Here is a 57671-nt window from a genome sequence, read left to right as displayed (position 1 = left end):
GGCAAACACATCGGCAGCGGAGGCAAAGGAAAAACCCTCTTCAAACCCCATTGCACAGGCAACACGGGCTATCAGCTCCCAATCGGCCAGCGCCTCCCCCGGTGGGGCAATCGCCTTTTGTGCCAGCGTCATGGTCCGGTCGGAGTTGACCTGCACACCGTCCGCTTCCGCCCATAAGGCGGCGGGGAGCACTGTATCAGCAAATTTTGCGGTTTCACTGTCGGCAAAAGCATCCTGCACAACCACGTAATCCGCTTTTTCCAAAGCCCGAATGACATGCGCACGATTGGCGACCGTTGCCACAGGGTTGGTGCAGATAATCCAGCAGGCTTTGATCTTCCCTTCTTCCATGGCCCCGAACATGGCAATTGCACCATTGCCCCCCACGTCACGCAAAGTGCCGGGGGGGAGGCGCCACTGAGCCTCTACAAACGCACGATCTTCAGCAACCAGCGCGCTGCGCTGGCCGGGCAAACCGGGCCCCATGTAGCCCATTTCGCGCCCGCCCATGGCATTGGGCTGCCCGGTAAGAGAAAACGGACCGCAACCAGGTTTGCAAAGGGTGCCGGTCGCAAGGTGCAGGTTACACAACGCATTTGTGTTCCACGTCCCCGCGACGCTCTGGTTCAGCCCCATGGTCCAAAGGCTCATCCACTCTCCGGCCTGTGCAATCCAGTGTGCGGCTGTCAGAATATCCGCCACGGGCAGGCCCGTTATCTGCGCAACATTGTGGGGTGTATACTCAGCAAGAAAAGCAGGCATAACCTCCCATTCACGCGTTACCTGTGCAATAAATTCTTTATCTATGGCGTTATTTTCAACGAGAATATGTAAAATGCCATTCAGCAGAGCAAGGTCTGCTCCCGGTCGTATGGGAAGGTAAAGATCAGCTTTTTCTGCTGTAGCTGTTCTGCGCGGATCCACAACAATCAGCTTTGCGCCCGAGCGCTTGCGGTCCATCAGGCGCAGGAACAGGATAGGGTGACAATCGGCCATATTGGAGCCGATAACAAAAAACAGATTGGTACAGTCAATATCCTCATAACTGCCCGGTGGTGCATCTGCCCCGAGCGAGAGCTTGTAGCCTGTCCCGGCCGCTGCCATGCACAGGCGGGAGTTGGATTCTATATACTGGCTTCTGATATATCCTTTTGCCAGTTTGTTAATAAGATACTGCGCCTCCAGAGACATTTGACCAGAGACATAAAAAGAAATGGCATCTGGTCCATCCGTATCCAGAATCTCACGTAATCTTTTCGCTGTTGCTGCAATCGCCTGATCAACTGGAACCGGCATTGCCTCGGCTGTACGGAGCGGGCGCAGCATTGCCATTTTTAAACGCTCCTGTGCATAGAGCGGTTTATCACACGAACTTCCCTTGGTGCACAGGCGACCGGCATTGGCAGGGTGCGCTGTATCCCCGCGCACCCTGCCAATTTTTCCATCCCTAACGTCCAGAATAATACCGCACCCTACGCCACAGTATGGGCAGACAGAACGGAATTCGGATTCAGGCATTGTCACGTCAGGCAGTTGTCAATTCTGGTACGCCCTGATCGACCCGTACCCTGATTTGCACCTTGCCCTCAACCAGTCGTGCATCCCATGTGCGCAGCCTCACCGCAGCATCCTCCAGACACTGCCCATCTTCCAGACGGAAATGCTGCTTATACAGCGGAGACGCCACAACACGCTGCCCCTTGATCTCCCCTATGAGTCCACGACCAATAATGTTGGCATGCGAAAACGGGTCATGGTTATCCAGCGCGTACACACATGCAGGTTCATCCTGCGTCTGTGGCACATAGAACAGAGCGACCTGATTGCCCTCACACCATGCAACCACACCAGATTTTTCTACAAGGTCAGTCTGCGCACATAGCTCCGTCCACGCCTTTGGACCTACAGAAGTGCCTTCCTCTGGCAGGTTGGCCGCAGGCTTGACCTGATCACGCTCAGCCTCGGTACGAATATTGGGGTCTGGGCGTGCATCGTTTACAAATGTGCGGAACCGCTTGAGTTTATCTTTATCGCTCAGCGCATCACGCCATTCGCAATGGTAGCGGTCCACCACCAGTTGCATCTGGCGTTCCAGTTCCTCTGCAATGCCAAGACTGTCGTTGATGATAACATCTTTAAGATAATCCAGCCCCCCTTCAAGATTCTCACGCCAGACAGAAGTCCGCTGGAGCCTGTCGGCTGTGCGGATATAAAACATAAGAAAACGATCTATATATTTTATCAGTGTTTGAGAATCTATGTCCGTTGCAAACAGTTCTGCATGGCGCGGCCGCATGCCACCATTGCCACAGACATAGAGGTTCCAGCCATTTTCTGTTGCAATAACCCCCACATCCTTGCTCTGAGCTTCAGCACATTCCCGCGTGCAGCCGGAGACTGCAAACTTGAGTTTATGGGGAGAGCGCAATCCCTTGTACCGGTTTTCCAGATCAAGAGCTTTGCCAACACTATCCTGCACACCGTAGCGGCACCATGTGCTGCCTACGCATGACTTTACGGTTCGGGTGGATTTGCCATAGGCCTGCCCTGTCTCAAACCCCGCATCAAGCAGTTCACCCCATATTTCCGGTAATTGGTGAAGTTGTGCGCCAAACAGGTCAATCCTCTGCCCACCCGTAATTTTGGTGTACAGATCATATTTTTTGGCTACCTGACCAAGAACAATCAGCTTGTCTGGTGTAATTTCTCCCCCGGCAATGCGCGGCACAACCGAATAGGTGCCGTTCTTTTGCATATTGGCCATGAACGTATCGTTTGTGTCCTGCAAAGGAATGTACAGCGGGTCCGTTATGGGTTTGTTCCATGCAGAGGCCAGAATGGAGCCAACAGCAGGTTTGCAGATGTCACACCCCAGACCGCCATTGCCGTACTGCTGCATCAGCTCTTCAAATGTTTGAATACCATGCACCCTGACGAGCGAATACAGCTCCTGCCGGGTGTGGGAAAAATGCTCGCACAGGCTACGATCAACCGTAATGCCCCTGCCTTCCAGCTCTGTTTCAAAAACACTTTTCAAAAGAGCTGCGCACCCTCCACACCCCGTGCTGGCTTTTGTGGTCTGCTTAAGCTGTGCAAGGTCTGTACACCCGGCATCTATGGTCGCGCAGATCGCGCCTTTGGTCACATTATGGCACGAGCAGACCATGGCCGTATCGGGCAGGGCATCGGCCCCTAGCAGTTCTGCCCCTTCTCCACGTGGCAGAATCAGCACCGCCGGATCAGCCGGGGGTTTAATGGCATTCTGCACATACTGGAGAATGGTATCGTAATAGGAATTATCGCCCACAAGCACGGCACCGAGCACCTGCGTACCATCACCCGACAGCACAAGGCGTCGGTAAGTGCCATCTGCCTCACCAATAAAGCGGTAACTTCTGCTTCCCGGCGTGGTGCCATAGGCATCTCCAATAGAGCCAACATCCACACCCTGCAATTTCAGCTTGGTGGACATATCCGCGCCAGTAAACGCTGCCTCCTCGCCTGCCAGAATGGTCGCAACCGTACGTGCCATGGCGTAACCCGGAGCAACCAGACCAAAAACCTGCCCCTGCCAGGATGCACATTCCCCAATGGCAAAAATAGCCGGGTCTGACGTGCGGCAGCTCTGGTCAATCACAATGCCTCCACGCGCAGCCACCTCCAGCCCGCAGTCGCGGCCCAGTTGATCCTGCGGGCGAATACCGGCGGAGAACACCACCATATCCGTCTCAAGAGTTGTGTCGTCCGCAAAAATCAGACGGTGTCGGCACTTCTGCCCGGGCACAATCTGTTTTGTCGCATGAGATGTGCGCACATCAATGCCCAGCGCCTCAATCCGACATTTCAGGGCATCTCCGCCCTCCTTATCCAACTGAGCGGACATCAGATGTCCCCCAAGCTGGATAACACTGGTGTGCAGGCCTAGTATGCGCAGGGCATTGGCTGCCTCCAGCCCCAGCAACCCTCCCCCTATAACCGTGCCATGCCGCGCCCCTTGTGCAGCTGCGCGTATAAGGTCCAAATCCTCCAGATTACGGTAGACAAGCCCTGCCGTGCCGGTATTGCCCGGAACGGGAGGCACAAAAGGCAGGGAGCCAGTGGCCATAATCAGGGTTGTGTAGGGCAAGGTACCTTCTGTGCTCTGCACCACACGCGCTTGACGGTCGATCCCGGTTACACGCACACCCCGATGCAACGTAATACCATGCGCTGCATGAAAATCCTCCGCGTGCAGGCGTAGGGCCAACGCGTCCTGCCCGGTCATGTAATCAGTCAGGTGCACACGGTCATATGCATCGTGCAACTCCTCACCAAATACATGGATAGCATAATGCTCATGCAGACCATGCATGACCAATTGTTCGGCACAATAGTGCCCCACCATGCCATTGCCGATGATAACAAGAGTGCCGGTAGTGGCCATGGTTAGTAACTCCTCGCGATTTGGGGGTAGAGGGGGGCAAAGCATGCGCATGACCAGATACGTACGTGCCGGACAGGCTGTAACACCAGATCAGGAAAGACCCTGTACAGAACAGCATAATCCGCATTATGGAAAACAGGATAAGAAAAACGCTGCACCATTTTGTAACGGTTCCTGCATTTGCATGACCTGCAAATGCGCCCTGTTCAGGCCAAGGAGCCATCGTTGGCCCCTGAATCACGCGCCGTTAGCCTGTTACCGCCGCCGTTGACGGTAACTTTGATAGGATGCTTTTCAATAGTTCCTTACACGAAATAAAATCAATAGGGAACCAGATATCGTAATTATGTCTGACATCCCCTCTCGTTCGCACCAGATAGAGATATCATCGGTCAGAATTTGAACTCCATTGTCTGCATGTAAAACATGCCACTTTTTGCACCGGCCTCATGCATGCCATGAGACGCTGCAAAACCGGCAAAATCGTGTGTCCACGTCCAGTGTGGCGCAAAACTCCACGCAATCTGTGTCTGGGGAGAAACGCCAACAAAACCCCCGTGCAGATTATCACGCCATGCATAGGTTTTGCCTGTGCCATACACAGCATCCTGCGTGCTTTCCCGCCAGAAGGCAGGCACGTGAAGCCTCAGGCGCAGATTGGGGCGGGGTGCTGCCGTAAGCAGGGGACCAACTCCAACAAGGTTCTGCGATGTCAGGGCAAGTGTCACGTCATTATAATAAGGGAGTGCAACATAAGGCGTTGCAAAAGTCCCCACCGCGCCATTCTGATTATGATAATTCCCGCCAGAAAACACATCTGCCTGAATACCAAAAGAAGGTTTTCCCGGAAGGTTTTTTGCGTTCCAGCTTATACTGCCGTTAACGGCAAATGCGCGGACAGGACGGTTCTGTGCTGTTTTTTGTGCAGGGCGGAACTCCCCGCCCTGAAAAACCCCGGTCAGACTGACATCAAACGAACCGGCATTCCCCCACACACGCCCCCCTATATTGTCCCGGCGGGTTGAACCCGCCTGCGTTTTGCCCGCCTGAGCCAGAGGAAGAGCCGCATTGGCCCCGTTAAACAGATAGCCAATAAAAAAAACATCCGCAAAAATCTGGCTTTTTTGTCCCATAAAAGAAAAAGACGGCAAAGCGGTCGATGTATAAGCCCCATACATGCGGGCATTGTAACTGGTACCGTCTGCAAAAACATCAATCGGCTGTTTATTGGTCTGCATAAAATCAAACAGATCAACACGAAAGGATTTCCACACAGCATAGCCGCGCACACCGTCCCATGTCTGCTGCACGTTTGGCAGGTCCCGCGCAGATTGCATGGAAACGGGGGCATCCACAAACACCTGCCGCCCACCAATGACCCCCATTCTGGCCCCCAGCAACTGCCCTTTTACTTCCAGAATACCCTGTTGCAGGTCCAGCCTTTGACGCTGTGTACCCGCCTGATACCCGTAGTAATTGGAGCCTCCGGCCACACCCCATAAAAACTCCGCATAGGCCCGCACATGCTCCCCCAGATGCAGGTCTGCACCATACATGTTACGCAACAGCACCCGGTTGGCATTGGTCTTGCCCGCTGTACCCATTGTCGGCTGATTTTCAAACACATAACGCAAGCGCTCCTCCCCATTAAGGGAGAGCCAGATGCTGCCTGTAGTATTCAGGCGTATATATTTAAGGCGGTTGAACCAGTCCTTGTTCCTTTTTTCAGGCGGAACACTGGCAAGATCACTCCAGTCCTCCGCCCAGCGGGCCTGCCCAAAGCCTGCCACCGTTCCAAAACCGCTTGCAGCCTGCTTACCGGCGTTAAATACCCCCCAATCCTGCGTGTGGGGAGGACGTTCGGCAACTCTGGCCGGTTTGGGCGTATTGTTTTTCTCCACCGCCATAATAGTCTGGCCTGCGGTCTGGGGCGCGGCAGAAGTTGAAGAACTGACCATCTGGGCCAAAGCTGGGGGCATACCCACAACACCCAGCAGCGCAACCGCAGGAGCCAGAATGGGCAAGCTATGAAAAAGAGCGCATCTGGGGCGCACGTGGATCTTGTTCAAGGTCACGTGTTATCATCCGTGTCTGAAAAAAGTCAGGAAATGGCGGAAAAACTGGCTGGATCAGCCCCTTGCACACTGGCTGATTTTTTCCAGCTTTTGCGGCAGAGGGAAACACAGACAAGCGCCAGCAGGGCAATCGCAGCAAAAACCATGAAGCCGAGATTATAAGAGCCGGTAGCCTGCCGCGCGGCCCCCAGAGAGGATGCAAGGTAAAAACCGCCGACCCCACCACTCATGCCAACCAGACCAGTCAATATGCCGACCTGTTGCGGAAAGCGTGTTGGCACAAGCTGAAAAACAGCACCATTGCCCAGCCCCAGCACAAGCATGCCAATAAAAAATGCAGGAAATGCCAGCCAGATTGTCGGAAGTCCAAGACCAATCAGGCCAAAAATAACTGTTGCAGCGCCATAAAGCATAAACAGCGCCCGCTCCCCGCCAATGCGGTCCGCAAATGCCCCACCCAGAGGGCGGATAAAAGACCCCGCAAATACAACCAGCGCAGTGCAACTCCCTGCAATTGCGGGAGAAAGTCCGTACTGGTCATTAAAATAAATGGTTAAAAATGAAGCCAGCCCTACAAAACCACCAAAGGTGACCCCGTAGAAGAACATGAGTGCCCAGCAATCAGCTTTTTTTAACACAGGCAACCATGCCACCAGACCGGCACCCGGGCGGCGGGGTGGTTCTTTGGCAAGATAGATAAAGGCGCACAGCACCAGAACAAGCGGCACGGTTGCCAGTCCGAACACGTTAGTCCAGCCATAAAGGGCAGCAAGTCCCGGTGCAAAAAGAGAAGCAAGAGCCGTACCCGAATTACCCGCTCCGGCAATGCCCAGCGCCGTGCCCTGATACTGTGGAGGATACCAGCCAGACGCCAAGGGCAAAGCCACCGCAAAAGATGCCCCAGCAACACCCAGAACAAAAGCGACAGGAAAAAGGCCGGCATATGTGTGCGGTGCCAAAACCCACGTTGCCCCAAGACCCGCAATAACAAAGGCCTGCATGCCAATGGCAACACGGCGCGGGCCATAGTGGTCAACCAGCGCACCGGCCACAACCCGCAGCAATGCACCAGCCAGCACGGGCATGGCCACCAGCAGGCCTTTTTGTCCAGAGTTCAGGTGCAGGTCATGTGATATGGCTATACCCAGTGGTCCAAGCAGAACCCAGACCATGAATGACACATCAAAATAAAGAAAAGCGGCAAGAAGAGTGCGGGGATTACCTGCTTTGAGAAAACCCTTATCCATCACCAATACCTAGTGCCGGACTGTACAGTCAGACACGCCCACCACAGGCAAGAAGACCGTCATTGGACTTCAATCGTAGATATTTATTATGACCCTATGGACCGAATGCCAGCGTTGACACCTCCCAGATCTGAGCCAAGGATGGCGGCATATTATTCCGATGTCAAAATGTTTTTCAGTGCGCGCCTCATATCCGGGATTATCAATATTCCATTGAATATAGATAACATTCTTGGCACCGGAGGGCTTTGCAACCGCGCCCTCTAGCGCGCACGGTATTGGAGATAATCCTCCCGCTTCAGGAGCCTGTCGTTCCAGACTGCTGGGGCTTTTCAAACGCGCACTTTAAACCCTGCACACCCATGTGGCTTGCAATAGCGCGCAGGACAAGCCAACGTCTGCTGTGTCGCGTTGTTGTTCCTCTAAGAATTCGAGATTTTGGTGTCTCCTTGCAAACTGCCATTCCTTCTGCTTCTTGCCGCTTTTACGCTTGCGGGCTGTACGCCGCCGGACTTTCGCACTCCGGGGCCATTACAGCAGGAGAGCACCTACAACGCTCTTTTTCCACAGTGGGCTGAACTTTGCGCAGTCTCCCAGATTTCCAAAAAACCCGGCTTTGGCGCAGACATAGCGGGCGGCCCAGGGGGGCATGCCGTACTGTTCCTCCATGGAGCCTGCCTTGACCCCACCTCCCCTTACCCCATTCTGAAAACCTGCCCGCAGGGCGAAACTGGCGTGAGCATGAACGCCCATTTTGTCAACGCAAACTGGGTTGGCGTCCCCGGGCGCATGTTTTTTTATAATGGCATTCTCAAACCCGACGAGGGATTGACGCGGGAGGCTTATACAACCACCAAAAATGCGGCCAAACAGCGCGGGCTTTACAGCGCTATCTCTTTTCGGGACTGGGCATTGGCAGACCGGCCACCCGGCACCCCGGCCGAAGACTGGAAATACGAAGTCTCAATCGGCACGGATTATGCGGTCAGTTACGGGCGCGCACGCTATTGCGCACGTCTGCCTGTAACAGCCCCCCAGATGACACAGATTGTAAACTTCCTGAACACACGCAACGCTTTGTACCAACACGGCCCCAGAACATTTGAGACCAATGTTTTACAGGATAACTGCAACCACCTTATCCATAATGCGCTCGCAGCAGCAGATTTCTGGCGGGACTTACCGGTCCATCAGTTTATTCTCAAGGCCGCGCTGACCTTCCCAGTGCCCAAAAATGAAGTTGTCAACCTACTCGATCGTGCCAGACGGCATGAACCGGGCGACCTGCACGCCCTGTACCATGACCCCCTGACCCGCCATACCCTGCTCCACGATGGATGGCTACCGGGTGAGCCCGGCATTATTCTGGACTCCAACACAGTGCAAACCCCCAATGCCGTGTATAATACCAGATTATCCCTTATTTTTTACGATGACCCGCTCCTTGGTCATTATAACCGGACCTTCCAGCACTATCTTGACCAACCACGCTACCATGACCTGCATGCAAATCTGCTGTGGTACAGCACACTTTACACACGCATTGCACATGAACGCCGACCACTTTCAGAATGGCTTAAAAAAGAACCTTCTGATTTCATGAATTTTTATAACGCGTACTACACATGGCTAGAGGCACAAAAAAGTCTGGTTGACAAAGGACTTACTCTGCTCTCCGTTGCCGCGCCCACTTCCAGCGCATGGCCCCCAGTACCGCCCGGAACGCAGAAAGAGGAGCCTGCACGCGCCAACGCCCGATAAAATCCCCTGCCAGAAGGGAAATTATGGCATCACGCATCCGCAGGATATTGCGCGGGTTAAGGAACAGCGTGCGCAAAACAGGATCGTTAATCCCATAAATCAGCCATGCCACCCGGCGCATTTCCGCACGGGTGCAGCGCTCTTCATGTCGGGCGACCTTGCGCCCCTCCGCCGGACTCCGCAGCCATGCCTGCGCTACTCTGGCACCACGGTAGGCACTCTTCATGGCCAATAGAACACCGGAGGAAAAAACAGGGTCAAGGAACGCAAATGCATCCCCGATCATATAATACCCTTCGCCCCAGCTCGTGTTGGCGCAATAGGAGTAATTGCCCGTAGTTGTCAGCTCACCCAGAAGTTCGGCTGGCGCCAGACGTTGCGCAACACTTGGGCTTTGCGCCACCTTTTTCCAGAACAGGTCCGTTTTGAGGCCGATGTGCGTGCTGAACGCGTTTTTATCCCCGACAAAACCTACGCTCATAATATTGTCCCGCAGGGGAATCATCCAGAACCACCCGTCTTCTACAAGATGGATGGAAATATAGCCCTCCATATCGGCCTCACGCCGCTGCACATTATGGAAATGGGCAAAAATAGCCGCCGTGGAATTGTTTTTATCCGCATGCCGGGTGTGGAGGCGGCGGGCCAGAAACCCATCCCGCCCGGATGCATCCAGCACAAAGCGCGGTGTAAAGGCATATGTCTGCCCGGCCTCGTCCTGCGCCGTAACCTGCGTAGGTTTACGGGGGGCAAAACATGCCTCGGTCACACGTAACCCTTCAAAGGTTTTTACCCCATGCGACTTGGCGTTACGGAACAGAATTTCATCAAACTCGGAACGCCTAACCTGATAGGCGTGGGTGTCCTTCGGGCTGATGGCATAACGGAACGGAAACGCCAGCCGCCCCTCCCCCCGATCAGAGACAAATTCCGCACCGGGTTTGAAGACCCCGATCTCGCGCACCTTATCCAGCACACCCAGGTCCCGCAGCAAAGGCAGGTTACAAGGCAGCAGGGATTCACCAATATGGAAGCGCGGGTGCGGGTCTTTTTCCAAAAGGATGACAGACACACCCTGCCGCGCCAGCAAGGTCGCCGCCGTGCTACCCGCAGGACCGCCGCCAATAACCAGCACATCACACACGCGGGACGCTGTATCCGAACCGTTCACGCCATTCCTCCATTGACCCCGATAATCTGCCCGGAAATATACGCCGCGCGCTCCGATGCCAGAAAACCAACCAGATCGGCCACTTCCTGCGGCTGGCCTGCCCGGCGTGCTGGAACCATGGCGGCAATGTCCGCCTCTGTCATCACGGCAGCGGTTGCGGGGGAGGCAATAACTCCCGGCGCTACGGCATTGACCGTAATCCCCCTGCTGCCAACCTCCCGCGCAAGAGAACGCACAGCCCCCTCCAGCCCGGCCTTGGCAGCAGCGTAATTCACCTGTCCCCTGTTCCCCATCCGTGCGGTGATGGAGGAGAGCGCAATAATCCGCCCCCAGCGGGTACGGGTCAAAGGCAGCAGCAATGGCTGCACAACATTGAAAAAACCATCCAGCGAGACGGACAGAACATCACGCCACTGTGCAGTGCTCATGCCCGCCATGGTCACATCATCATGCGTGCCAGCGTTGTGCACGATCACCTGCGGCACCCCTGCCATCAGCACAGGCTCTAACGCCTGCCCTGTGGCGGTTCCGTTAGCCAGATCACAGCACCAGACCTCCGCCGAGCCACCACTGGCCTTGATCTGCGCGACAAGGTCTTGGGCCCTGCCAACGGACTTGTGGGTGTGCACCAGAACATGCAGGTTCTCTGCGGCCAGCCGCAGGCAGATGGCCTGACCAATGGGGCTACTTCCCCCAGTCACCAGAGCGCGCCTCATGCCGCGGCATCCGTTGCGGGAGGGATCAGGCCAAACATGACTGTTCCCCGCCCCTGTAGCAGCAGGCCCCCCGGCTCGGCATGGATGGTAAAGCCGTAAACCATGCCAGCGCTGTCCATCTGCTCGCGCGTCACGTCAATCTGCAACTGACCGTATTCCGGGCAGTCCAGCCTGTCGCACTGGCTCTGCAAATCCCGCAAGGCAGCCAGATAACCGCCTTTATGGCATGTCTGGCTCCCGGTCAGGGCACCATGGAGCGCTGCGGCCTGCATGGCCATTTCCGCCCCGACCAGAACATCCAGCCGCCCGCCATAACGGTAGGGATTGTCCGCACACAAATGCGCCATGGTGTGCGCGCGCAGAACCTCCGTGGACCATGATGAGCACGTTTCGATCAGGCAGCTTGCCCCCTGATGCGGAATACGCGCCATAATCTCCGCGCGCCCTAACATGGCTGCACCATGACCCGAAGCGAGCCGGGCTGGCTGGCCAGATACACCTCCCCTGCCTGAGCGCTGGCAATCTGCTGGAGCAGCGCCAGCCCCGCAGCCGCAGGGTTGGCGTGCGCAAGCTGGCGGAGCCCGGCACAGGCAGGCACATCATGCGCAACGCGCCCGGGGTCATGGCTCACATCCAGCACGCACAGACCTGCTGGCGCAGGGTGAGGATGCAGTACCAATGCACACCCAAAGCTGTGCTCGCTCACCCGGACCTTGCCAATAGGGCCGGGTATGGGCAGGTCATAGGCTACAAACAGCACCGGCGCATCTTCCACCACACATTCCGCAGCAGCTTTGAGCAACCCCTGCGCAAAGGACCAGTCAAAACACCCCAGTGCCACGGCTGGCGCCAACATACCGTGCCCGATGGTCCAATACCCCGCCGGGGCGTTATGCACCGAATTGTGGAACTGGGTGGGCGAGACCTGCCCCTCCGGGGTGCTCAGGGCAGACAGAATACTATCCACCACAGCACCATCGCCGTTGGAGCTGGCAAAGACACCCCGCATGTCTGCCGCCTGCACCCCTGCATGGGTACAGGCCTCATCCGCAACGGCAAGGGCAAGCCGGGCAAGTGGGCCGCTGCGCCGCCGCTCATTGGCAGGCAGGCAACTGGCTGAGGGCAACTGCACGGGCGCGGGTTCCCACCGCTCCTGTCCTTGCAACACACGCGCTGCGTGGGACCACCCGGACAACCCTGACCCCCAAACGGAAATCCCCTGCAAGACAACCTTCATCACACGGCCTCAAAGATCAGGCTACAGTTGGTTCCACCAAACCCGAAGGCATTGCTCATGACCCGCCGGAGCGGCATGTGCACGGTCTGTGTCAGCACCCTGCTGCCAAAAGCCGGGTCCAGCCGGGTTACATGCAGGCACCCCGGCGCAAACCCCGCACGCATCATCACCACAGCAAACATGGCTTCGATAATCCCGGAGGCCCCCAGAGTATGGCCCGTCCACCCCTTGGTGGAGGAGCACGCCACCTCCGGCCCGAACACGGCCTGCACCGCGTGGTCTTCCATCGCATCGTTTACAGACGTACCGGTGCCATGCAGGTTGATATAGTCAATCTGATGTGCGCCAAGGCCCGCACGTTCCAGCGCCTCACGCATGGCGGCCACCGCGCCGCGTGCCTGCGGGTCAGGGGAGGACATATGGTGCCCATCACTGCTGACACCATACCCCACCCACCGGGCCATGACTGTGGCATCGGGTCGGGCTCCCTCGCGCTCGAGCAGGGCAAACCCGGCCCCCTCCCCCACGGAAATACCAGACCGCCCGGCATCACACGGTCGCGTCGGTTCGGGAGAGACCAGCCCCAGAGAGGCAAACCCCCGCAATGTCATCTGGCAAAGGCTGTCCGCTCCCCCGACCACTACGGCATCGCACAGACCGGCCTCCAGCCAATGCCGGGCATCTACAAATGCGCGGGAGGAAGACGCACAGGCATTGGAGACACTCAGCAGCGGCCCCTCCAGCCCCAGCCGGGCGGCCAGAAAGCGGGGGAGCGAAAACAGATCCTGTGTACGGGCCTGATCAAACCCCTCCGGCGGATAACCGCTTATGGGGTCTACAGCCCTGTAAGCCTCCTCGGCTGAGAGAATGCCAGAAGTTGACGTACCCAGCACCACCGCAATGCGCCCGGCACCATAAAACGCCCGGGCCGCCTGTACGGCCTGCACAAACCCGCCGCCCATACAGGCCATATCCGCCAACTGGTTATTGCGGCAGGTAAACCCCGTGGGCACACCCTCCAGTCCATGCTTTTCCACATCTGGTACACGGCCGATAAACCCGGTCCGTATTCCGGCAAAATCGCACGGCGTTAACCCGGAACGGCGTGCCAGAAGAGCCTGCTCCGTTGCTTCCAGTCCATGACCGATTGCGCTCAGGACCGTTCCTGCTGTGATGGCAAGTGGTTTCATGACAATTTTGTTGGTCCCATGTCAGGGCGTTGTCCAGCCAGAAGAAAACCATAGACCATGGCCAGAGCAACACCCAGAGCCACCGTTTTGCCAATGACACACAGCAAAGGGGTCTGGCACGTTGCCAACAGGCCAAATGTCAGCACTGTCATGGCGTTGCATGTCAACAATGTGCGCATGGTTCTGGCCCGCTCATGTGCATCCAGCTGTGGACGGGCAAAAAACAGCGCATAATCCAGACTAACCCCCAGCACAAACTGCAATGCAATCAGGTGAATAAGCGTAAGAGGTTGCCCCGACAGGGCCAGAATAGCCAGCATGGTCAACTGCACGGCCCCAACGGCCCCGACCACCCGCAGCATGCGGCTACCACTCCGCAGCCCCACCAGCAGCACGCCAAACGCCACCACACAGCCAACAGCCATCCAGCGTAGTGTGCGTTGCGTATGATAAGCGGACAGGTCGTCCACCTCCTTGCGCATGTCCACAACCAGCACATCGGGCTGCCCGGCCAGAGCCTGCTCAACCACACCATGGTTACGCACCGCCTCGGGAAAGACAAGGCCATACCACTGCCCACTCCGCTCAAACAGCAACGGGGCTATGGCCGCAGCAATAGGGGTGCCAGACAGGTCCTGCGGCAACAAAGGGAGCATGTGTTGCGCGACCTGTACATCAGCCGCAAAACCATCAAACGCGGTTGGCTGGAATGGCAGCCCCTCCTGTGCCGTAACAATAGCCCTGTGCAGGGCATCCGGTGGCGGCAACTGCTCCGCGCGCCGCTGCTGCATCCGCACCGAGGGCAAAAAACGCGCTGCATCCTGCACCCCGGCGACCATACCGCTGTGCTGCAACTGCCCCCACAGAGGGGTCAGAGCCTCCTCACGCTCAAGGACAGCCTGCACGCTGCTCCCCGACACTGCCAGCATAAGCGACGAATCCGGGACACCCAGATCCGCACGCAAAATGTCGTCCATCCGCCGGGCCTGTTCAGGCAATGGGCTGAGTGCCGCCAGCCGTGTATCCAGTATGGGGGGGTGCCACCACAAAACCGCACCATACACCACAACAGGCACGACATACAGCACGCGGTAGCGCCGCAACCCCTCCACCAGCGATAATGGACGCGAAGGACCGCTGACATAGGGAGCCAGATCCGCAGCAACCACCAGACCCGGCATGACGTAAAGAGTCACAACCGCAGCAACTACAAGCCCAACGGCTGCAAATGTTCCCAATTGTGCCAGCCCCGGCAGCCCACAAAAAATCATGCCGGTCAGCCCCAGAACCGCCGTTGCCACGCCCAGACGCAAACTCTGGCCAATACGCAGCAACGTTGCCTGTGGCCCCTCCCCCCGGTCACGGTGGCCGATCAGCAGCACCGGGTAGTCCAGCGCCACACCCAGCATGGTCATGCCAAAGCCAAAGGCTATGCCATGCACGGAACCAAACACCAGCCGCACCACCAGCATGGCGACGCTGAGCGACAGCAGAAATGGCACGCCAATAGCCGCCAGAACCCAAAAGGAACGAAAACGCCAGTAAAGCACCCCCACGACCAGAATAACCGAACACAGGGCCATGCGATCTACATCGCGGTGCATCCCGGCGGCACTGGAGACGGCAAAAACCGAAGGGCCACTCATCAGCAGGGTGGCGTGACCGGGGTGCAGGCCAGCAAAGGCTGCGCGAATACTCTGCTCAACCTGAGCCTGAGTAGCAAGGTCCATACCCGGTGCCTGCGTGCGCAGGAGCAGCAGCGCCCGCGCCCGGTCCGGGGCGAACCACACACCCGAGCGCACGCGCACATGCACATCCGGCTCAAACGCCTGCACTGTCTGAACAAATGCCCGTGTAGGATCGCGCACGATCATGTCCGCAAAAGCAGGCCCTGCGGCGGAATCCAGATCATCCAGCACCGTGGCAAATGCCTGCTTGAGCGTTTGCGGTCCCATATTGCGAACAGCATCATCCGGAGCCAACTGGTAGCGATGCCTGAACACAAGTGTGCGCAAAGCCCCCGCCTGTTCCACGGAGAAAACACCATTCAGGACCGATACAAACCGGGTATCCGCCGACAGGGTTTTTTGCAGCCCCATGCTCAGGCGTGCGAGTTCGGGCTCTGGCGCGCCTTCAATCCCCAGCATGACCACAGTGCCTGCAACGCCACCCTGCACCTCGCGCAATAAAAAGCGCGTTCCATCATCATGCCCCGTGGGTAAAAAACCCGCCATATCCAAGCGCAGGGGAATGCTCATGAACACAAATGCAGCAAACAGGGCGCAGGCCAGCAGGGTTGCCGCCAGCGCCCGGGGCTTGGCAGGGTGTCTCACGGATCGAGGGTCAGTGTCTGCACGTCACCATTAGCCTGCACGATCCGCAGGCTGTCCACGGCATTGTTACGGCCCGTCAGCACGACCAGCCGGACCAGTTGCACAGCCTGAGCGGAAGTGGGGGTCATGCGGAGTGTCCATGCCCCCAGATCCCCCTGTGCAGTCACCGCATAATCGTGCGTCAGAGCTGGCAGATTGCCCTCAAGCGGTGCACGCAGGGTTGCTGCCAGCAGCGCCAGCGCCGCGTTCTGCGCCAGTGCAACATGGTGCACCTCCCCCGCCCCACGCTGGATAGAGACCATATCCCCATCAATCACCAGTGTTTCCGGGCGTGGAGCCTGCGTCTTTTTTTCCAGATAAGCCGGGCGGTGGAAGACCAGCACACCATTGGACAGTAGCGGGTGCGTTAACGCGGCGATGTCTTTTTTCTCATGGAAAGTCTGGGTTCTTTCACCCACCTGCCCAAGGTGGGCAATAACCTGTGCGCTCAGGTCCGCAGCATTATCCGCAGCCCATGCCTGCCCCACCCCGCCCAGCAGACCACAGGCTATTACAAGAGGGAGGACCTTCATGGTGCATCTTTCCAGTAATCATAAAAATTGAACCACGCGAACGGGTGGCGCAGGCACAGTGCTTCCATCCACCCCACATAGCGTTCGACAGCCATTTGCACAAAGGCCCCCCTTCCCTGACGTGAAGAGGGGTAGGGTACGTCAAATTTTTCAAAACGGATGTCATAAACACCGTCTGCCGCTCGTATGGCGCTGACAAGCACAAGAGGCGCACCTGTAGCCAGAGCCAGACGGAAAGGCCCTTCAGGAATACTAACATCCCCCCCCAGCATCCGTGCCGGAACACACCGGCCTGTATCGGGCGTTCTGTCACCCAGAATGCCCACAATTTCTCCCTTGCCCAGACTTTCCGCCACACGGAGCATGGTATCCACCTCCCCGATGGGAATGATCAGCCCGGCATAAGCAGGGTCCAGCGCCTCCAGCACATGCGTGGCCCCACCTAGATTGGAGCGGTACATAAGCATTCTCAGCGGTATGGTATGTGCGCGCCCCAAAGCTCTGAATGCCTCAAACGACCCGATGTGCGCACCCAGCAAAAGGCACCCCTGCCCGGCCGCCAGTGTTTGCAACAGCTGCTCCCTGCCCTCCACCCGCACAGGGGGCATATGCGTAGAGTCCTGCAAAAAGAACATACGGTCGAGCACCGCCTGAGCAAAGCTGTGCATATGGCGCAAGACCGCCCCTGTGCGGTAGCGCCCGCGCAAAGCACGTTGCAGATAAGCGCGGGATGCCCGGCGGGCCGCGGCATTGACCACAAAAAAATACAGGCTGACAGGCCAGAGCAGCCATTCAAGCCGCCGCCGCCCAACCGTGCGGGCCAGCCACAGGGCAAACCGCATGACAAGCCGGTTACCGCGTTCTGGAACAACCCATCGTCTGTCAGTCGTGCGGGACATGCTCTTGTTTTGCCTTCAGCACCGCCCGCATGACAAGCTGCTCGCCCTGCCGGCCTGTCAGCCGCACCACAGCACCACTGGCACGCGCAAAAAAGACCACCTTCTGCTCTGGCAGAACCGGATGCAGGAACTTGACCATATCCACGCACAAATCCGCCTGCCCCAGTTGTTCCAACCCGACCTGAAGCAGCACAATACCGGGCACAACAGGGGCTCCGGGAAAATGGCCGGGAAGGCACGGATGGTCAGCCCGAAGCTGAAAGCTGCCGATCTCCTCCTCCACACGCCTGTCCGCCAGTGCGTGCAGGGCCTGGCGGGTCAGCTTGCCCACTGCATTGCGGGGCAGGGCGGGCACAAGCCTGATGCTGCGCGGCAAAAAAACCGGGTCGATCTGTGCTTTGAGCGCATGCAGGATACTCGGCCCACTGCGTGTGGACGATACGGCAACAACCTGCATCCGTGCCAGAACATTGGTACCGGCATCCTCTGGCGGGATAAATGCACCATCTTCCACACCGGGAATGGCGGTCAGCGCCGCATTCAACGCAGCCAGAGACGTACGTTTGCCCCCCAGCTTGATCAGGTCGCTCATCCGGCCCAGCAACAAAAACGTGCCGTTACTTTTTGTCTCAATAAAATCAGCGAGCGCATATGTCAGGGTTCCCGGTGCGCTGACCTCTACGCCATTTGCTCCCCTGTTCAGGCTGACCCCACCATACCACCGCCAATCCGGCCCGCTGGTGGTCCGCCGTATGGCGAGTGACCCCGTTTCCGTCGACCCATAAATTTCGGTCACTTCCGTGTCCAGAACCCGCTCGGCCGCAGCGGCCTGTTCCACCGCCAGCGGAGCAGAGGCCGAAATAACCCGCCTAATAGCAGGCAGAACCAGCCCCGACTGCACCAAAGCCCGCAACTGCAAAGGCGTGGTGACCAGAATACGCGGCGCAAATGCCCTGTTGAGGCATTGCTGCCAGTCTGCCGGGTAACTACGCGGCCCAAAGGACAGAGCCACCCGCGTATGCAAAACCTGAAGCACCAGCGTTTCAAAACCATACATATGGTATGGCGGAACCGTGCCAACAACACAGGCGGGGGCCTGCTCCGGGTCCAGCAGCACACGTGCGGTCACACTGCGTGTTACCAGCCCGCCCCAGTATTTACGGTGCCCCACGGGCTGCCCCGTACTGCCCGAGGTAAACACAACTGCGACCAGCCTGTCTGGCGCAATGACCGGGTTAGGACATGCGGCAACATCCTCCGCCCGCACAGGAGAAGCTGCCAGAAAATCGGGAACACAAAGGCCATTTTCAGGCAGATTTGCGCATTCTGCATCCCCCGCAATACTTACGCATACAGCCTGATGCTCCTGTGCCAGAGCACGCAGGCGCGCAGATGTGCGCTCACTGCACAGCAGAACATGCTGGCCACGCAGCAATGTTGCAGCAAACAGCAGGGTAAAATGACCAACACATGAGCAGACAGGCACAACAGGCGCATCTGGCAGCAAGGCGGCAAGCTGATGGGCCGCCCATAAAAAGTCACGCCCGCCAATGGCGGTGTGCTCGCTCAGCAGCAGGAGCCGATCTGGCGCATGGACAAGAGAAAGGTCAGGCCAGTCATGCCCCCATACGCCATCTGGCATAGAGCTCATCCTGCTGCGCGGTGAGCCTGAATATACTGGCACAAAGCGCGTAAGGAACTGAATATCTGCTGGTTATCCGGAGCATCCGAGCGCAGGGTTACGCCATAATCCCGCCCCACGAGCAAAGCAATCTCCAGTGCATCAATGGAGTCCAGCCCCAATCCTTCACCAAACAGGGGGGCTTCCGGTGCAATCTCTTCCGCCGTCACTTCCAGTTGGAGTGCTGCAACAAGACGTTCAGCAACTTCATGCTCAAAAGGCGTTTGTGATGTTGTGGAACGGGTCGTATTCACAGCATGTCTCATGTTTAATGCGGGTCAGATGGTTCAGCTAACACATACATCCATGATCGCAAAGCCGACCTGGCTGCAAAGACACCCCTCTGTGCGCCGGGGAGCCGTGGCCGCACTTCTCTCCTGCTCCATTCTGGTCGGGCACACCTCTGCCGCAGCACTGGCCTGTGCTTTTTCACTCCTGTTGCAATGTAGCGCAGCCGCCCTGCTCACCCGGCATGCAGGGGCCTTTGCCCTTATGGCCACCCTTGTGGTGCCTGTTGCATTCTACTGGCCACAACAAGCACTGGTGGTCGATCACTGCGCCTTATATGTGCTCTCCATGGGAATCATGCTGTTTGTTTTTGCGCACTCTCTCCTGCCATCACGCCAGCCCCTTGTCGCGGTGGCTGCCAGCAGGGTGCATGGCCCACTGCGTGCGGATATGGTGCGCTACACATATGCGCTAACCATTTTCTGGACCCTGTTTTTTGCCGCAGCCCTACTGACCCCGGCACTCCTGTTCTGGCTCGGGCCACAAGGCGCATGGCGCTGGCCACAAAGCGGCGGCGCCTTTGCTGCCGCTTTGGCATTCATGTTGCTTGAGGCGGGCGTCAGGCGCATTGTTATACGCAATTTCAAACATGCCTCACTTAAAACAACCGTCACCGCATTCTGCAAAGCGCGTGCCGCATCCAACCGCACAACAGCCTCAGATGCATAAAGAACAGGCGCACATTATCCCGCACATAATGGAAGTGGGAAATCCCCCCCTGCGCTGCATCAAAATACTGTACTGAAGCGGGTTTATTGAGTGCAGGCACACCACGCCAGACCATGCGCACGGCCACTTCGGGGTCAAAGTCAAACCCACGCATAAAGCGCGACTCCCTCAGCACCGCCACCATCTGCTGTACAGGATAAACCCTGAAGCCGAACAGGCAGTCCCTGACTGCCCCCTGTGTTTCCATCTGCACCAGTATGTTGGACAACTTGCGACCCCAGACACGCAAAGCCGGCGCATCCGGCCCAAATATGGGCACACCCAGCACCATGGCCTGCGGCACACAACGGGCCGCCGCCACAAAGTCCTGCACAGCGACAACGGGGTGCTGGCCATCGGCATCCATGGTCAGCACATGGGTGTATCCATGCTGTATGGCCCATTCCGCACCATGCAGAACAGCCGCACCCTTACCCCCATTCCGGGGCAGGTGGAGCACGTGCAGCCCTGCATAGGTGGCGACCATATCTTCCACCGCCTGCCCGCTCCCGTCCGTGCTGCCATCAATCACCACAACAACATCTGCCCAGACAGCCAGAACAGCCAGCACGGTCCTACGCAGCAATGTTCCTGAATTATAGGAAGGAACAAGGACAATACAACGAAACATGGTGGATATACCTAAAGCCTGACTCTGACAAAATACAGCAAGGCTCCTGCTTATACCGTAATATCGACAAAACCCGAAGACCAGGCACTCTGCCCATCTGCCCCCTCTGGAATGGCAGACATGCTGGCGGCCTCTTCCTCCCCTTTATTTTTACGGTTTAGGATACTGTGTTGGCCTTTACCATGAACAGGAAAGTCATGAGTATTTCTTGGGGAGATTTTCAAGCAATTATCCAGCTTTCCGCTGGCCTGAATGTCGCCATTCTCAGTTTTGTTGATATCAGCATCCCTGCGATCAAGGAGCGCAGGCGTGTTTTTACCAAAGCACGGCAGGAGCTTGATATCTACCGTACAAACCCGCACAAAATCACTACGGAAGACAAAGAAGCGCATGCAGGTATGGTGGGAGAAATAGACCGCCAGCTTTTTGACCTGTGGCGCAACACATCCGAATTTGAAACCGTGGAAGATTCCATGATCAAAACCACGGGTGTCTTTGGTTTTATAGGCGCTATTCTGAGCATCAGCCTTTTATGGTATTCTGGCCTGCATTATGATGACCCCATTCGCATCATCGGAGAGATTTTAACCCTGCTCTCTTTTTTCTCGCTTGCTGCCGCATTTTTTATCAATTTTCTAACCGCTTCAAAAGCCACACAGTATACAAAACGCTGCAATGACCTCCGCCAGAAAATGCGCCAGAAATTATAGGACTTTTTATTGATTCACCTATAATACATACGCAACCACAGGCGTTTATTCACCATATTGATATTGGCGGTGAATAAACGCTATGGCCGACCACATAAGCTATTTTACGCGGCTTCCCCCAAAGAGAGCATCAGGCGGTTTGCCCAGTTAAAAAACGCTGCGGCCTGAATCAGGTCCAGAATTTCTTCCGGGGAAAAACCAGCCCTCTGCAACCGATCAATGTCTTTTTTGCCAAATTTGTTGCCATTTTCTGTCAATGTCACGGCAGTCTGTACAACTTCGGCATTTCGGCCATCTGTAACGCTCTTTGTCCCATGCTCCAAAAGGGCATTGACATCTTTATCATCTTTAGAAAACTGTACCGAAAATCTGGCATGTACGGATGCGCAATAAATGCAGCCATTAAAGCGCGATACCGCAGCAGCAGCCAGCTCCCGCTCGGCTCTTGGCAAACCACCGGCTGAATAAAAAATATCCTTATCCAGCCGCGTTCTGGCCCCCAGCACATCCGGATCACGCGCAAGTAGGCGAAAATAGGCAGATTTTGCCCGTGCACTATCGACCAACCCGTCATAATGTTGCTGGGTCAGATCCTGTGGGTCCAAGGGCGCAATCCACGGCAGCCAATCAAGCTGACGGAGGGTAAAAGTGTTAACCGGCTTGGCATCGGGGTAGGAGAGAATGTCAGGCATGGTGTGCACTTTCTGTTGTCTGCGGAAAAGATGCCGCTACAAGAGCCGAAAAACCTGAAACAATACGGACCTGAAAGCTCAAAAACGCAACAAGCTGAGACAGAACAACAAGGCCGTCTTCATCCCACCCTGCGGCCACAAGACGGGCAAGGGCCGCAGAATTGGCATCACGCGGGTGCGTGAGCAGCAGATGTGCGTGCTCGAGTGCCGCCGCCAGTCGTGGACCAAGCACAGCAGCCTGCTCTGGTGTGCTCTGCCACGGCGTGCCGCCAACATCTTCCACGCTTAACGGCCCTTGCGGGTATGCTCCCCAAGGACCATGCGTGCTGGCCTGTTGCAAAATCTGTTCAAGACTCGGGACAAAAGCAGGAGCAACATCCTGCAAAAGCCCAGCATAATGACGCCGTGTTGCAGGCTCCTGATAAAGCCCTGCTGCAAATGCGGCAATGACACGCCGCTCCACCAGACTGACAGAGCCTGGTGCTTGCGGGTGCAGCAAAAGCTGGTAGCTCAGCTCAGCCTGCTCCCGCGCAACGGCTCTGCGCTGGTAATTTTTTGCAACCGGACTATCGGGCTCGATCCCGGCAAGCTGTTCAATAATGGTTTGTGTAACCGCAGAATTGTGGACCATATTTTTACACCTTTCGGGCAAATCAGCCACCGTTGGGCTTACCCCACCCCAAAGCGGGCGCGACCTGTGTTGCAAACAGTTCCAGAGAACGCAGAATGAAAGAATGTGGTGGGTCTACAGAATGTACCTGAATGCTCACTTCGGTCGCATGCTCCAAAGTACGGTCTGTTGCCAAAGAGCGCACAACCTCCTCCGGCGTGCCCAGATGCACATCAAATGTGCGCAGAAGGCTGTCTATGCTGCTGTCATCAATTGTGTGACCACTGGCACGGAATTTTTCCACCTGCCGCACCAGCCCCTTGCGGGCAAAATCCAGTGCCTGAGCGCGGTCATCTGCTACAAAAACACTTCGTGACGCCATAATCCGGGGGACAGCCCCAGCAGGCAGGCTCTCAAGATACGTCTGCACCAGAGGCAACTGTATATCTGCAAGGCTGGCGCCCTCCTGCCCCTGAGGCCGCGGCTGGGTGCGGGAAAGCATGAGCCCGTCGCCTGCCTCCCCTGCCTTTTGCGCACCTATGGCCGAAAAGGTCGCCTGCCAGCTCCGTTGCTCCAGACCCTGACCATCTGGCCATAAATGGTTACGGCCGGGCAGGCTCTCCCCTTTCCATGCAGCTTTGACGACCCCGAGGTTACGGTCCATCAAGGCATGTCTTTGGGCGAACTGCTGGCCAAAAGCCTCGTATGAACGCGGGGTGCCACCGGAACCAAACCCGACTTCCAGCCGACCACCCGACAGAATATCTGTCACCACCGCATCTTCGGCCACACGAATGGGGTCTTCCATGGTCAGGGTTACAACGCCTGTGCCAAGACGAATCCGTTTTGTGCGTGCCGCGACATAAGACAAAAAGGGAAAAAGCGCGGGCAGGCCACCTTCATCACCGTGAAAATGGTGCTGGGCAACCCATGCCGTTTTAAAACCAAGAGATTCGGCTTTTTCAATCTGCTCGACAGCCAGAGCGTACCGCTCCCCCGCCGAGACATCATCCAAAATTCTTGTAAAAAACCCTATGGATTTTACGCTCATGCTCAGTAACACCCTGAATGATAAAAAATTTCCATAACCCAAAAAAATATTCAAATTTATATTTTATAATTTTTCCATAAATTTCATTCCAAATATTACGATAGACAGAATTTTTTACTGAATTCCAAAAAAAACACGCAAGCCCTGACCATCAACAGCGCTGTGGCCCAACCGATTAAAACCGCACTGAAACGTAAAAACAACAAAAAACATATTTTCAAAGATAATTTTTTTTAAACTTGACGATTGTGTTCAATCATATTCATACTATTTTTAATAGTTAAATTAGGATATCCACATGAACATGATGTGTATATGTTGTCCGCCCGAGCATGAACCGAAGACCGAAAAACCAGATTTTTTGATTATAGTCAGTGGAAAAAATGGCAAACCTAAAGCGCAAAAGCCGCATTAAAGCAGGACTTTCTCTTGCAATCATCTTCCCATCATCTGCTTTTTCCATCGCGGCGCATGCGCGGACAACAGCCGTTTCCGCCGCTGCCGTGGAAGAATTGACGGTCACCAAAGACACAACCGACATCCCCCCCGCTTTTCGCACATCCACGCCGCGGCATAGTACAACACGCGTGACGGTCATCAGTGGGGCGGAACTGCTCAAAACCGGGCAGACAAACATCATCAACGCGTTGCAACAGGCATCACCCGAAATCAACGCCCCACCCGGCGGGGGTGGTGGTGGGTATTCAACAACCCCCACCCAGACCGTCATCCTGCGTAACCTTAACGCGGACGAAACTCTGGTGCTGGTCAATGGCGTGCGCCGCCACTCCAGTGCGTTGGGCAACTGGAACTACGGCCCCGCACAGGGGACCGAACCTGCCGACCTGAGCCTGATCCCGCTCAGCGCCATTGACCATGTTGAAATCGTAACCGAAGGCGCTACAGCCCTATACGGGCAGGATGCGATAGGCGGGGCCATTAACATTGTGCTCAAGAGCGGCACCCGCAACGGCGGCACCGCAAATGTACAAAACAGCGGGTACTATAAAGGCGACGGGCAGGGCATTACCGGCTATGGCGATATCTCGCGCACCATTGGCACCAAAGGTGGGGGTATGGACCTGGCATGGCAAGTCCAGAACCAGCTCCCCACCCATCGGGATGGCATCAATCCGTCCTTGGGCGATGTAAACCGGATCGAAGGCGTCAGCCGCACACTGTCTGAGCTTTTTTCCTTTAACGGGCATATGCCTGTTACACGCTCCATCCGGTCGTACCTTACGGCAACGCTCGCGCACCGGCTCACGGACCGTGTGGGGTTTGTGCGTGGTGCAAACAACATCAACAACGTACAGTCCCTGCACCCTAACGGCTTTGAACCGATTGAATCTTTTGATGAAATGGATTTTCAGGTCAATGGTGGCCTGCGTGGCACATTAGGTGGGGGTGTTGCATGGAACACCTATGCGTCTTTTGGCCGGGAGCAGGTGAATCAGGAAGCATATGACGACAACAACCCCACCTTTGGCCCGGAAAGCCAGACGCGCTTCAATATGGGCAAGATCATCAGCACCGAGCTGATTGGCGGGATCAAGTTCTCCAAAAACTTTACCGTTCCCACACTCTCAAAACCTGCGGCTCTGGAATGGGGGCTGGAATACCGGCACAATACCTACCAGATCGGTGCGGGGGATTATCAGTCCTGGGCGCAGGGGCCGTATTACAATGGCCTGAACTCGCCGGGTTCTACTGGATATAATGGTTTTCAGCCCACCAACGCAGGCAACTGGTCGCGGGATATTTTTGACGGGCATGTCGGGCTTGATTTTTTTGTCACTCCCAAATGGGAGTGGACGCTGGGTGGCCACGTTGTCAATTATTCCGATACGGTCACCGCGCCCACAGGCTCCATTGGCACACGCTATAATTTTACAAAGACATTTGCAGTGCATGCCAATGTCAACACAGGGTATCGCCCCCCCACTCTGGGCGCCATCCATTACGATGCCACATCCTCCGGCCCGGGATATACAACCGTCAACCTGTCCGAAACCAGCGAGGTCGCACGTCTGCTGGGTGCGCATGCGCCCAAAGGCGAATACTCCCGCAGCTACAGCATCGGAATCGATTACCGGCCCATACCCAGCCTGCAGTTAACGCTGGATGCGTACCGTATTGATATTAACGACCGTATTGAAAGCACAAGTGCTTTTACCGGCTCTACCATGGCGGCGTATCTGGCCGCACAAGGCGTTGGCAGCAACATTACCTATGCCAGCTACATGACCAATATCGGCAATACGAGCACCAATGGCTTTACCGCCAAGGCGACTTATAAATTCCCCCTCAAACCCGCTTACGGGGAACTGGTCGGCTCCGCACAGATTAACGCAGCCGATACGGAACTCACACATTACGCAGACACGCCCGCCATTTTGACCGCTCTTGGACAGAGCTATTTTTCCAAGGCAGCGGAAACGGAACTGCTCCGCTCCTCCCCCAAGAACAAGGAGTCCTTCTCCCTGAACTGGAGCAAAGGCCGCTTTAACGTCTTTGTGCAGGAGCAGCGCTATGCCGGAGTCGCCTGGCTGGTTTACCAGAGCGATCCAAGCAGCTACTGGACGCATGTGCGCCCACAGGTCATCACCAATCTGGAAGTCTCAGCCCAGCTTGGGCATGGCTTTACCGCCACACTAGGGGCAAATAACCTGTTCAACAAATACCCCACCCACACCAACCACAAGGCGCTACAGGAAAGCAGCGGTGTGTTTGCTTACCCCATGACTGCACCCGGTGGTTATGAAGGCGGCTATTACTACGCCCGCATGGGCTACACTTTTTAAAACGATGGATTACATGCCACTTTTGCGCCACTCCTTTTGCGCGACACTGGCCGTGTCGGCCCTGTTTGTGGGGAATGTGGGGGGATATACCCCCCCACTGTCTGCTGCCCCCGTGCAGCAGGGCAGAACCTTGCTGTACCTTGAAAAACAGGCCCACAAGTCACTCTACCCCCCAGCAGGGGGGTTTTATCCCAATGGTGGCATTCTCGCCCAGGTTACCGACCGGCTGACATGGCAGAACACGCAAACACTGCGCGTGGAGCCATGGATTGCCACGTCATGGCAGATCAATGCCGATAATACCGTGTATACTTTTACGTTACGTCCCGACGTAACATTCTCCGACGGTACACCTGTCGATGCCGCAGCCGTAGCCCTTAATTTCGATACATACGGCAAGGGCAACAAAGCCCTGCATCTCCCCCCTTCCGAGGTCATCAACAATTATGACCATAGCGAGGTGCTGGACCCGCATACGGTGCGTTTCTACTTCAGCAAACCCGCGCCCGGCTTCCTCCAGGGCACATCCGTTATCGGTTCGGGGCTTGTCTCCCCCCATCTCCTGCACAAACCACTGGAACAGTGGGGGGATGGCCGCAATATTATTGGTTCCGGGCCATTTGTTGTGCAGGATGACGTGCCCGGAAAATCCATAACATTACGTGCCCGCCCCGATTACACATGGGGCCCACCCGAACTGGCCCCACAGGGCCCTGCAAGGCTGGATGCGATCCGCATTCTTGTTGTACCGGAAGACAGTATTCGCATTGGCGCTTTTTTGAGCGGACAGGCCGATTTTATTAGGGAAGTGGAAGCTTATGATGAGGGGCAGATCACGCGCAGTGGCAACAGGCTTTACGCCCCCTCCACACGCGGGGTGAACGATAGTGTGGTTTTCCGCCCTGACAATGACAAGGTTGCAGACCGGCGCGTGCGTCTGGCCCTGTTACGCGCAACTGACAGGGAAGAAATCCTACGCACGCTCTTTTCCCCCCACTACCCGTTGGCACGCTCCATTCTGGCCTCTGACACACAGGGTTTTCAGGATCATAGTGCCGAACTGGGCTACGACCCCGAACAGGCCAGACATCTGCTGGATGAGGCAGGCTGGCTACAGCACCCAGATGGCTGGCGTTACAGGAATGGCCAGATTCTCTCGCTGGGTATTCATGTTTCCGCACCACACCCACAAAGCCGCAGCATGCTTGTCCTTCTTGCACAGCAATGGCGCAAAGTGGGAGTCAGGCTTGATATTCTGACAGGCAGCCCGGCCATGGTCGTGCTGGATGATCTGGACCCACACACCACCCCACTGTATCAGGCCGAAGTCGGGCGCGCCGACCCTGACGTGCTCAAAAGTGCCTATTACCCGACAAACCGCAATGTTCTGCTGCAAAAAGGTGGACAGAGCCAGCATGTCGCGCACTTTACCGACCCTGAGTGCAACCGTCTGCTGCTCGCCGTTGCCTCTGAGACCGACCCAAAACGGCGGCTTGAACTTGTGGCAGATGTGCAGAACGCCATCCTCACCAATGCTTACAGCATACCCATTTTTGAAGAACCACAGGTCTTTGCTGGTGCCGCCCATGTCCATGATATGCACTTTGAAGCCGTAGGGCGGCCCGTGTTCTACCGCACATGGCTCGACCAGCCCTGACAGGATGCAAACTTCCATGATCCGCTACCTGTTTACCCGGTTTTTACATGCGCTTTTTGTCCTGTGGGGTGCTTTTACGCTCTCCTTTGTCCTGCTTCAGGTCATGCCCGGAGATGCGGTGCTGGTAAAATTTCAGGACCCTGAACTGGGCCTTAGCCCACAGCAGATCGCAGATATGCGCGCAACCTATGGGGCGGACGAATCTGCGATAACACAATATGCGCACGTGCTTGGCCGCACCCTGCATGGCAATCTGGGTTATTCTATTGAAACAGGCCTGCCTGTAGGGCAGATGCTCCATGCTGCGTACCCCACCACACTCCGGCTGGCCATTGTCAGCTTTACGGGAGCTCTTGCCTTTGCCGCCATATGCTGCGCTCTGGCCATCCTGCTTTCCGGCAACCCGGTTGGGCGGTATCTGGCCGCAGCAATTGGCGCTATTCCCGGCATTACCAGCGGCATACCCGTTTTCTGGCTTGAAATTGTTGCCATACAACTGGTTTCCTTCCACTGGAAGCTGATACCCGTTGTCGGGCTATCCGGGTGGAGTGCTGTCCTGCTACCCGGCCTTGCACTGGCCATTCCCATTTCTGCCCCGCTGGCTCAGGTTTTTATGGCCGCGGCACATCGGGTGGAAGCCTTGCCCTTTATTGATGTGCTGCGCGCACGCGGTGTTTCCCCCCTCAGGATTCTTTACGCCCATATCCTCCCCAACGCCCTGCCCCCGACACTGACAGTCAGCGGGCTCGTGTTTGGTGAAATTCTGGCCGGGGCTGTTGTGACCGAAACCGTGTTCGGGCTGGATGGACTGGGGCAACTGGCACAGCAGGCCGTCGCCAGTCAGGATGTTGCCGTCCTGCAAGCCATTATTCTGATTTCCGTAAGCGGTTTTGTATCCATCGGCTTTGCAAGTGAAATTATACAACCTCTGCTTGACCCCCGCATAGGCCGCAGCGCCCGGCAAAGGAAATACTAGATGCCGCACCACATTACGCCCACACGGCTGGCTGTGGCGCTACCAATTATTGTGCTGGCACTGGCGGCTTTCTGGCCTGCGCTGTTCAGCTCCCAAAACCCTCTGACTGGCCAGCCATCGGAATATCTGACTGCCCCGTCAGCCCACCACTGGTTTGGCACTGACCAGTTCGGCCGGGATGTGTTTGCGCGTGTTATTTACGGCAGTTTTTCCACTCTCTCCTCCGCTGTGCTCGCTGTCAGCGTGAGCCTGCTACTGGCCATTCCAGCCGGGTTGCTGGCGGGTTTGGGCAGCCCGCGTGTAGAGCGGGCCATACGCGCCTGTGCTGATATTGTGCTGTCCATACCAGAAATTTTTCTCTCCCTCAGTATCATCACCCTTATAGGCCCGGGGGCCATTCATGTTGCACTCGCGGTTGGTATCAGCCAGACCGCCGGTTTTGTACGCATGATTCATACTGAAGTTGCACGCGTACAGGCGACAGAATACATGGAGGCCGCCATAGGGATCGGGGGGACGTTCAGCCAGGTTGTCTTGCGGCATGTATTGCCAAACAGCCTTACCCCCGCACTGGCTTTGGCATCTCTCCGGCTGGGAACAGCCATTCTGGCAATCTCGACCATCTGCTTTCTGGGTTATGGTCCTCCACCACCCACGCCCGAATGGGGGCTGATGATTACAGAAGGACGAGATTACCTTTCCACCGCTTGGTGGATCACCACGTTTCCCGGCCTTGCCATTATTTTTTCAGCATGGACTGCAAGCCTTGTCTCCCATGCCATCAGGAGTAAACCATGACCCAGACATGCCTGAGCATCCGTGATCTGGACATCAGTTACACCCGCCATGGCAGCACCCATCAGGCTCTCAACCATGTCTCACTCGACCTGCATGCGGGAGAAATGCTGGCCCTTGTGGGGGAATCCGGCTCTGGCAAATCCACTCTGGGGCGGGCTGTGCTGGGTATTCTACCACCCAATGCCAGCGTGCAGCACGGTAGCATCCATATTGGCGCGCACAACGTAACCCATTTGTCCGAACGGGCATGGCGGCAGATTCGTGGCAAAAAAATCGCCCTGATTCCCCAAGACCCCGCTCACTCACTGGACCCGGTGCGCACAATCGGTGCGCAATTGGCGGAAGCACTGCGCCCACACCAGTCGAGTTTCCTCAAGCGCTCTAACACACGGGCAGAAGCCATCGCCCTGCTGGACCAAATGGGTATCTCCCGCCCGGCACAGCGGCTTGGGCAGTACCCGCATGAGTTATCTGGCGGTATGCGCCAGCGCGTGCTCATTGCAGCCGCCATTGCCCAGCGTCCCGCCCTGATTGTTGCTGATGAACCAACCAGTGCTCTGGATGTTTCCGTGCAGGTGCAGATCATGGCACTGCTGGCAACACTCCGGCGGGAATTGGGTACAGCCATTTTATTTATTACCCATGATCTGGCACTCGCCAGTGAGCAGACTGACCGTGTGAGTGTTCTCAACCACGGCGTTATTTGCGAAACAGCACCGACCAGACAGATTTTTTCTGCCCCCAAAACAGCATACACCCAGCGCCTGATTGCCAATCTTCCTGTTTTTCACCAAACGCCAGCCAGTGTGCCAGACCTCAGAACCCCCACGCCTCCTGACGTCATTAAAGTGACCAATCTGGGCTACAGCTACGCCCAGACCACACGTTCTGGCTACCGACATGCCATGCAGAATATTACCTTCACTGTTCCCAAGGGAAGAACGCTGGGTATTGTGGGCGAATCTGGTTCTGGCAAAACCACACTTCTGCGCTGCCTGCTCGGCCTGATTACCCCACAGGCTGGTACAATAGAGCTACTCGGCCAGGACCCCAGCAGGCTTAAAGGGCAAGCATTACGCACTCTGCGCTGCAAAGTGCAGTTTGTTTACCAAAATCCGCATGTGTCTTTTGACCCACGTTACAGCGCGCTCAAAGCACTGGAGGAACCTCTTATCAATAGCGAGCAACATAACCCCGCACAGCGCCGCAAACTCATAGATGACGTGCTCCAGAAAGTGCGCCTCAGCCCTACACTGTTGGCGCGTAAGGTATCTGCCCTGTCTGGCGGGCAGGCGCAGCGACTGGCTCTGGCACGGGCCCTGCTCTGCCAGCCAGAGATACTGATTCTGGACGAAGTTGTTTCCGCCCTTGACGTTTCCATCCAGTCCGAAATTCTGACACTTCTGGAAAATCTTCAGAAAGATCTTGGATTAACCTATATTTTTGTCTCACACGATCTTTCTGTCATCAAACGCCTTTCGCATGAGGTTCTGATTCTTAAAAACGGGGAACAGATCGAGTATGGAAAAACAGAGCAAATATTTTCAAAACCGATGACTGATTATACAAAACATCTGATTGCCTCCATACCCGGTTTAACCTCATCCCCCCAAGCGGCAGAACACTCATGATCAAAACAACCGCCTACAGAGCACTAATCACTTTAAGCCCGGCCAGAACGGCATTGGGGATCACCGATGTTTCTCCCGGTCGCATCATATATTCAAATTCTGGGGTCACCACGAGGCCGGGCATGATGGGAATACCATAATAGGCCTCCAGAATAGCCGAATGTGTTTGTGGGGCGTTCACGTACTCACCCATGGACATTCCTGCCATCTGCCGCAACTGCTGGCCATAGGTCGTGCGGGGGCTTAACTGGTAATAGGAATACATGACACCAAACCGATCAAACGGTCGCCCTGGAATAACCCCCAGCAGAGAAGCACCTGCATAAAACTCGTTGGAAAATGTTGAGTTGCTGGGAGTGTTATGGACAAAACCAGCCAGCACATAACCACCCGCCATCTGATGCTGGCCATGACTGCGATAAACCATCTGATCCGCCTCTATATAAAACGTGTCTCTGGCTTTTTCCTTATGCTTGTGCACAGCTCCTGCAAAAGCAGGGGGGATGGCCCCGATCATGTCAGCATAGGGCGATGTATCATGCCCATATCCAATTTTGTAATGCCCCGGTAAATTCCGAGCGCCAAAAAAGGGTTCCCACGTTAGTTCTACCGGCGTTTGAATACCGGTCGAGGGTTCGCTCCCCCATGCCCAGCCGGTATTGTCAGCCGCCTTGGGGCCAATACGATACACCCCTGTCCTTAATATCAGGTCACGCGTAGGCCGTATGCGAAATGTGCCCCCCCATGAGGTTTTGGGATAAACACTCCAGCCCGCAGGCTCACGGATGGCCATAGGTGCCGAACACATGGTCATAAACGTACAGAGCAGCACTGAGGTCGAATACGTGTGCGTCAGTGCAATACGCCCGAGATTGATGTTGATCCGGTTGTTCAGAAATGACTTTTCTACATAAAGATCAGCCAGACGGGCTGCCGCAGGCCCGTGAATACTCCAGACTTCGGTCAACAGAACATTGCGCTCCCCCACATGGTCCCATCCAACCTGACGCCCCTCCCGGTTCATGACAATACCATGCAAAAACCAGCCGTTAAGCGGCTCCCATTTTGTCAGCCGACCTAAATCAAACAGCATGGCAATACGGACTTCATGTGTATAATCCATGCCTTTTGACAGACCACCACTCATGTTACCCATGGCCTCTCCCTTATAGGTCAACTCAAAGCTGAATCCATGATTAGCCAGACGTTCACGCAGCGGTTTGAGTGCGGGCACCAGATTGCCAAATGCCTGCTCGGCCACATAATAACCGGCACTGACATCCCCCCGCCGCAATGCGTCCTCATTATGGTTAAGCAGGTAGGAAATACTTTCCGTATTAAAGAGCGATTCAAGCCGCTCCTCCGCAATCGGGCGCTTATGTTTTGGCAGCAGCGTAACAGAAGAAGGTTGGTTTTTCAGGGCGGGCTTGACCGTAGTGGCCTGTTTTGTCTCTTGCGCAAGAGCTTGGGAGGAGGCCCCCACAGCCAGAACACCCCCCAAAGCAACAACATAAAACAGACCCAGCAGGGACATTACACGCAAAAAACCGGATTTATGGGCATGACAAGGGAATTTGGACATGATTTTATCCAAAGCGCTTCCTGTCCACCTCAGATGATACTGGGGTGGATTGATAGGATTTCTGGTGGAATAAAAAGACGCGTTTACGGCGTACGCACCACATATAGTGGAACATAACCCTTACGCTGCCCTTTAGGGGTCGGTGGCATGCGGTATTGTGTTATATCAGACATGTTTTTCTTTTTCTTATGACTGTTTTTTTCTGAATAAAACGAATTTAAAAGATTATCAATTCACGATCTTGTCTGCATTTTGTCATAACAAAAATATTCTACCCGATTTTATATTATCTTATATTGCAGGAATAACTAAATGTTCCTTTGCCAAAAACTCCTAAAAACAGAACATTGATCCGCACAATATGAATAATTTTATTGTAATTATGTTATTGTATTTTGTAATTTTCTTTCATTATATGATGTTTGCACATTATTTTATAACAACCCTACTACCTCAATAAATGAGACCTCAAATATCCGTGCGGCATCCCCATAATTTTATTTTTTGCGACTGTTATTATTTTCGTAATTAATATAGTTTATAAAAAATATATACTTGGAAAAGGCAACCAGTGTTATGAACAAGAAAAAAATTTTGCAGCTTTGCACATTCTTGGTTTTAACCAATACTTTTTTAACAACATTCAGTAACAGTGCTACAGCGCGCGAAAAAGCTCCAACCCAGACCACTCTTATTCAAAAAACAATAGAACAAGCCTATACAAAATTCAAACCCGTTCAGGATGGTCAAAACGCAAGTTATATTCCCTATCTGGCCAAAGCAGATAGTGCTCTTTACGGCATTGCTATCGTCACTGTTGATGGGCAGGTCTTTAAAGTTGGCAATGCAGACCATAATTTTCCAGTAGAATCTGTTTCCAAAATCTTTACGCTGGCAGATGTTCTCCAAAAAAAGGGGGCCGATACCATTCTGCGCAAGGTTGGCGTCAACGCTACTGGCCTGCCTTTCAACTCTGTTTTAGCAATTGAACTTAATAATGACAAACTGGGGGGCAGCCCCCCCGCAGGTAACCCACTGGTCAATGCCGGCGCCATTGCAACCGCCAGTCTGGTTGAAGGTAAGACGGTAGAAGCAAAATGGAAAAGCGTGCTTGATACAGCATCAGCCTTTGCTGGCCATCCGCTGCACCTGAATGAAGACGTCTATCAGTCCGAAATGGCGAGTAATCAGCACAATCAGGCCATTGCTATACTCTTGCACAGTTATGACGCCCTTTACGCAGACCCAATGGAAACAGTTGACCTGTACACCCGTGAATGTTCTTACGATGTCAACGCCCTTGACCTTGCCACCATGGGGGCAACACTAGCTAATGGCGGGACAAACCCACGCACACACCTTCCTGTTGTTAACGCTACGACAAGCGCACATGTGTTGGCTGTCATGGCGACAGCCGGCCTTTACAACACAACAGGTGAATGGCTGTTCAAAGTTGGGCTGCCCGGTAAGAGCGGTGTTGGCGGGGGGATTGTTGCAGTTGTTCCCGGCAAATTGGCAATTGGTGTTTACTCATCCCGACTTGATACAGCGGGAAACAGTGTGCGCGGCCAGTTAGCCGTGCAATTTATTGCTGAAGCTTTGGGAGCCAATATTTTTTCCTCCAAAGCACAATAAGCAATTCAGTAAGTAACAGTATAAAATGCTGCAACATTGCCATTAATACACAAGGGCAGGCGGGTACAAATCCCGCCTGCCCTTATAAACTCATTTAGCTTGAACATTTGCAGCAGCACAATCACACCCTTTGTAGCGTGATGGCCATATACAACGCCCCTTATCTGGCAAAATCTTTTACAACCCTAACGATACCGAGCGCAAATATAGTGCGCACGTAACACCATTTGAACTCGTCCTGGCATCATTACCAAGAAGGTAAACAGAGCATTGCAGATTTCTGCGGCGCTAGAATCACCTCACCCTACTTCGCCACGCAGCCAAGCAAGTCCTGTTGGCAGTCATTCTCTAAAATTTTCTATTCTGCTTTAGATCGAAGTTCTTGCACACAGAACGTGCGCTTGACACGAAACACTGCAAAATTAGACGATAAATGCACACGATATTCTGGTTGCAGGCAGGTACGGGCATTGTCCCACTCTTGCGCAGTATGTTCGCGTCCTTCTATGCCGCGTCCACGCAATAGCGAATATCCAAAAATATCATCATCATGAATTCCCTGACGGGGCATTAACCGACCCAAGACAGGCATAGCAATAACAGCATTATGCACAATGGGAGATTGTACTTCATCACCATAAAGGAACAAGTCATCACCAGGTTCAAACCCGGCATCATCCAGAACCCCTGCAACGCGTTCTATATGATATGTCTGAAAGCGGGCATTTTCTTTAAGGGCATTCCCATAACTAAAAGAAATGACAAAAAAGTACACTATTGGCAACAACCCGACCCACCGGAATTTCTGAGCGAAAGGCTGTAAGAAAAAAATATTCGCAAAAATAACACATGTCGAAAAAGATACGAATGTGCGTGGAACACTATAGGGGTTTTTCAGTAAAAACATAATTCCAGATAAAAGAAATAAAATTGCGAAAGGTATCATGAAAACAAACAGACCTGAGACAATATCTTCTTTTGTTTTTTTCTTTAAAATCTGAAAACCACAGAAAAATGTAACCAATGTAGATACCGCATAAAGAGCAAGAAAAATGGGTTTTGCTCCACTGGATAAAAGAGCATTCAATAAACCTAGAACTTCTTCCGCATTATTTTTAAACTGCATGAAAGACACATCATGCAAACCAACAGCCACAGCATGGCTGCTTTCAAAGTCACCATGCACAAAATAGCGCACAATAGCTGCTTTATAAAAAACTCCAGAGACAACCAGTGATACGACTTTAATGCCCAAAGACCGCCACGCTCTGGCACAATTATCATGCTGGCAGTCTGCAAGAAAAACGATAAGAGAGAGACCTAAAAATGTATTCAGGCTCGGTTGATAAAAGGCCATAATGCTGAAAACAAGAGCAATACATACCCCCATTTTCCGGCGCAATGACCAGCCTAATGGCAAGGCACAAGCAAAAACTGCACAAGCCTGAGCCATCAGCATGGGTAAAGCGTCAAACTTGTAAGACAGGTTTTCAAGAAAAAATGGCTGGGCAGCCAGAGGCACACCACATATGCTTAAAGCCACCCAGTCTGGCGCAGATTGACGCGTTACTCTCTGTGTAAACAAAACTGCTGCACAGGCAAGAACTGCCAAACCCAAAATTTGCCCTAGCGGTGCGCAATCAATAATATTATTCAGACGCAGATCAAGAGCATTCATAATGAATGTTGAAAATATACGTCCACTTCGGCTCCAAGTGTACCCATATAGCGCACGGGCATTATCATCCATATAATATACATTGGACAAAAATATTGGGAGAGAAAACAAAATATAAGACATAAAAACAAAAAGAAAACTTTTGTTTTTAAAAATATCATTTAAAGCGCGCATATACTTACAACTCTAACTAACATCAGGACATATAAAAACGCATCAGAATACGACTTTATATCTTTCCCACAACAATAATTTTGGCATTGCCATGGAAGTCCCTTATATTCCCACCCCGGCTCTGTCGGCTCATACCTTGTGCCAGAAGCACTATTTTAATAATTCATACAATTCATAATACCTCCCGCTGTTATTATTAGGATTTTTCTTACTGTAGGACACATAATCCAATTTGTAGTTTTTGAGGATAAACGAGCAAAGGCTTTTATCCACGGCACCATTTACACATCCCCGATATGGCAACAGCACAAACTTTGGTTTATCCATTAAGTCTTTCATATATATATCATTATAATTTTCTTTATAATAAATTTCCATTTGCCCTTGAAAAGCAAATTTTTCGAATGGCTCCAAATTCGCCAGATAATATAAAGAATGGTCCGAGTTTATATTCAAAATCTTGTCATGCCCAACCAGATGGGCCACAAAGTCCGGGTTCTCTCTTGCTGTATGTTTCATGCTATTTACATTGGAAATAACAACCAAGACCATGGAAACTTCGACATACAGAACAAAGGGAATAAGTGCATAATGATATTTTAATTTACCATCATGATACAGAATAACGAGCATCATTATAGCAGGCACATACAGCAATGAAAAATAATGTGTATAACCATGCCCCGACAAAGCCGTTGCCAGAACGGCAAACATAAACCAGAAAGAAAGAACTTTATATTTTATATCCGAAAAAAAGTATCTTCCTGCTACCCATGATAAGAGAATAGGTAGCAGAAATAACAAATCGCAAAACAAATATGCAATACCAGCAATTCTGTCTCTAAAATTTGATGCATAGTTATGGAGAAAATGATGCTGCATGGAAAAATATTCAACAATATTCCCATGATCCATGACAAAAAATGGCAGAAATATCATGAGCAGTGATGACATGATTCCAAACAGAAACCAAGAAATCCTGCGCAAACTCAAATTTGTACAAACAAAAAAAGAACCGGAAATAAGTGCCAATATAAAACCGGATAGATAATTTACATTTGATGAAAATGATAACACACAACCAGATAGGAACAGATTCATATTTTCATATAATTTTAAGCTTTTTGAGATCAAATAAACAAATAAAGATATTAAAAATGCCTGTATGACCTCTGTATTTCCATCAAAATAATCACAGAATGCTGAAAAAATACAAAGGGAAAGAAATATCTTCCATTTCCTGATTTTATACGTTTCCCCCAGAAAATAAGATGTCAATCCCGCACAGGCAAGTGTCAGGAGCATAAAACGCCCATTAACCAGCGGCTCTACTTTGCTCCAGAGATAATAAATTACATAAACAAGATAGGGTTTATGATCAAACAGATAGTTATACGGCAAAAGATGATGTTCAAATATCCCCCGGCCAATAACCGGATAGAAACTGACATCCCAATCATTAAATGGAGCCAAAAAAAAGCTGGATGAATAAACCGCAAATGTTGATAAAAACAAAAATATACACATCCTGAGGATGTTTTTTTGCAATTTTGTTTTTTCTTTAAATTTTTTAATCAGATTATCCATGACCAACCACCCACTTCATATGGGCGTTTTATACCGAACAACAGCCCGGAAAGATATATCATAAGGCATTTTTTTATCGGACTCTAATCCCGAAAAAGGTTTATTTTAAATATTCAAAAATTTTTTGTTTAAAATATAATCTTATGACCGAAGGAAATCTATATATTAAAAAATATCAACAATGAGATTTTACGTAATATCTGGAAACTTTATTATGCACAAACAGGAAAAAACCTGCAGCATTAAATACTCAGATCAGTACAGAGATAAGTTGTGATAAAAAATTATAATAGATATTTCTTCCAAGCCAATCATCCCGTCCCCACCCGCATACCCCACTTACAACACTGTCAGCGTCAACAGTCATTCATGCACAAGCAAAATCCCCCTACCGCACCCAAGACAATACCCCCATAAAAATGGGGACTGTCCCGCGTCTAGTGGATACAAAAGGGCGCACACATCCTATATATAAACCTTAACAACAATCTTCGATCGCGGTTTTTAAGGGGTTGGCTCTCATAAATGCACACGTTCCCTCCACAGCACAGAGACGATATTCCATCTCTTACGATAGTTGTCCCCTGCTATAATGAGGAGGAGGTTTTTGCTTTCTGTGTGGCTGAACTCAAGTCTCTCCTGAAAAGGGCCATTGAAGAAAAAAAAATTACCGCGCAAAGCCACATCCTGTTTGTGGACGATGGAAGCCGTGACAAGACATGGAGCCTGATTAAACAGGCTGCGCAAACAGATAACCTCGTGCATGGCATCAGACTTTCCCGCAACCGGGGACACCAGATTGCCTTAATGGCTGGTTTGTCCTGCGCGGAAACAAACATCAGCGTCAGTATTGACGCTGACTTGCAGGATGACACGGCCTGTATTCCCAAAATGATTGAAAAATACATGGAGGGAAACGAAATAGTTTATGGCGTACGCTCTGACCGTTCCAGTGACAGTTTTTTTAAAAGATGGAGCGCCAATAGCTTTTATAAGCTGATGGAAGTGATGGGCATTCAGCAGGTTGCCAATCATGCGGATTTCAGATTACTCAGCCGCCGCGCCCTGCACAGCCTGTTGCAATTTGAAGAACAGAACATATACCTGCGCGGTATGATCCCTTTGTTGGGATACAGAAGTACGCAGGTTTTTTATGCCCGTAAAGAACGCTGCGCCGGGGAATCAAAATATCCTTTTTACAAGATGCTCTCGCTCGCCATTGAGGGCATTACCTCTCTTACAATAAAACCACTACGACTTATATCGCTCCTTGGCGCATTTACCTGCCTTATTTCAATTCTCATTAGTATTTTTGTTGTTGTACAAAAATTTTACGGTCACGTTCTTCTTGGATGGGCATCCGTAGAAATTTCAATATTTTTCCTTGGCGGTGTCCAACTGCTTTGCCTCGGTGTTATTGGCGAATATATTGGGAAAATTTACATGGAAACCAAACATCGGCCTAAATTTTTTATTCAGGACAAAATCTGACCTAACCTGCGACATTAATGGGGCAGAAGCATCATCTGCCCGACAATGCACCACTCACAATACAGGACTTCACCTCAGATATGCCTTGACTGACCACTTTATGCACTTTGCGCCAGAACCTGGCGCTTGGTATTGGCATCTCCTACTCTTTTAACCAACCAACCGATAAATTTGCGGGATGCTTCAATAATGTCTTCTCCACCATGGCATTGTTCATGCCATTGTGCTGCCTCCGAACCTTCCAGACCCTGCGCAGCAAGCCAGCGCGTTATCAGGCATGTATGGAAAGAATGCCTGCTGGCACTTTGCCCACCTCTGGTAGATAACCAATGATAAGCCAGTACGCCAAGGTCACTGACCAACTCCGTGCCATACACGCAGGCATGTGCTTTTAGGCGATAGGCATTATACCATTGCGGAAACTGCTCTGGTGGCATGGGAGGCGAAATACCATAACCCTGACCATAACGACACCCCAGATGATACATGGCTTCAATAACATCATCATCTTCCAGCCCTTCCACAATAACCAGTTCATGGAAATCCACCCCCATATCCAGCACGGATTTAACCATACTGAATGTCTGGAGAGGGGCTGTGCGAATGTTGCGCAAAAGACCTTGATCCACCTTGATAATATCAAAAGGCAAAGAAGATAGGCGCAACAGGTTACTGTACCCAGACCCCAGATCATCAATAGCGATTTTAATTCCTGTCGCTTTGAACTGTTGAATCGCTTCGTCCTGTATGGCGGGGTCGATCATCTGGGTTTCCAGCAATTCAACCGTTAACTGCTCCGGCTGAATATTGTAGCGCTGCAATGCCCCTGCCACCCAGGCTGGTCCATCCTCATTCAACAGGTAAGTCGGGGGCATATTGATGGCAAGGTTAATAACCTGCCCATCCTTTTGCCAGCGCTCCAGCAGAGCCAGACAATCTTCCAGCCCCATGTGGAACAGCCTGTCCAGTTCGTTCTGCCCCAGTAGGGACAGAAAACTCCCCGGCTCTATAATGCTGCCATTTGTATCCTGAATACGCACAAGAGCTTCCACCTCCAGCAGAGCACCTGTGCGCAAATTCACAATCGGCTGCACGTACATACGCAAGCCATCACTGAACAGCCTGTCGCGTATATAACAGGACTGTTCTTCCGCAACGGCAGAACCACGCTGGAAGCAGCACCGCAGCCACATCTGTTCCCAACGGTGTTGCAAACTCCGCGCAAACTGCTGCATCCGCTGTGTTTCAAACTGATTTGGATACGCGCCAAACAAAGCAAGCACGACAGCAACCTGCTCTTCTTCCACGGAAATCGGAATACTGATGGAGGAGCAGATACCCAATGTCTCCATCATTGCGCGCCAGAGCTGGGCATTTGGGTCCGTCGCGTAAGAGGCACAACTCTGCTGTTGTCGTGTCCGCCATGCCAGACCTGTAACCGTGTTGCCAAAAACCGACTGTGCGTTCACAACAGGTTGCGAGATCTTCTCCCTTAAGGTCTGCGTCAGATGCGCACCGGCTGTGCCACCACTATGCTCGACCACCAGTTCGCCCGCCGGATTCATACGGAAAAGCAGAACAGCACGAATGCCGGGCAAATTGCCCAATGCGTCCACTCCCTGTTCGCTAACATCCGGCCAGACACAACCCGCTACCGGCAAGCGGGTCGATAAAAGAGAGAAGTAGTGCTCCTCAATCTTCTGGCCTGCCTCAAGCTGTGCGCCTTTATCATCTTGCAAGCGCATTTCCGTTGTCAGCAGAATATGGTAGCGGTCATAGGCGCGCAGCAGGGCCTTATCCAAACTGTCAATCAGCAAACGCCTGTAAATACTATAGGCTTCTCCCAACAGGGCGGGCGAAATACCACATAATGTATGAATGGCACCAAGGCGGCGGGCCTGTTGCAAAATCTCCTGCCGCTGCGTCTGGGCTCCTAGCAGAAAATCCAGATGAGCAGCCTGCTGGCTTTTCAGCCGTTCAAGCTGTTCTGGCGCCAGAACCGATAATGCTGCGCGCGCATCAGGAAGTTTTGCAAGACTGTCATAAAAACATTCAATAAAATTCTGCCGTATGCGAGTCAGAAAAGCCTTGGCCCGGGTTAGCAATTCCGCCGCTTCGGCACCGTAGGGGTTAAATGCAACCTGCTCCACACTCTCCTCAACTGGCAGTTGCCGGGTGTTGCTGGCCATGCACCACCAGGTTTTGCGTGTGGCTTTGTTCTGCTTGGACAGATACATGGCCGCATCCGCCCGCCGTAAAAGCGTGTCCGGGTCCTCCCCATCCACCGGATAAAGCGCCAACCCCAGCGTCATACCCACCATGGCAATGGCATCGCTGGAGATGGGGAAAGGCGTTTCCACTGCCTTGTGCAGGGTGTCCAGAATTTTTGTTGCTTGTGTTACCTTCAAAAGTGGGTCGAGATTTTCGAGAATAATAACAAACTCATCCCCCCCGAGCCGGGCGACATAATCCGTATGGCGCACATGCTCCTGCAGGCGCCGCCCCAGTGTTTGCAAAAGACGGTCGCCAGCCTCGTGCCCATACCCGTCATTGACCAGCTTGAAATCGTCCAGGTCCAGCATGCCCACAGCCACTGACGAACCCTGACGGACCGCCCGGGCTATGGCCTGCGGCATATACTCCTCAAGCGCCAAGCGGTTGGGCAGCCCGGTCAGCGGGTCATGCCGCGCACGCCTTGCTTCCTCATTCTGAAGTTTTTCTAGCCGTTTCTGCCCATCCAGCTTATCCAGCGCATGCCCGAGCAGTTCGGATACTTTCTGGCACAGAGCAATACACTGCTCATCGAACATATCTGTCTGGGCAGAAACAAAAGAAATAACGGCCCAGCGCTCCCCTCCGCGCCAGATGGGCACAGCCAGCACGGCACGCCATTGGTTGTGGCTCAAAAAATCATACCACGGGGCGTTTTTCTGGTCGTTCAGCTCATCATTACTATAAACAAGGGTCTGCCGGTCCCACGCTTCCACCGCAACAGGGAACTGGAGAGAGCTGTTATCAAAACTGAACTTCAGGTTAGCAAGGCCCTGCGTTCCCGCTCCCATACAGGAGAGAACATGCAACGTGTCGGATTCATCTTTGCGCCCGATCCACACGGCCTGAAAAAGCGCATCATACACCAGATCGGTGCATGTTTTGTCACACATTTCACGTTCTGTGGAAGCCTGAAGAACCGCATCTGCCGTATTGAGAAGGGCGCGATAGAGCCTTTGCACCAGGTCCGGGCTTGCTGCATTCTCCATAAAACCGACAAACCCTTCCCTAAAACCCAAAAACTATGCTGCGCTCTGGCCCCATACTGACCCGCAGCATTGTTGGGTTTTTACTCCCAAAGTAAGAAGATTTTATAGAACAATGGCGAAAAGAGATAAATAAAATACATTTGGTTTTTGTATGTATGGGAGACCAAAAACACCCTCTGTTGGTAGCAAAGTCCGGCACCCCGCCAACCCACAGACTGAGTTGCCATTACGCTTCAGGGCTCCGGGGACTTTAAGGACGATGTCAGGCCTCAGACTTTTTGTCTTTGGGCATTTCCAGAACCCTGATGCAGCTGGTCAGGATTTTCCCGTTCAGGAAGCTGTCACGCACCATGCGTCGAGACAGGTCCGTGGACTTGTGCTGGCCACCCGTGCGGCGCACGTTGTCATCAAGCACCACATTGCCGGTTTTGGGGTCAAAATACCCAAAGTCACACAGATGCGGATTTCTGATATCGGCCATAATATCAAACAGATGGCACTTATATTCCCCAATCCAGATTTCCGTCCCTTTGCGGTTGGAAATATCGGGGTAGTTGAATGTCAGCCCACGAGCGTGGAAAAAGTCAAAAATACCCCCCATAAGGCACTGGGTTGCCTTGACCTCACGCGGGTTGAATTCAAAGCCATAGTAAAAATGCTTCTGATAACGGATTTCGTCTGTGGGCAGGTACTTCTCGTTGAACAGACCCATGAATTTTTGAAAACCACTGGGGTTGGCCTTTACCTTGACCGGGTCCTCATGGAAAAGCGCAGTTCCACGGTAATTAAAGAACACGGGAACAATAATATGTTTTGGGTTTTCCCACATGGGAAATCTCCTAAAGACCTGACCAAACAATAAATAATCTGAGTTTGTTACGATTCTACCAGCTTTGACAAGTCAGCCACAGCCGTAACCCTCGACCAAAATCACCAGCACCCAGTATCGGCGCGGGAGGACCAATCATGCAAATCACCTTCCATAATCTGCCTTACACTGCCCCCTTACGCCATGCAGGATAGTACCATGCGCATTCAATTACATTCTTATGCACTTTTAGCATAGTGTGTTCATGCCTTGGCCAAAACGCACGCTGCCCCGCCACTTCCGGTAGGGAAAAGAGCGGGGCAGGCAGGAAAATCTTCTATTGGCAGCTAATGTTCAAACACGCGTCCCAAGCTCCGGGCAAGCCAAGGAAGGCTGTCACATTTACGTATGTTCTGGGGCAGTCACATGACCAGCACCCGTGGACACCGCAGGTGCGGGTGTAGGAGTAGGTGGTGATGGCCGCATGGCCCCGACCTGCGCCCCTGTTACGTGATGATCACCACTACCAAAACGCTGGGTCAGATAATTGACCAGTCTGGCAATCTCATCATCACTCAGGCGCTGCACATCGGAATGACCGCCAAAGGATGGCATGCTGGCATGGCCGGACGGTGTGGAGCGGTTTACCCCCTCCAGAATAGTCATGACCAGATTATCTGTCCGCCCTGAGCCCACAACAGAATTGGTGTAAAGCGTTGGCACATACTGGTCCGCCGTGCCGGCACCATCTGCACCGTGGCAGGCCGCACAGTTGGCGTCATACAACGCAGGCCCGTCCAGTGGGTTCAGGTCATCCACCCTGTGCACAATGCCCGAGCGCAGGTCCGCACTCAAGGTTGCCTTGCCAAAACTGTCCCGCGCCTGATGGTCGATTTCATCATCATGAGCAGGAACCTGTTTGATAAAGGCTGCCAGAGCGTGCAGGTCCTCGTCACTCAGATGACTTGTGCTGTGCTCGACTGCCTCGCCCATAGGCCCAGCCGCCTGACTGCGCCCTTTGGCATGACCTGTCTTGAGGTAAGCGACCAGATCATCCTCGCTCCAGTCCCCTATACCACCGGTGCTGCTCGGGGTAATATTGGGCGCGAACCAGCCATTTAACTGACTGCCTGCCAGATACTGGTCCTGCTGCTCCACCAGCATGAAGTTGCGTGGCGTATGGCATGTCCCGCAATGCTCCAGCGCCGTTGCCAGATAATGGCCACGACGGAGCTTGTCGTAGGTTGCGGAATCCCCCGTTTCGGGCTTTTCGCTCTCTGCCAGCATGTTCCATGCCATCATGGACATACGAATGTTACCCGGAAAACCCATCTGTGTTTCCGGCGCTTTCTCGGCCACCGGCTGCACACCATGCATGAACCATGTGTACAGCGCCTTGACGTCCTGATCCGTCAGCCCGGCGTAAGAAACATATGGCATAACGGGGTAAAGATAGGCTCCATCCTTGCGCAAACCACGGCGTAGAGCTTTTTCAAAGTCTTCCAGCGTGTAAGCACCAATCCCATTCTGCGGGTCAGGCGTAATATTGGTGGAAAACACAGCCCCTTTTGGGGTGGCAATTTCCAGCCCTCCGGCAAAGGGTTTACCGCCGGGGCGCGTGTGACACGCGACACAGTCGCCCGCCGTAGCCAGATACGCGCCACGCGCCATAAGAGCCTGCTCGTCGTTATCCTCGGCATGGGACGGGGCCGCATAAAGCCCACCCAGCACCGCACTCCCGAGCAGAACGGTGCGGAAAATATGTTTGATATCAGCCATGAAGCAGTTCTTTTTTCAACGTATCGGCCACACGCAGCGCAATGGCAGCGACAGTCAGGGTGATATTCCCCGTTCCAACAGTCGAAAAGACAGATGAACTGGCAATAAACAGGTTTTCGTGGTCATGCGTACGGCAATGCCCGTCCACCACGGAATCCTTGGGATCCGCCCCCATAATGGTGCTGCCCGAAGGATGGTCCTGCGGAAAATAGCCCGGTGTCCATTCCTCGTCCGTGCCATGCATGAGGTGGATGAGCTGCCTGAACACACTGCGCGTATGGTCACAGCTCCGCACGGTGTACTGTGGCAGTTTATAATAAACCTGCGGATGCGGAATACCCAGCGCATCTTTTTCCGTCCGGCTCAGGGTCAAACGGTTTTCAGGGTCTGGCAGGGCTTCGTTATGGCTGAACAGGCGCACCGTGTGAGAGGCCAGATAACGGATCTGCTCCTCCAGTTCCCGCCCAACATACCCTTTGGCAATGGCTAGCTGGGTGGCAAAATCGACCTGGTTGTCATCCACCATATGCACAAGGTAGGCACCGCGCTCGTCCCGCCATGTACCATCGCGGAAATTGTCGATCACGTTGGTCTCCAGCGGTCCACGGCCGGGCCAGAGCGCTTTGTCGCCACTGATGAACGTAACCTGCACCCCGGTATGGTCCATCATGTTCCGCCCGACATGGCCCGAACTGTTGGCAACCCCATTGGGGCTCTGCTCATCTGCCGACAGGAGCAGGAGCTTGGCGGTCTCTATGCAATGGGCCGCGATAACAAAGTATTTGCCGCTTACCCTGTGCGACCCCTTGTCCGGGTCGTAGTAATGTACGGCGGTTACCTTTTTGTTCGCCGCATCCCGCTCGATACGATAGACAACCGCGTTGGGGATGAACTTCGCCCCCGCTGCCTCGGCATGATAAACCGAATAGCTGCCATTATACATGGCCCCGATCGGGCAGATGGGCATGCAGTTGTTATGCCCCTCGCACGTGGGGCGCCCGTCATAAGGCCGGGTGTTGCGTGCCTGTGGTTCATGCACAACGCGCCATGGCGTTTTTTCGGTAATCAGCTTGCGGAACTGTTCCCCGGCATAAGACAGGGGCAGCGCCTCCATGGGGTAGGGCTGCTTACGGGGGGAGCCAAGGTCCTCCACACTCGGGTCGGGACCACAGACCCCCATCATGACCTCGGCCTGATAGTAAAAAGGCTCCAGATCATCATAGCTCAGGGCCCAGTCCCGCCCCTGCCCGTACCGGGTTTTCAGCTCAAAGTCGGATGGCAGGTAGCGCCATGCACACCCTGCCCAGTGCCACGTTGTGCCGCCCACAACCCGCAGGTACGCCTGCTGGTAGGCCTCCGCATCCGGTCCGGTGGTGTGCAGATATTTGTTGGGAGAGCGCTGGTTAGGCGGGTGCGGAGCCCACGGCGTGCTTGGGAAAGGCCCTTGGTAGGAAGGTTTGTTCTCAAGGTTGCGGAAGTTCTCTACAAAATGCTGCCGGTCCACGCGCGGCCCGGCCTCGAGAACAATAACGGAGAGTCCGGCACGCACCAGTTCATTGGCAATGGAACTCCCGGCAACGCCGGAGCCGACGATGACAACATCGGCAGAAAGAGTCTGGTCAGAAGGCATAGGTTTGATCTGCTTCAGTTCTTCAGGTGGGTTCCACAACAAACGGCGAGGGCGACAGGGCTGGCAGGCCAGTCGGGCGCGCGACCTCGGGCGGTTTGGAGGTCCAGTAGAATGGACCACCCGCAGCATAGGTCTTGGGGTAGATGGCATCTTTGGTGATGTCGAACATCAGGGCGGAGCGATACACCACCACCTTGCCACCCGCCACGCCACGGTACCAGCCGACCATAATGTCATGAATTGCATCTTTTAAGGATTTATCGGCCTTTTCCGCCGCTTTGGCCAGTTCGGCAGCGGTGATCAGCCTCTTTGTGGCCTTCAGCTCATACAGGCTTGCAACCTGTGCCGCGCGCTCGGGCGTAGCCTGCACCATACCCGCATAGAGCGCCGCCCCCACCGCCGGGTCCAGTTCGGTACGATCCGTCAGACAATGCGAGACATCCATAAACCGGGCAACGCCGGGGTCCTGTACGGGCGCGGGCACGGTATCCGCCAGCACAGGGGTCGCACCCATGCCCCCCCACGCCGCCAGAGCACCAATGCCGGACAGCAGGACATCGCGGCGCATCAACCGCGTAGACTGGTTCAGCCTGATCGCATTGGGTGAGGCGCGCCATGAATCCGCACCCAAAGACCGTCTTTCCTGCGTCACAAACACTCACTCCAAAACCATCAGAACCCGGACCGGGAGCGTGAGACATCCTTGCGATCTCCGCCTAACAGACGCCCTGCCTTGGGCTTCATAAACCAAAGCGCCCCCTCCGAGAGGTGACAAAGAGGAATAACTCCCCTGAAAAAGCGCGATCAGGCTTAAAAAAGAGCAGTTTTTACCCGCTAGTAGCTTCGCAAGCAGCAAAGACACAGAACAGTAACAACATTCATGTGTTGAAATTTTTGCCCATACAGGCAAAACTGGAGTGTTATATCAAAACTGCCAAAACAGCAGAGCGCATGGGACCTGCCTTCGCTCCCATGCGCACACGCAGTATTCTTTAACAATATTGTCCGGCAGGGCGCGGCCCGCTGGACCGGCACATGCCCCCGTTAAAAGCGGAAAGTGACACGCCCATGCGCACCGCTGCTGGTAAACAGCCCGCCATACTGCCCTATATAGGACAGTCCGATGTCAATCCTGTCGGTCAGCTTTACACTCACACCCGCGTCCACCACCGCTGTGTCCCGGCTAAGGGCAATGCCCGCAACATCCATGCCATAGGTTTGTGAACCTGCGGCAAAACGCTCATGCGTTGTTGCGGTGGTCAGCCCGAAGGCATGCCGGTAGCCCAGCGTGGCATGCGGTGTCAGCAAAGCGCCATAGGCATGGAACGTGGAGGAGGCCCGCACCCCAAAGGTTGCAAATGTTACCCCGGTTTGTGTGGCCTGCCCAACAAGTGCCGCCGCACCACCATGTTCGGTAAAATGGCCCGTCCGCTGGCTGACATACGCCACGTTACCAAACGGCTCCAGCACGGTACCACGCATATGCAGGCGGTACCCCAACTCCCCAAACCCCTGTGCTGTGCCGCCATTGTAGTGGCTCGACAACGTGTTACCAAACCCGGGAAACGCCACTGTACGGCTCAGGGACAGCATATTCCACGTATAACTGGCCCCCAGACGCAGGTTCCACCGGCCCCAGTGCGTGCCACCATAACCGCCAAGTGTCACATTATTGCTCTGCCCGGAAGAACTATGCGTATCCCCCTCCATCATGGATCGGCCGTAACTGAGCACCCCACCCATGCGCCACCGGCCATCTGCCCCCAAGGGTGTATCCACCCCCATAACAAACCCGGCGGTGGAATGGTGCAGGCCCGCTGCATTGCCATCCCCCCCATTAGAACCAAAGCCGCCATAGGCCTCCCCCCACAGAACCGCACGCTCAGGCGCGCACACCCCCGCGTCCACCACATGGCCGTGGCGCAGCTGCACAGCCCGCTGACCAGTCCCCGCAAAGCCTCCATCACACAAGGCCCCTGCCAATCTGTCCATCACAGCCTGACGCACATAAAAGGAATCCTGAATAAGAACCGTGCGGGCCGAAGCGTGAAGTTCGCCCGACAGGGCATCCAGCGCACCGCGGATTTCGCCCGCCCCGCTCAGCTGTACCACCGCCTGCGCAACGGGATTGGCAACACCAACACTTTGCAGACCATCCCCCGCGGCCTGCTGGTTGCGCGTCCGGGCAAAGGTGGAAAAGGGAACACCGTTGCGCAGCAACTGCAAATTAACGGAATCTGCCGTGTAAAGAAGAGTGGGGCTTAAAAAAGGATACTCACCATTCTGGTCGTATTTGACCGCATCATACTGCCCCGTCACCCCATTGGCTGCGGTGAGCACTTTATATTGTTCCCCATACTGCAAACGCTGGGAGCCCAGAATCTGTACGGTACCACCCAATAGGTTGGCATTCCCCGTGACATGGACCAGTTCCTGTGTGCTGGACACACTGTTGGCCAGCAGCATGGAGCCTGCCTCCATCTTCAGATTCCCTGTAACGCTCAGCATTCCCGCCGCTGTAGTGCTGCCGGGCAACAGACTGGCACCGGAGTAAACAGTTGTTTGCCCCACACTGCCCTGCCCCGCCAGCACAGCACCACTGCGCACACTGACCGGACCCGCCACGCTGCCGTCCACCTCGAGCAGACCGGCCTGCACATCTGTCCCTCCGGTATAGGTGTTCTGCCCCGTCAGAAGGGTTGCACCACCGAAGAGCGTCAGCCCACCACTGCCGGTAATAGCGCCGCTATACGTATTACCAAAACTACCGCTGTTATCTAGAAGGTTAAGGGTTTTATTCCCAAGGACAATGCTACCACCACCATTCAGTGAGGCCAGTGCAACAGAAGGCCCAGCAACATCTGCAATATCCAGAACGCCAGTATCATGCATGCTCAAGGTTTGGCTGATTGCGCCTGCACCTGAAAGTTTGAGAGTACCTGCCTGAATATCGGTCGCACCTGTGTAGGTATTGCTCCCAGAGAGGGTAAGGGTGCCCTCCCCCGCCTTGGTCAGCCCTCCATCCCCGGACAGTACACCCGATAGAACTGCTGCTTTTCCGTTGGTATCCACCGTGGATTGCACGCCACCATCAAGCTGTATGGACATGGCTGTGCTCAGCCCGGAATTGATCACTCTGATGATACCACCAGACACAACAAACTCCGAATGTCCGCCACTGCCTTCCTGATCAATCAGGGCGCTGAGCGTTTGACCATTGGCCGTGGTATCCCCCAATTCCAAAATCCCGCCAGACTGAATGGCAAGTCTGCCGGTTCCATCGGTTCCATCGCTACCAAAGTAAATCTGCCCATTTACGATCAACTGGCCGCCATTGCTGACAAGTGTTGAACCGTTACCACCATTTTGCGAGGAGCCGCCATTTACGTAGTAATCATGGGCAACATACAAAAGGGAGTTTTGACCATCGACCGTTATGGCACCCACCCCATGGCCATATAGACCCGTGGCAACAGTGCCCACAAGAACACGCCCCCCGTCGGAAATAGTCATGGTCCCATGTGTTATGTGTTCTGTATGATACACAGAACTGTTGCCATTAGTGTTATCGCCAGTTCCCACCACAAGCAGACTGTTTGCGGTCGTCGCCATTTGCGACCCCGTACCGGACACAGTCATCTGCCCGTCTCCACCACTCCACCCAATCTGTATGACGGAAGAGTACAGACGCAGCTGCCCGCCATCTCCAATAACAAGATTACTGACGCCGGATTGTGTGTAGCCGATAAAAACCTGCCCCTGAGAGATAAGCGTATTACCCGCTCCCACGATTTTAAGTGTTGCCCCACCATCCACACAAAGGGGGGAGACCTGCCCACTTGAGCACTTGCCCGCCGAAGACAGAAAACTTTGCTGACCATTGACCGTGTAAAGCGCATTGCCACCAACAAGATTCAAACTGTCATCCGCTCTGGCTGTCCGCAGATTGGCACCAGCAAATGCCAGCATAATGCCCAACATGCGCCCCAACACGCCTGGGGAGCATACTCCTGCGGGAAAAATCAGTACCATATTTGTCCTGTTTTTTCCCGCAAAAAACCGTGCACGATCAAAGGTCATGCGCACATTCCTTTATATGCTTAGGTAAATCAGACCATGAATTTATGTTAATCCTAAGCACATACCAAAATACAAAGACCGTTAAAAAAACGGTTATTATGGGTTTTTAAATGTTATTTTTGATTTTATTCCGGTAGATAACGGTATATGAATATCTTTGTTGTCTATTTATTGACATTTTTTGTTTTTAATTTTTAAACTATTATCTGCCACACCTTATACAAACCCATGCAGGCCCCTCCTCCAGTACCTGCAACAACCCACCAGTATCCGGAAATGCAGCCATGCAACAGAAACCCTTTCCACCACAAACACTCTGACTGCATCAGCAATACGGAAACACCGGAAAGGACGCTCCCCTGCTACATCATCTGGATACGCTGCTTCAGCACTATGGCTACGGTATCGTGACCCTGCTTGTTCTGATGGAAAGCATGGGCCTGCCCGTTCCTGCCGAAACCTGCATCATCACCGCATCGCTCTACTGTCTCAAAACCCACCATCTGGCTATTCAGGGGGTGGCTCTGGCCGCGATTGCAGGCGCGATCATAGGGGATAATCTGGGTTATCTGATCGGACGTCATTTTGGCCTGCCCCTGTTGCAAAAACATGGAGGAAAAATAGGCCTGACACCAGACAGGCTGGTGCTTGGCCAGTATCTGTTCCGCCACCACGGCAGCGCCATTGTTTTTTTGGGGCGTTTTGTTTCTGTCCTGCGCGTTTTTGTGGCCCTGCTCGCCGGTGCCTGCAATATGCACTGGCAACGCTTCATGCTGTTCAACGCACTGGGGGGCACATGCTGGGCAGGGGGCTACGCAATGGGCACGTATCTGCTCGGGCGTAAAATATCGGAAGTCTCCGGCCCTACAGGCATGGCCATAGGTGTGCTGACTGTCATCGGGCTGGTCGGGTCTGGCCTTTTCTTGCGCAAAAACGAAAAATACCTGACACAACGCGCCTTGGCGGAAGAAAAAACCCTCTCCCACTCTGCATAAAACAGACAATTCCCTGCGTGCACCTCCCCCGCCTGAAGGTCTTTCTGGCGATATTGCGAAACGGTTCCGTTTCGTTTATTTATAGGCCAACTTCACCTCCGCCATTATGGCAGCGAGTGTTTGCCAGCAGGGAGAGCACGCCTTATGGACAGGACCATTTGCAGCACATTCTGCTGTTATGCGCATGACACCCCATAACGTGCCGTACACTCTGCACCACCACCGCCAAGGCTGTTCTGGGCCACCGCGCGCAAAGACCTCTGGTGCTCTGGCACCCGATATCGTCTCGGTGCTCGACCAAATCTGCACCGATATCCGAAAGCCAGCAAAAAGCGTGGTTTTTCGGCAAGGCGAGCAGGCAGACTTTATTTACTTCCTTCAATCCGGCGCACTGCGTATTGATTGCCAGCTTGAGGACGGTCGCAATCTGGTGCTTGATTTTTTATGGCCAGACAGGTTTTTGGGCATTGTTGAAAACGACGTTTACGCATGGTCGGCAACAGCCCTTGTGGACGTGCATCTCAAACGCCTGCGCCGAAGCACCCTGCAATCCCTTGCACAGGATTATCCGCGTATTATGGACCTGCTGCTCCAGCAAAAATCGGCCTCCCTTATGGCCGCAAAAAACCACATCATCCTCATGTCCTGCCCAACAGCCACACACAAGCTGATCGGGTTTTTACTCGATTACAGCAAACGCCCGGAATACTATAACCCCGCAACACAGATGCTCACACTGGTCATGAGCCGCAAGGATATTGCCGATTATCTGGGCATGACATTTGAGACAACCAGCAGGGTTTTCAAATATCTGGAGACACATAACTACATCAGAAAAATCAATCACCGGCAGATACAGCTCACCCCCCACATATTGCAAGACGCATAAGCCAGCACAGAACGACCCCGGCAGATAACAAGAACCAATGACCGTCTGTGTATGGATGGGTCATCAAATTGGCATATCTGCACTGGAGCAATACCCGTTAAATCACTGCTTCGTTACCGGCAAGGCGCTGACAACACATGCGCACGTGACCGGCACACGAGGATCGGGCCGGGTGAAAAAACAGTTTTTTCCATACAGACAACAGTCTCAACCTTGGTACTATGTGCTGACCTGCGTCATAGGCAGCCTGCTCTGTCCACCCCACCTTGCACAGGCTGATAGCAGCGCCGAGATTGCACAACTACGCAGCATGGTTCTGCAACTGCAAGCACAGGTCAAAGACCTGCAAAAAAACCAGAAACGCTCCCACACCCCCCTTAGCCACCCACATGGCGGGCAGGCGCAAGGGCAGGCAGGCAGATATGGCACACCAGCCCAGTCATCCGCCGGCTCCCAGGAACATGCTCCCCTCCACGCCAGCAGTCCGCAGGGCGGAGAACTGGCAGGGCCAGTCCGTATTAACGACCAGCCTGTCGCACCTTTTTCGGTCGATCCGGCTCCAGTGGATGTGGCGCAGGACCAGCAGAACGTCAAAAGCATCAATCTGTCCTCTTCCAGTCCCACAGCACTCACCCAGACGGAAGTGGACAGCCTGCCCCCAATTTTTAAAATTGGTTCGGTCTCTGTCAAACTCGGTGGATTTGTGGACATGTCCAACATCTACCGTGACAAGAACCTGACTGCTGGCCCCGCCACCCCGTGGGGAGCATTCCCCTATTCCGGCAACCCCAATGCCCATGCATCGGAATACCGCCCTACCGCCCAGCTCAGCCGCTTTAGCCTGCTGATAGAGGGCAAACCAGCAAAAGGCGTAACAGTTGAAGCCTATGTAGAAAGCGACTTTGGTGGCTCTGGCAGCAATTCCAACGCCGTGCAGACCAACAGCTATGTGCCCAGAATGCGGCAGGCCTATCTGGCGGCAGATGACCGTGACCTTGGGCTGCACTTTCTGGCAGGTCAGGCATGGAGCCTGACCACAGGCTACACCAGCACCCTGCTACGCAGGCATGAACAGCTCCCACCCGTTGTAGACAGCAACCTTATCCCCGGCGTGACCTTTACCCGTGTGCCGCAGGTAAGGTTTATCAAAGACTTTCATCGCAAGTGGTGGCTTGGCCTGTCGGTGGAAACACCACAGGCCACCCTTGGGTTTGATGACTCAACTCTGGATTCAGGTGGCAACATCCCCCCAGCTATGGGGCAGACCACAGGTCCACACGTCATCTATAACAGCACAGGCACAGGGATGCTCGACCCTGAGGCCCATTACAGCCTGGATGCCGCACCTGATATTGTGCTCAAAGGTGCTGTCGATACCTCTGTCGGGCATTACGAACTGTATGGTCTGGCCCGGTGGTTCCGGACCATTGTCGTCACAGGGGGGGGCAATGGGGGCGTGGGTGGTCAGGCGCACTCCCACGTGGTCTTTGGCGGGGGTGTTGGTGGCTCCATGGCCGTGCCACTACTGGGGGGCAAAATGCAGCTTGTCGGGGATGTTCTGGCAGGCAAGGGTATTGGCCGGTATGGCCCAGCCCAGTTACCAGACATGACCCTGAGCAGTACCGGCGCACCCGCTCCCTTGCATGAGATTATTGGATCACTCGGGCTGATTGGCCACCCCACCGACAACCTCCTGCTATACACCTATGGCGGCGTAGAAGCCGCCCATAGGAGCGTTTATGAAGGTGCAGATGGCAATTACTACGGCTATGGCTCACCCAATGCCAGACTTTCAGGCTGCTCGGTCATGCTGGGCACATGCAATGCCCAGACCCAGTCTCTGGCCTCCTACACAATGGGAGGGTGGTGGCACCTGCTGGATGGGCGTTACGGCAGTGTGATGACCGGCGTGCAATATACCTACGTTCGCAAATTCGCTTTCCGCGGGGTAGATGATGGCGGCAATGTTTCCCGCCCCACGGCAAACGGCAACACGGTTTTTGTTACCTTCCGCTACTACCCCTTCCAGAACTGAGCGCGAGAGAGTCTGTCAGAACCTCAAGCGCTCGCTTGTTCCGGGGTTAATCCAGCCGGACAGGTGGGCGGATAAATGTTTCGATCCGGTCTGCAAAAATGGACGCAAGCCCGCGCAAAAGACCATACAATTCGACCTGATGTTTTCTATACAGCATAATGTGACCAATTCTGGCAGACAGGCCTCGCATAAAGCCACCACCCAGCACCCGCCCACCGGGCAGCGCCGCCCAGCCATTATAATTACCTAAGGCAACAATAGCGCCCTTGTTCTGGAAAATACAGGACGGCACCTCCTGCGCACGCTCAATCCATGCCGGCAAATGCTTTGCAAGGTGAATAGCCTGCTGGCGCGCCACCTGCGCCGTTGCAGGCAATGGGTCATCTACAATAAAAGAGCAGTCCCCCATTGCAAATATCCGGTTATCATCAACCGAGCACAGGTTGGGCTTAACCTGTATCTGCCCCGCGCGATTGAGCGAGAGCCCACCATAGGCCTGCGTAACCTCCGGTGCCTTAACGCCCGCAGCCCACACCCGCAACGCTGCAGGCACATGTGTACCATCCTTGAGAATAAACCCGCTCTGGTCAGCCCCCGCCACTCTGGCTGATGTGCGCACCTTAACCCCGATCCGCTCAAGCTCCTGCTGCGCCGCGACAGAAACAGATTCGGGAAAAGCGGGGAGAATACGGGCCCCAGACTGAAGCAGAGTAATACTGAGCTTGGGTGGTTCCTTGCCAAAAGCATGCAGGCTGACCGGGTCTACAATTTCAAGCGATTTATGCAACTCGGCTGCAAGCTGGGTGCCGGTCGCACCCCCACCAACAATGGCTATGTCCAACTCGGACGTATTGGCAAACGCCTTGAGCAGTTCCATACGAAACTTCTCGTTAAATGCATTTGCTTCCACAAGATTATCAATAAACAGGCAGTTTTCTTTAACACCGGGAGTGCCAAAGTCATTGGCGCAGCTGCCTACAGCCAGCACTACGGCATCATACGTCAATGTCCGGCTTTCCAGCACCGGCGTGCCATCAGATGCATGAAAAGGGCTGAGTGTTACTTGCCTTTTATCCCGATCAAGGGACACCACCTCACCAGGCCAGAATTCAAAGTGATTGCCACTTGCCTGAGACATAAAGCTGATACGATCATTTTCATTCATGACCGTGCCAGCGGCAAAGCAATGCAGCATCGGCTTCCATACATGGCAGAAACTCTTGTCCACCAGCGTAATACGGGCCTTGCCCTGCCTGCCCAGTGTTTTGCCAAGGCGCGTTGCAAGAGCCAGACCGGCCACACCACCGCCGACAATAAGAATTTCAGACCTGGATGACATCGGTTTTATAAACCTCTTTTAAAAACATGCACAACGGAGACCTGACAGAACAGGCTTTGCATAAGAAAAACGTGCCAGAATTATTTTGAAGCAGGGATTTTTTCGAATACTCTCACAACAAAGTATTCGTTGTATTCAGTCTATTTTAAAAATCCCGGTGGACATAAGTGCCCACCGGGATGTTCTGCTTAGAACGGAGCGTCAATATCAACCGTATTGATCAGCTTGTGGTTCACAAACTCCTTGATCCCAAGCCCGATCAGTTCACGGCCATAACCAGAGCGGGCAATACCGCCAAATGGCAGATCAGCCTTAGGCACCAGAGGATGGTTGATAAACACCATACCCGTACGGATCCGCGCGGCTACACGCGCACCGCGTGCCTCGTCCCGCGTAAAGACAGAACCACCCAGACCATAGGGGGAATCATTGGCAATACGCACTGCGTCATTTTCATCTTTTGCACGGTAAAGCTGCGTTACCGGACCAAAGAATTCCCAATGCCGGGCCTCATTATTTTCATCCAGACCGGTCATCAGCAGCGGCTGGAAAAATGCGCCTTTGCCCGGAACAGGTGCGCCAATGACTTCCACCTTCGCACCATGCCCCATGGCCCGTGTAACCTGATCGTGCAGGTCGTCCTTGGCTGCCTGGGAAGAAAGGGGAGCAAGCGTGGTGGACGGGTCCATCGGGTCCCCTGCCTTAAGCTCTGCCACGCCTTTTTTGTACAGTTCCACAAAGCGGTCATACACGGCATCAGCCACAATCAGACGCTTGGCAGAAACACAAACCTGCCCGGCATTCCAGTGGCGGCCAATAACGGCCCATTTTGCCGCTTTTTCTACGTC

42 protein-coding genes (2 of these 42 running past the window's edge) are annotated in these 57671 nt (G+C 53.9%); 13 read left to right on the top strand and 29 right to left on the bottom strand.

Annotated features, from left to right (window positions below; all coding sequences use genetic code 11):
• The 4 genes from HK26_RS06465 to HK26_RS06450 all read right to left on the bottom strand — a co-directional run.
• Positions 1-1518 carry the 5' end (the start) of a bifunctional nitrate reductase/sulfite reductase flavoprotein subunit alpha gene (locus HK26_RS06465; RefSeq protein WP_086639016.1) on the bottom strand. Its footprint begins 2451 nt before the window's first position, so the window shows 1518 of its 3969 coding nt (coding positions 1-1518); its start codon is at positions 1516-1518; the stop codon falls past the left edge of the window.
• A gap of 7 nt (positions 1519-1525) precedes the next feature.
• Positions 1526-4423, bottom strand: a complete 2898-nt coding sequence (gene nirB / locus HK26_RS06460) for a nitrite reductase large subunit NirB (protein WP_086639015.1) — start codon at positions 4421-4423, stop codon at positions 1526-1528.
• Between the two features lie 392 nt (positions 4424-4815).
• On the bottom strand, positions 4816-6402 hold the full coding sequence (locus tag HK26_RS06455) for an alginate export family protein (protein WP_086639067.1): 1587 nt from the start codon (positions 6400-6402) through the stop codon (positions 4816-4818).
• A gap of 122 nt (positions 6403-6524) precedes the next feature.
• On the bottom strand, positions 6525-7745 hold the full coding sequence (locus HK26_RS06450) for a nitrate/nitrite transporter (protein WP_086639014.1): 1221 nt from the start codon (positions 7743-7745) through the stop codon (positions 6525-6527).
• A 438-nt stretch (positions 7746-8183) separates the two neighbouring features.
• Between HK26_RS06450 and HK26_RS06445 the strand changes: the two genes are divergently transcribed.
• On the top strand, positions 8184-9506 hold the full coding sequence (locus tag HK26_RS06445) for a hypothetical protein (protein ID WP_086639013.1): 1323 nt from the start codon (positions 8184-8186) through the stop codon (positions 9504-9506).
• Here the strand turns inward: HK26_RS06445 and HK26_RS06440 are convergent.
• From HK26_RS06440 to HK26_RS06395, 10 genes are all read right to left on the bottom strand, one after another.
• Complete coding sequence (locus HK26_RS06440) at positions 9409-10677, bottom strand: FAD-dependent oxidoreductase (RefSeq protein WP_086639012.1); 1269 nt, start codon at positions 10675-10677, stop codon at positions 9409-9411. The two genes, HK26_RS06445 and HK26_RS06440, sit on opposite strands and share 98 nt — an antisense overlap.
• Positions 10674-11393 (bottom strand): 3-oxoacyl-ACP reductase FabG, encoded by a 720-nt coding sequence (gene fabG, locus HK26_RS06435; RefSeq protein WP_086639011.1) that lies wholly within the window; start codon positions 11391-11393, stop codon positions 10674-10676. Before fabG ends, HK26_RS06440 begins: the two co-directional genes overlap by 4 nt.
• Complete coding sequence (locus tag HK26_RS06430; protein WP_086639010.1) at positions 11390-11845, bottom strand: hotdog family protein; 456 nt, start codon at positions 11843-11845, stop codon at positions 11390-11392. The genes fabG and HK26_RS06430 overlap by 4 nt, the downstream gene beginning before the upstream one ends.
• Positions 11839-12525 carry a beta-ketoacyl synthase chain length factor gene (locus HK26_RS06425; RefSeq protein ID WP_257640889.1) on the bottom strand — a complete coding sequence of 229 codons (687 nt, stop codon included), beginning with the start codon at positions 12523-12525 and terminating at the stop codon, positions 11839-11841. Before HK26_RS06425 ends, HK26_RS06430 begins: the two co-directional genes overlap by 7 nt.
• A 104-nt stretch (positions 12526-12629) precedes the next feature.
• On the bottom strand, positions 12630-13820 hold the full coding sequence (locus tag HK26_RS06420; RefSeq protein ID WP_086639008.1) for a beta-ketoacyl-[acyl-carrier-protein] synthase family protein: 1191 nt from the start codon (positions 13818-13820) through the stop codon (positions 12630-12632).
• On the bottom strand, positions 13817-16153 hold the full coding sequence (locus HK26_RS06415; protein WP_257640888.1) for an MMPL family transporter: 2337 nt from the start codon (positions 16151-16153) through the stop codon (positions 13817-13819). Before HK26_RS06415 ends, HK26_RS06420 begins: the two co-directional genes overlap by 4 nt.
• Positions 16150-16725 (bottom strand): LolA family protein, encoded by a 576-nt coding sequence (locus HK26_RS06410; protein ID WP_086639007.1) that lies wholly within the window; start codon positions 16723-16725, stop codon positions 16150-16152. The genes HK26_RS06415 and HK26_RS06410 overlap by 4 nt, the downstream gene beginning before the upstream one ends.
• Positions 16722-17624, bottom strand: a complete 903-nt coding sequence (locus HK26_RS06405) for a hypothetical protein (RefSeq protein WP_086639006.1) — start codon at positions 17622-17624, stop codon at positions 16722-16724. Before HK26_RS06405 ends, HK26_RS06410 begins: the two co-directional genes overlap by 4 nt.
• Positions 17608-19266 carry an AMP-binding protein gene (locus tag HK26_RS06400; protein ID WP_180539370.1) on the bottom strand — a complete coding sequence of 553 codons (1659 nt, stop codon included), beginning with the start codon at positions 19264-19266 and terminating at the stop codon, positions 17608-17610. Before HK26_RS06400 ends, HK26_RS06405 begins: the two co-directional genes overlap by 17 nt.
• Before the next feature lie 5 nt (positions 19267-19271).
• Positions 19272-19571, bottom strand: a complete 300-nt coding sequence (locus HK26_RS06395) for a phosphopantetheine-binding protein (RefSeq protein ID WP_086639004.1) — start codon at positions 19569-19571, stop codon at positions 19272-19274.
• Positions 19572-19587: 16 nt separating this feature from the next.
• Between HK26_RS06395 and HK26_RS06390 the strand changes: the two genes are divergently transcribed.
• Positions 19588-20262 carry a COG4648 family protein gene (locus tag HK26_RS06390; RefSeq protein ID WP_143296296.1) on the top strand — a complete coding sequence of 225 codons (675 nt, stop codon included), beginning with the start codon at positions 19588-19590 and terminating at the stop codon, positions 20260-20262.
• Here HK26_RS06390 and HK26_RS06385 read toward each other — a convergent pair.
• Positions 20204-20932 carry a glycosyltransferase family 2 protein gene (locus tag HK26_RS06385; protein WP_086639002.1) on the bottom strand — a complete coding sequence of 243 codons (729 nt, stop codon included), beginning with the start codon at positions 20930-20932 and terminating at the stop codon, positions 20204-20206. The genes HK26_RS06390 and HK26_RS06385 overlap by 59 nt on opposite strands.
• A 197-nt stretch (positions 20933-21129) precedes the next feature.
• Between HK26_RS06385 and HK26_RS06380 the strand changes: the two genes are divergently transcribed.
• Entirely contained in the window at positions 21130-21642 is a 513-nt protein-coding gene (locus HK26_RS06380) for a hypothetical protein (protein WP_086639001.1), read from the top strand.
• Between the two features lie 104 nt (positions 21643-21746).
• On the opposite strand, the gene HK26_RS06375 is transcribed toward HK26_RS06380, so the two are convergent.
• From HK26_RS06375 to HK26_RS06365, 3 genes are read right to left on the bottom strand one after another with little or no spacing between them, the layout of a single operon-like run.
• Positions 21747-22334, bottom strand: a complete 588-nt coding sequence (locus tag HK26_RS06375) for a peroxidase-related enzyme (protein ID WP_086639000.1) — start codon at positions 22332-22334, stop codon at positions 21747-21749.
• Positions 22327-22965, bottom strand: coding sequence for a CMD domain protein (locus HK26_RS06370; RefSeq protein WP_086638999.1), 639 nt, complete (start codon positions 22963-22965; stop codon positions 22327-22329). The genes HK26_RS06375 and HK26_RS06370 overlap by 8 nt, the downstream gene beginning before the upstream one ends.
• Before the next feature lie 22 nt (positions 22966-22987).
• Positions 22988-23995, bottom strand: a complete 1008-nt coding sequence (locus HK26_RS06365; RefSeq protein WP_086638998.1) for a putative FMN-dependent luciferase-like monooxygenase — start codon at positions 23993-23995, stop codon at positions 22988-22990.
• Between the two features lie 383 nt (positions 23996-24378).
• On the opposite strand from HK26_RS06365, the gene HK26_RS06360 reads away from it, so the two are divergent.
• From HK26_RS06360 to HK26_RS06340, 5 genes are read left to right on the top strand one after another with little or no spacing between them, the layout of a single operon-like run.
• On the top strand, positions 24379-26799 hold the full coding sequence (locus HK26_RS06360) for a TonB-dependent receptor plug domain-containing protein (RefSeq protein WP_086638997.1): 2421 nt from the start codon (positions 24379-24381) through the stop codon (positions 26797-26799).
• Positions 26756-28456: a TIGR04028 family ABC transporter substrate-binding protein gene (locus tag HK26_RS06355; RefSeq protein ID WP_257640887.1), complete on the top strand. Its 1701-nt coding sequence runs from the start codon at positions 26756-26758 to the stop codon at positions 28454-28456. Before HK26_RS06360 ends, HK26_RS06355 begins: the two co-directional genes overlap by 44 nt.
• 16 nt (positions 28457-28472) lie before the next feature.
• Positions 28473-29432, top strand: a complete 960-nt coding sequence (locus tag HK26_RS06350) for an ABC transporter permease (RefSeq protein WP_086638996.1) — start codon at positions 28473-28475, stop codon at positions 29430-29432.
• Positions 29433-30230, top strand: coding sequence for an ABC transporter permease (locus HK26_RS06345; RefSeq protein WP_086638995.1), 798 nt, complete (start codon positions 29433-29435; stop codon positions 30228-30230). It begins immediately after the preceding gene.
• The gene (locus HK26_RS06340; RefSeq protein WP_086638994.1) at positions 30227-31861 is read left to right on the top strand and encodes a dipeptide ABC transporter ATP-binding protein; all 1635 of its coding nucleotides are present in this window, start codon (positions 30227-30229) and stop codon (positions 31859-31861) included. Before HK26_RS06345 ends, HK26_RS06340 begins: the two co-directional genes overlap by 4 nt.
• A 13-nt stretch (positions 31862-31874) precedes the next feature.
• Here the strand turns inward: HK26_RS06340 and HK26_RS06335 are convergent, their stop codons facing one another.
• Positions 31875-33443, bottom strand: a complete 1569-nt coding sequence (locus HK26_RS06335) for a carbohydrate porin (RefSeq protein ID WP_143296295.1) — start codon at positions 33441-33443, stop codon at positions 31875-31877.
• Positions 33444-34019: 576 nt separating this feature from the next.
• Here HK26_RS06335 and glsA point away from each other — a divergent pair.
• Positions 34020-35078 carry a glutaminase A gene (gene glsA, locus HK26_RS06330; protein ID WP_086638993.1) on the top strand — a complete coding sequence of 353 codons (1059 nt, stop codon included), beginning with the start codon at positions 34020-34022 and terminating at the stop codon, positions 35076-35078.
• A 358-nt stretch (positions 35079-35436) separates the two neighbouring features.
• Here the strand turns inward: glsA and HK26_RS06325 are convergent, their stop codons facing one another.
• Both HK26_RS06325 and HK26_RS06320 read right to left on the bottom strand, forming a co-directional pair.
• The gene (locus HK26_RS06325; RefSeq protein WP_086638992.1) at positions 35437-36930 is read right to left on the bottom strand and encodes a glucosyltransferase domain-containing protein; all 1494 of its coding nucleotides are present in this window, start codon (positions 36928-36930) and stop codon (positions 35437-35439) included.
• 150 nt (positions 36931-37080) lie between these two features.
• Complete coding sequence (locus HK26_RS06320) at positions 37081-38517, bottom strand: hypothetical protein (RefSeq protein WP_086638991.1); 1437 nt, start codon at positions 38515-38517, stop codon at positions 37081-37083.
• Between the two features lie 525 nt (positions 38518-39042).
• Here HK26_RS06320 and HK26_RS06315 point away from each other — a divergent pair.
• On the top strand, positions 39043-40008 hold the full coding sequence (locus HK26_RS06315; protein ID WP_086638990.1) for a glycosyltransferase family 2 protein: 966 nt from the start codon (positions 39043-39045) through the stop codon (positions 40006-40008).
• A 98-nt stretch (positions 40009-40106) separates the two neighbouring features.
• On the opposite strand, the gene HK26_RS06310 is transcribed toward HK26_RS06315, so the two are convergent.
• From HK26_RS06310 to HK26_RS06285, 6 genes are all read right to left on the bottom strand, one after another.
• Positions 40107-43268, bottom strand: coding sequence for a bifunctional diguanylate cyclase/phosphodiesterase (locus tag HK26_RS06310; RefSeq protein WP_086638989.1), 3162 nt, complete (start codon positions 43266-43268; stop codon positions 40107-40109).
• 262 nt (positions 43269-43530) lie between these two features.
• Positions 43531-44097, bottom strand: coding sequence for a hypothetical protein (locus HK26_RS06305; protein ID WP_086638988.1), 567 nt, complete (start codon positions 44095-44097; stop codon positions 43531-43533).
• A 381-nt stretch (positions 44098-44478) separates the two neighbouring features.
• Complete coding sequence (locus HK26_RS06300) at positions 44479-45855, bottom strand: cytochrome c (RefSeq protein ID WP_086638987.1); 1377 nt, start codon at positions 45853-45855, stop codon at positions 44479-44481.
• Entirely contained in the window at positions 45848-47485 is a 1638-nt protein-coding gene (locus tag HK26_RS06295; RefSeq protein ID WP_086638986.1) for a GMC family oxidoreductase, read from the bottom strand. The genes HK26_RS06300 and HK26_RS06295 overlap by 8 nt, the downstream gene beginning before the upstream one ends.
• A 22-nt stretch (positions 47486-47507) precedes the next feature.
• Positions 47508-48137: a sorbitol dehydrogenase family protein gene (locus HK26_RS06290; protein ID WP_257640886.1), complete on the bottom strand. Its 630-nt coding sequence runs from the start codon at positions 48135-48137 to the stop codon at positions 47508-47510.
• Positions 48138-48529: 392 nt separating this feature from the next.
• Positions 48530-51466, bottom strand: coding sequence for an autotransporter outer membrane beta-barrel domain-containing protein (locus HK26_RS06285; RefSeq protein WP_180539368.1), 2937 nt, complete (start codon positions 51464-51466; stop codon positions 48530-48532).
• Between the two features lie 506 nt (positions 51467-51972).
• Here HK26_RS06285 and HK26_RS06280 point away from each other — a divergent pair.
• The 3 genes from HK26_RS06280 to HK26_RS06270 all read left to right on the top strand — a co-directional run bounded on the left by HK26_RS06280 (position 51973) and on the right by HK26_RS06270 (position 55484).
• Positions 51973-52560 (top strand): DedA family protein, encoded by a 588-nt coding sequence (locus HK26_RS06280; RefSeq protein ID WP_257640885.1) that lies wholly within the window; start codon positions 51973-51975, stop codon positions 52558-52560.
• 334 nt (positions 52561-52894) lie between these two features.
• A complete protein-coding gene (locus tag HK26_RS06275) occupies positions 52895-53449 on the top strand; it encodes a Crp/Fnr family transcriptional regulator (protein ID WP_180539366.1) in 555 nt (184 codons plus the stop codon).
• Positions 53450-53621: 172 nt separating this feature from the next.
• Entirely contained in the window at positions 53622-55484 is a 1863-nt protein-coding gene (locus HK26_RS06270; protein ID WP_257640884.1) for a hypothetical protein, read from the top strand.
• Between the two features lie 46 nt (positions 55485-55530).
• Here HK26_RS06270 and HK26_RS06265 read toward each other — a convergent pair whose 3' ends face one another.
• The gene (locus HK26_RS06265) at positions 55531-56823 is read right to left on the bottom strand and encodes an NAD(P)/FAD-dependent oxidoreductase (RefSeq protein ID WP_086638982.1); all 1293 of its coding nucleotides are present in this window, start codon (positions 56821-56823) and stop codon (positions 55531-55533) included.
• 188 nt (positions 56824-57011) lie between these two features.
• Positions 57012-57671: the final stretch of an NAD-dependent succinate-semialdehyde dehydrogenase gene (locus tag HK26_RS06260; RefSeq protein ID WP_086638981.1), read on the bottom strand. The gene runs 732 nt beyond the window's last position; only the last 660 of its 1392 coding nucleotides appear in the window; its start codon lies off the right edge, out of view — the gene reads right to left on this strand; it ends in the stop codon at positions 57012-57014.

Source organism: Acetobacter okinawensis (assembly GCF_002153655.1).
GTDB lineage: Bacteria > Pseudomonadota > Alphaproteobacteria > Acetobacterales > Acetobacteraceae > Acetobacter > Acetobacter okinawensis_A.
This window is presented reverse-complemented; position numbering and strand designations above follow the sequence as displayed.

What these genes read in the sequence shown, in the direction of transcription:
- nirB (WP_086639015.1), bottom strand. Translation starts at nt 4,423, where the DNA reads ATGGCCACTACCGGCACTCTTGTTATCATCGGCAATGGCATGGTGGGG.
- HK26_RS06455 (WP_086639067.1), bottom strand. Translation starts at nt 6,402, where the DNA reads ATGCCCCCAGCTTTGGCCCAGATGGTCAGTTCTTCAACTTCTGCCGCG.
- HK26_RS06450 (WP_086639014.1), bottom strand. Translation starts at nt 7,745, where the DNA reads ATGGATAAGGGTTTTCTCAAAGCAGGTAATCCCCGCACTCTTCTTGCC.
- fabG (WP_086639011.1), bottom strand. Translation starts at nt 11,393, where the DNA reads ATGAGGCGCGCTCTGGTGACTGGGGGAAGTAGCCCCATTGGTCAGGCC.
- HK26_RS06430 (WP_086639010.1), bottom strand. Translation starts at nt 11,845, where the DNA reads ATGTTAGGGCGCGCGGAGATTATGGCGCGTATTCCGCATCAGGGGGCA.
- HK26_RS06420 (WP_086639008.1), bottom strand. Translation starts at nt 13,820, where the DNA reads ATGAAACCACTTGCCATCACAGCAGGAACGGTCCTGAGCGCAATCGGT.
- HK26_RS06410 (WP_086639007.1), bottom strand. Translation starts at nt 16,725, where the DNA reads ATGAAGGTCCTCCCTCTTGTAATAGCCTGTGGTCTGCTGGGCGGGGTG.
- HK26_RS06405 (WP_086639006.1), bottom strand. Translation starts at nt 17,624, where the DNA reads ATGTCCCGCACGACTGACAGACGATGGGTTGTTCCAGAACGCGGTAAC.
- HK26_RS06400 (WP_180539370.1), bottom strand. Translation starts at nt 19,266, where the DNA reads ATGCCAGATGGCGTATGGGGGCATGACTGGCCTGACCTTTCTCTTGTC.
- HK26_RS06395 (WP_086639004.1), bottom strand. Translation starts at nt 19,571, where the DNA reads ATGAGACATGCTGTGAATACGACCCGTTCCACAACATCACAAACGCCT.
- HK26_RS06390 (WP_143296296.1), top strand. Translation starts at nt 19,588, where the DNA reads ATGGTTCAGCTAACACATACATCCATGATCGCAAAGCCGACCTGGCTG.
- HK26_RS06385 (WP_086639002.1), bottom strand. Translation starts at nt 20,932, where the DNA reads ATGTTTCGTTGTATTGTCCTTGTTCCTTCCTATAATTCAGGAACATTG.
- HK26_RS06380 (WP_086639001.1), top strand. Translation starts at nt 21,130, where the DNA reads ATGAGTATTTCTTGGGGAGATTTTCAAGCAATTATCCAGCTTTCCGCT.
- HK26_RS06375 (WP_086639000.1), bottom strand. Translation starts at nt 22,334, where the DNA reads ATGCCTGACATTCTCTCCTACCCCGATGCCAAGCCGGTTAACACTTTT.
- HK26_RS06370 (WP_086638999.1), bottom strand. Translation starts at nt 22,965, where the DNA reads ATGGTCCACAATTCTGCGGTTACACAAACCATTATTGAACAGCTTGCC.
- HK26_RS06365 (WP_086638998.1), bottom strand. Translation starts at nt 23,995, where the DNA reads ATGAGCGTAAAATCCATAGGGTTTTTTACAAGAATTTTGGATGATGTC.
- HK26_RS06360 (WP_086638997.1), top strand. Translation starts at nt 24,379, where the DNA reads ATGGCAAACCTAAAGCGCAAAAGCCGCATTAAAGCAGGACTTTCTCTT.
- HK26_RS06355 (WP_257640887.1), top strand. Translation starts at nt 26,756, where the DNA reads ATGAAGGCGGCTATTACTACGCCCGCATGGGCTACACTTTTTAAAACG.
- HK26_RS06350 (WP_086638996.1), top strand. Translation starts at nt 28,473, where the DNA reads ATGATCCGCTACCTGTTTACCCGGTTTTTACATGCGCTTTTTGTCCTG.
- HK26_RS06345 (WP_086638995.1), top strand. Translation starts at nt 29,433, where the DNA reads ATGCCGCACCACATTACGCCCACACGGCTGGCTGTGGCGCTACCAATT.
- HK26_RS06340 (WP_086638994.1), top strand. Translation starts at nt 30,227, where the DNA reads ATGACCCAGACATGCCTGAGCATCCGTGATCTGGACATCAGTTACACC.
- HK26_RS06335 (WP_143296295.1), bottom strand. Translation starts at nt 33,443, where the DNA reads ATGTCCAAATTCCCTTGTCATGCCCATAAATCCGGTTTTTTGCGTGTA.
- glsA (WP_086638993.1), top strand. Translation starts at nt 34,020, where the DNA reads ATGAACAAGAAAAAAATTTTGCAGCTTTGCACATTCTTGGTTTTAACC.
- HK26_RS06325 (WP_086638992.1), bottom strand. Translation starts at nt 36,930, where the DNA reads ATGCGCGCTTTAAATGATATTTTTAAAAACAAAAGTTTTCTTTTTGTT.
- HK26_RS06320 (WP_086638991.1), bottom strand. Translation starts at nt 38,517, where the DNA reads ATGGATAATCTGATTAAAAAATTTAAAGAAAAAACAAAATTGCAAAAA.
- HK26_RS06315 (WP_086638990.1), top strand. Translation starts at nt 39,043, where the DNA reads ATGCACACGTTCCCTCCACAGCACAGAGACGATATTCCATCTCTTACG.
- HK26_RS06310 (WP_086638989.1), bottom strand. Translation starts at nt 43,268, where the DNA reads ATGGAGAATGCAGCAAGCCCGGACCTGGTGCAAAGGCTCTATCGCGCC.
- HK26_RS06305 (WP_086638988.1), bottom strand. Translation starts at nt 44,097, where the DNA reads ATGTGGGAAAACCCAAAACATATTATTGTTCCCGTGTTCTTTAATTAC.
- HK26_RS06300 (WP_086638987.1), bottom strand. Translation starts at nt 45,855, where the DNA reads ATGGCTGATATCAAACATATTTTCCGCACCGTTCTGCTCGGGAGTGCG.
- HK26_RS06295 (WP_086638986.1), bottom strand. Translation starts at nt 47,485, where the DNA reads ATGCCTTCTGACCAGACTCTTTCTGCCGATGTTGTCATCGTCGGCTCC.
- HK26_RS06285 (WP_180539368.1), bottom strand. Translation starts at nt 51,466, where the DNA reads ATGTTGGGCATTATGCTGGCATTTGCTGGTGCCAATCTGCGGACAGCC.
- HK26_RS06265 (WP_086638982.1), bottom strand. Translation starts at nt 56,823, where the DNA reads ATGTCATCCAGGTCTGAAATTCTTATTGTCGGCGGTGGTGTGGCCGGT.